Here is a 55,613-nt window from a genome sequence, read left to right as displayed (position 1 = left end):
CGGGGCGGGGTTGGCCTTGACCGAGTAGTCCACCTGCGCGAACCCGGCCACCGCCCCTGCCAGGGCGCGATAGGCGGAGCGCATCACCGCCGCGTCGTAGAGGAACAGCGGCGTGCCGTAGGTGTCGGCGAGGGCTGCGACGGACAGGCCGCCGATCGTGAGGCCGCCCTCCCCGTCCCGGGGAAAGTGGCGCGCGATCAGGCGGTCGGCGAGGTCGGCCGGCTCAGGCATGGTCGCTTGGGGCATGATCGGTCCGTTCCGCGACGAGGCGGGTGTAGTCGACCTTGCCGTTGGGGGTGACGGGCAGCGCCTCCACCGCCTCGACGGCGCGGGGCACCATGTGGGGGGCCAGACGCGTCCGCACCCGCGTCATCGCGGCCTGCGTCGAGGGCCCGTCCTGCGCCGCCACCGCCACCGCATGCACGCGCTGGCCGAGGTCGGGATCGGGCAGGCCGATCACCGCCACGGAGCGGAAGGCGCCCGTCTCCATCAGGGCCGCCTCGACCTCGTTGGGGCTGATGCGGAACCCCGCACTCTTGATGAGGGCGTCGGCCCGGCCGAGGAAGGTGAAGTAACCGTCGGCGTCCACCACCGCGAGGTCGCCCGAGCGGCACACCGGAGGCGCGGCGGGATCGTCCGGATCGGGCACGATCACCCGCGCGGTGTCCTCGGGCCGGTTCCAGTAGCCCAGCGACACGGTGGGGCCGCGGTGCATCAGGATGCCCGGCTCGCCCGGCCCGGTGCGGCGCCCCCGGGCATCGACGCAGAAGACCTCCGTCTCGGGGATGGCCCGGCCGATGGAGCCGGGGCGCCGGGCGACCTCGCCCGGCGGCAGCCAGGTCGAGCGGAAGGCTTCCGTCAGCCCGTACATCAGGACGATGTCGGTGTCCGGCAGGGCCCGGGCCAGGCGGGCCACGGTCTCGGGCGGCACCGCGCCGCCGGAATTGGTGAGGTAGCGCAGGTGCGGCAGCGCCGTGGCGGCGAGGCTGGGGGCGGCCCGGGTCAGGAGCGTCCACAGGGTCGGCACCCCCGCGAGCCCGGTGATGCGGTGTTCGGCCAGCGCCGCCACCAGGGCATCCCCGAACCGGACCCGGTGCAGCACGAGGCAGGCCCCCTGCTCCACGCTCGTCAGCAGCTGGTTGAGGCCGTAGTCGAACGACAGCGGCAGCACCGAGAGCAGGCGGTCGTCGGGCCCGATCCCGAGGTAGCCCCGCACGATCCGGGTGCCGGCCAGGAGGTTGGCGTGGCTGAGCATCACCCCCTTGGGCAACCCGGTGGAGCCGGAGGTGTAGAGGATCGCCGCGAGGTCTTCCGGAGGAGGCGGGCCGTCCCGCGGTGCCAGCGCGAAGACGCGGACGGTGTCGTCCGGGCGGTCGCCGCCCCCGAGGGACAGCGGATCGGAGGTCGCGTCGCTCACCAGCGCGCCGGCCCCGCAATCGTCCAGGATGTGCCGGACCTGGGGCGGCTTCAGGCTCGGATGGATCGGCACAACGACCCCGCCCGCGAGGCTCACGGCGAAGATCGCGGCACATTCCGCCGCCGATTTCGGTAAGAGGATCCCGACCCGGTCGCCCGCCCCCACCCCCGCCGTCCTCAGGCGGTCGGCCAGAACCGTCACCCGGCCGCGCAGGGCGTCGTAGCTCACGAGGTCGGCGCCATCGACGATGGCCTCGCGCCCGCCCGCGCTGGCCGGACCGTCGAGGAGGTGGTGCAGCAGGCGTGGGACGGCCATGCCGGCGGTCAGGCCCGCACCCGCCTGCCGTCGATGGACCGGGCCAGGGCGTCGACGCTCTCGAAGTTGGGAAGCGCGAAGCTCTCCTCGTCCACGGGCACGTCGAAGCGCTCTCCCAGCTCCATCAGGAGGTCGAGCACCCCGATCGAATCGAGGACGTCGCTGGTGACGAGGGAGGTCGCCCCGGTCACCGCGCCGGGCGCGATGCCGGGATTGCGGCTGGCGACGAAGGCGAGGATGGCCTCGCGCACGGCGGCTTCGCTCGGACTCAACACGGCCATGCTCCCGGCTCGGCGCCGACCTGCGCCGTTCGCGCCCTTAGCGAGGGCTGCGGGACAAGTCCATCGGGCCGTCGCGCCATGACATGCGCGACAGCAGGCGCCCTTTCGGGCGCCTGCTGTCGTCGTGACGTCCCGCGGGGGCTCAGTTGGCGCGCGACACCTCGACGAGGTTGTCGGAGAAGGACGGGGCGTGGCCCATGTCGGTGAAGGCCGACGAGCTGATGCTGTTGACCGTGCCGTCGTTGAGCTGGCGCCAGTAGCCCAGCGTCGCCACGACGATGCCGGCCCTGACGTCCTCGGTGATGCGCGCCACGCCCTTGAAGGCGCCGCGGTCGTTGGCGACCTGGACGCGGTCGCCGTCCCTGATCCCGCGCGCGTCGGCGTCGGCTTGACTGATCATCACGAACTGCTCGCCCTGGCCCTTCTGCTTGTCCTCCATGTTGGCGTAGCAGGAGTTCAGGAAGTAGTGGCTTTTCGGCGAGACGATGTTGAGCGGGAAGCGCCTGGCGAGCTCCGGATCGTTCGCGTGGGACTCGCGGGGGCCGAGGTAGTCGGGCAGCGGGTCGAGCGCCTCGCCGGGCTGGAAGCCCTCGTACATCTGCCGGAACGGCGGGGCGACGAAGTTGGTGGCGCCCTCGACCTTGAGCATGCACTTGCCGGTGGGCGTCGGGAAGTTGCCTTCCCGGTGCGGCGCCCGGTCGTCCGGCGTGCCGACCTTGAGTCGGGCGAAGCCGTTCTCGCGCATGTACTGGAGATCGATGCCCTCGCAGGCCGGCGCGTTCCAGTCCACGTAGTGCTCCAGGCACTCCGTGTCGGTCCACTTGAAGTTCTCCTCCTCGAAGCCGAGCCGGGCGGCCAGCCGCCGGAAGATCTCGTTGTTGGGGATGGCCTCCCCCGGCGCCTCGGCGCACTTGGTGTTGTAGGTCAGGTAGAGGTGGCCCCAGGACAGGATCATGTCCTCCATCTCCGCGCCCATCGTGGCGGGGAGCAGGATGTCGGCGTAGGCTGCGGTGTCCGAGACGAAGTGCTCGGCCGAGACCATGAACAGGTCCTCGCGCATCAGCCCGGCGACGATCTTGTCGGTCTCGGGCGCCTGCGTGACCGGGTTCGAGTTCCAGCACATCATCGACATGATCGGCGGGTCGAGCAGCAATTCGCCGGTGAGCGCGCGTCCGATCTGCAGGTTCGAGACGACGCGGGTGCCTTCCGGGATCAGGTCGGGGCGGCACATCACGTCGAACTTGTAGGGGTGCTCCCAGACGCCGAACTGCGTGACGCCGCCGCCGACGTGGCGCCAGGCGCCGGTCAGCGCCGGGATCGAGGACACCGCCCGGATGGTCTGGCCGCCGCCGTAGTGCCGCTCCAGCGCCACGCCCATGCGGATGCCCACGGGCTGCTCGGTGGCCATCTCGCGGGCGAGCGTGCGGATGTCCTCGGCCGGGATGCCGGTGATCTCGGCGGCCCATTCCGGCGTACGCGGAGCGGCACGCTCCTTCAGGTCCTCGAAACCGACCGTGTAGTTGTCGACGTAGTCCTGGTCGACGAGGCCCTGTTCGATGATCGAGTTGATCAGCGCCATGGCGAGCGCGCCGTCGGTGCCGGGCTTGGGCGCGATGTGCCAGTCGGCGGCCTTGGCGGTGCGCGAGGCGTAGGCGTCGATCACGACGACCTTGGCGCCCTTCTTCTGGGCGTCCTTGACGATGGCCCAATGGTGCAGGTTGGTGCTGACCGAGTTGCAGGCCCAGATCACGATGTATTTGGAGTGGATGTAGCTGTCCGGGTCGAGGCCGGCGGTGGGGCCGACCGTGAGCAGCCAGGCCGTGCACGAGCCCTCGCCGCAGAAGGTGCGCTCGGTCACCGTGGCGCCCAGGCGGTTGAAGAAGGCGTCGCCGCCGTTCAGCCCGTGCACGAGGCCCTGGTTGCCGAGGTAGCTGTAGGGGGCGATGGCCTCGGGGCCGTACTGGTCGACGATGCCCTTCCAGCGCGTGACGATCGTGTCGAGGGCCTCGTCCCAGGTGATGCGCTCGAACTGCTTGGAGCCCTTCGGGCCGACCCGCTTCATCGGGTAGAGCAGACGATCGGGATGGTAGTGGCGCTTCTCGTAGTCCTTGAGCTTCACGCACAGGCCGCCGCGGGTCATCGGATGGTCCGGGTTGCCGCGCACGCTCAGGAGCTCGCCATCCTTCACCTCGAACAGCATCGAGCAGGTGTCGGGACAGTCGTGCGGGCAGCCGCCGAAGAAGGTCTCGGTCAGGCTCTCGGCCTGGGCGACGAGCAGCGAGTCGGGCTTGACGATCTCGTTCATGTTTCCTCCACGGCCGAGCGTCCCGCCTTATTGTTCCTGGCGGGCCGGCCCGATGCGCCGGAGCATGCACGAAAGGTATAGGAATTCCAATTCCAGGTCGGTCCACGGTCCGACCAGGTGCCGTCGTCGAAGCTCATGAGGATGAGCCCGGACACTCCGGTTTCCCGGGCGGGGCGACCGCCGTCGGCCGGCGATCCTGCGAAGCGGAGGTGGGCTCGCCCGGGTCAGGCCGTGGCGGCCTCGGGCTCGGCCCGTTCGAACTCCGCGACCTCGGGCGGCATCGCCTCGCCCTCGGGGATCACGTCCACCTCCACCCGCAGCTTCTGCGAGCCGGAGGAGGAGACGATGCCGTCGATGGGGGAGACGTCGGTGTAGTCGCGGCCGCGCGCCACCAGGATGTGGTCGTCGCGTACGCCGATGCCGTTGGTGGGGTCGAGGCCGATCCAGCCCTGCCCGCACCAGACCGCGACCCAGGCGTGGCTGGCGTCCGCCCCGCGCAGGCGCGGCCGGCCCGGCGGCGGGATGGTGCGCAGGTAGCCGCTGACGTAGGCCGCCGGCAGCCCGAGGCCGCGCAGGGCCGCGATCATGATGTGGGCGAAGTCCTGGCAGACGCCGGCGCGCAGGGCGAAGGATTCCGCCAGGGGGGTCTGCACGGTGGTGGCCTTGGAATCGAACCGGAAATCGGCCCGGATGCGCATCATCAGGTCGAAGGCGCCGCCGTAGGCGCTGCGGCCGGGCGGGAAGCTGGCGCGGGCGTAGTCCGTCACCTCCGCCACCAGGGGCACCCGCACGCTCGGGAACAGGAAGTGGATCGGCGCCTCGGGCGCCAGCGACCGCGACGCCAGGGCGGACAGGCGGACCTCCTCCCAGCTCGGGCCGGATTCGGGCTCGGGCAGGGACGGTCGCTCCACCAGCACCCGCGACAGGGCCTCGACCCGCAGCTCGCTGTGGACCGCGTCGATGGTCACCGCCTCGGTCTCCAGGCCGAAGTAGTCGCGCCGCACGATGCGGGTGCGCGGGGTCGGCGAGATCGCGAGGGTGCTCTCCAGCACCCGCTGGCCGTCGCCGTCCTGGGGCCGCAGGCGCAGGGCGCAGCGGGCGAAGCGGACCGGCTTGCCGTAGCGATAGCGGGTGAGGTGGCGCAGCGTGTAGATCACGCGAGCCCCATCAGCTTCTCGGGCCGCAGGGCATGCGGGCCGTTGGGGAAGTAGCGCCCGGCGATGGCGTCGGCCAGGCTCTCGAACGAGGCCTCCAGGCGGGCCAGCGTCGCGCTCTCGAAGTCCACCGCCTCGCCGGTGGAGAACTCGGCCCGCAGCTGTAGGGCGAGGCGCCGGTGCGGCTCGGGCAGGCCGTCGGCGCGCAGGGCCGGCAACTCGTCGAGGTGGCGCACGATCGCCTCGATCTGGAAGGCCACCGAGCGGGGGTTGAAGGCGTCGAGCAGCACCATGTCCCGCACCGGATCGAGGGCGACGCCGTGCATGTAGCGCGCGCCGTAGGTGATATGCGAGTCGCACAGCGACAGCATCACCGCCAGGTCCTCGGCCCCCGCCTCGTCGCCGGCGAACCGCACCGCCAGGGCGCTGGTGTTGATCGCCCGCTCGATGCGCCGGCCGAGGTCGACGAAGTGCCAGCCGGCGGTGCGGTTCATGTTCTCGCCGGCCAGCCCCGAGAGGGCGGCGATGTGGCTGAGCGCCCGCTCGGCGAGGCCGAGCAGCTCCGCCTCCGAGCGCGCCTCGCCGTCGTCGTGGTCGAGGGCGTCGCGCAGGTCCGTGAGCACCCGCCAGGCCTCGCTGGAGAGGCGCTCGCGCAGGGAGGCGGCGTTGTCCCGCGCCGACAGCCCGTGCGCCAGGGCCGAGCCGTGGGTCTTGCGACCGCACAGGGCCTCGCGGGCGATGGCGACGGTGGGCAGGTCGGGCGCGCTGATGGCGCCCCATTCGTCGAGGAGCGCCCGGATGCGCAGGGCGGTGGGCGCCTTGGCGTCGCCGGCCAGATCCGCCACCACCGCGTCGCCGACGCTGCCCAGATGCGCGATGACGAGGCGGATCACGATCTCGGCGCGCTCGACATAGCGACCGAACCAGAACAGGTTGTCGGCCGCCCGCGACGGCAGGTGCCCGGCGATGCGCCGCACACGGGGCGCGCCCTGCTGGATCAGCGAGACCGATTCCACCGGCCGGTTCGACAGGACCCACACGTCCGCCGACTTGATGCCCGCCCGCATCTCGATGGGGGCGACGTCCGGCCGCTCGGAGATGCGGCAGAACCCGCCGGGCATGACGCGCCAGCCCTCGGGGGTGGCGGCCGCGAACACCCGCATCACGAACGGGCGCGGCACCAGGCGCAGCCCGCCCGGGCCCCGCTCCCAGCCGGGGGTGGTGGAGAGGGGCGCCGCTTCCTCGGCGACGAAGTCGAACGGCCGGTCGCGCAGGGCCGAGACCAGGCGCTCGCGCTCGGCCTCCAGCGCGTGGGGCCCGAGGATGGCGTCGCGGGCCATGCCCTTGCCGGGGGTCGCCACCGGGCGGAGGGTGAGGCCGTCGAGGTGGTCGCGGACATGGGCGAGGGCGTCGGGATCGCCGCACCACCACGAGCGCGGCCCCGGCAGCGACAGGCCGTGCCCGAGCACGTGCCGGGCGATGCCGCCGAGGTAGGGCGAGAGCGCGCCCGACTCGAGGATGCCCGAGCCCGGCATGTTGCCCACGACCAGGTGGCCCCCGCGCAGGGCTTCGACCAGCCCGGGCACCCCCAGCCGCGAGGCCGGGTTGAGTTCGAGGGGGTCCATGTAGTCGGAGTCGATCCGCCGCCACAGGACGTCGGCCCGCTTGAGGCCCGAGACGGTGCGCACGTGCAGCACCCCGTCCTGGGTGACGAGGTCGTCGCCCTCCACCAGCAGCAGCCCGAGGTAGCGCGCCAGCGCCGCCTGCTCGACGTAGGTCGAGCTCATCGGCCCGGAGGTCAGCAGGCAGATGCGCGGATCGCTGCGCTGGGCACCCATCGCCAGGCCCTCGCGAAACGCCTGGAAGAAGCTCGCCAGCCGCTCGACGTGGAGGTCGGTGTAGAGGTCGGGGAAGGCGCGGGTGAGCACCAGCCGGTTCTCCAGCGCGTAACCCGGGCCGGAGGGAGACTGCGTCCGGTCGGCGAGCACCCGCCAGCGCCCGTCGGGGCCGCGGCCGATGTCGGCGGCGTAGAGCTTGAGCCAGCGCCCGCCCGGCGGCGTGACGCCGTGGAGCGGCCGCAGGAACTCGGGGCTGCCGGCCACCGCGGCGGCGGGGAGCAGGCCCTGCGCCACCAGGCTGCCGGCGCCGTAGATGTCGGAGAGCACCCATTCCATCAGGCCGGCGCGCTCGACGATGCCCTCGCTCAAGGAGCGCCACTCGTCCTCCTCGATCACCAGCGGCATCGAGCCCAGCGGCCAGGCGTGGTCGCGCTGGTCGCCGTAGATCCGGTAGGAGACCCCGGCATCGCGGATGTGGCGCTCGGCGGAGGCGAAGCGGGCGCCGATCTCGGATTCGTCCATGGCGCCGAGGCGGTCGAGCACCCGCGGCCAGGCCCCCTTCACCCGGCCCTGGTCGTCCATGAACTCGTCCGGCACGCCCGCGTGCGGCCGGTAGCCGGCCGTCCAGCGGGCGATGCGCTGGCTCGGTGTCTCGTGCGTCGATCCCGGGGGCGGTGTCATGTCGGGGCCGGAACCCGCATGTCGAGGGTCATGGGGAACTCGCGGCTGCCCTCCTCGGGCGGCATCGCGACCTTGCCGGGGGTGTGGCCGTGCGCCTGGAACCGTGCCAGGCGCCGCCCCTCGGCCTCGTAGGTGTTGACCGGGAAGGTCTCGTAGTTGCGCCCGCCCGGATGGCTGACGTGGTAGCGGCAGCCGCCGAGCGAACGCCCGCTCCACGCATCGAGGATGTCGATGGTGAGGGGCGAATGGGCCGGAATCGTCGGATGCATCGACGAGGCCGGTTGCCAGGCCTTGAAGCGCAGGCCCGCCACGGCCTCGCCGGAGACCCCGGTGGAGGTCATCGGCAGGCGCCGGCCGTTGCAGGCGATGACGTGGCGGCCGGGCACGAAGCCGGTGGCCTTCACCTGCAGGCGCTCCACCGAGGAATCGACGTAGCGCACGGTGCCGCCGATGGCGCCCTCTTCGCCGAGCACGTGCCAGGGCTCCAGGGCCTGGCGCAGTTCGAGGCTCACGCCGCCCTGCTCGATGCTGCCGAACACGGGGAAGCGGAACTCGAACTGCGCCTGGAAGGCGGCCGGGTCGAAGTCGTAGCCGGCCTCGCGCAGGTCCGCGAGGACGCCGAGGAAGTCGCTCCAGAGGAAGTGGGGCAGCATGAAGCGGTCGTGCAGCCCGGTGCCCCAGCGGACGCAGCCGCCACCTTGCGGCTCGCGCCAGGCCCAGGCCACGATGGCGCGCAGGAGGAGCTGCTGCGCCAGGCTCATGCGCGGGTCCGGCGGCATCTCGAAGGAGCGGAACTCGAGCAGCCCGAGGCGCCCCGTCGGCCCGTCCGGCGAGTACAGCTTGTCGATGCAGATCTCGGAGCGGTGGGTGTTGCCGGTGACGTCCACCAGGATGTTGCGGAAGATGCGGTCCACGAGCCAGCGCGGGATGTTGGGCTCGTCGGGCTTGGGCACCTGGGCCAGCGCGATCTCGAGTTCGTAGAGCCCGTCGTGGCGGGCCTCGTCCATGCGCGGTGCCTGGCTGGTGGGACCGATGTAGAGGCCGGCGAACAGGTACGAGAGCGAGGGGTGGCGCTGCCAGTACAGCACCAGGCTCTTGAGGAGGTCGGGCCGGCGCAGGAACGGCGAATCCGCCGGCGTGGCGCCGCCGAGCACCACGTGGTTGCCGCCGCCGGTGCCGGTGTGGCGCCCGTCGATCATGAACTTCTGGGCGCCGAGCCGGATCTGGCGGGCCTCCTCGTAGAGGTCGGTGGTGATGGCGACGGCCTCGCGCCAGCTGGCGGCGGGGTGCACGTTGACCTCGATCACGCCGGGATCGGGCGTGACCTTGATGACGCCGATGCGCGGATCGAACGGCGGCTCGTAGCCCTCGATGTGCAGGGGCTGGCCGAGGTCGGTGGCCACGGCCTCGAGGTGGCCGAGCAGTTCCAGGTACTCGTCCACCCGTTCGAGGGGCGGCATGAAGACGTGCAGCACGCCCTCGCGCGGCTCGATCGCCAGGGCGGTACGCACCGCCACCCCGGTGACGCCCGAGCCGTTGGCCGTCGCCGTGGCCGGCGCCGCCCCGGGCAGCGCCCCGCGCTCTTCGAGCGGGTCCTGCGGCTGGTAGTAGGGATAGTGCTCGGGCGGCACGTAGGGGAGCGAGGACAGCGGCAGGCGGTAGCCCGCCGGGGAATCGCCCGGCGTGAGGAAGGCGTGGCCGCGCCGGAACTCCCAGGCCTCCGAGATCCAGCGCCGAGCGTCGTCCTCCCCCAGGGCGAGGCTCGCCAGCGGGAGGGCGAACCCGGTGGGCTCGCCCAGGCCCCGCTCGAACACCCGCTTCATGCGGGCGTTGGTCTCGGGGTTGGGGAACTTCGGGTCCGAGGTGGTGACGTTGACCGGCAGTTCGTCCTTCTTCTCCTGCCAGTAGACCGGGTCCTCGTAGGCCGGGAGCACGTAGGCCGACAGGCCGAGCTTGCCCGCGAGCCCGTCGATGAGGGCCTTGGCCTGGTGGATCTTGGCGTCGCGCGGGCCGGTCTCGGAGGCGATCAGGTCGGCGTCGCGCCAGATCGGCTGCCCGTCCTTGCGCCAGAACAGGGCGAAGGCCCAGCGCGGCAGGCTCTCGCCGGGATACCACTTGCCCTGGCCGTAGTGCAGCATGCCGCCGGGCGCGAACCGGGTGCGCAGGCGCCGGATCAGCTTGTCGGCGAGGCCCCGCTTGGTCGGCCCCACGGCGGAGGCGTTCCATTCGGCGGATTCGAAGTCGTCGATGGAGACGAAGGTCGGCTCGCCGCCCATGGTCAGGCGCACGTCCTGGGCGAGGAGGTCGGCGTCGATGCGCTCGCCCAGCGCATCCATCGCGGTCCAGACCGCGTCCGAGAACGGCTTGGTGATGCGCGGCGCCTCCGCCACGCGGGTCACGTTCATCTCGAAGCCGAAGGTCACCCCGGCCGGCTCGGCCAGGCCCGAGATCGGGGCCGCCGACTGGTAGTGCGGGGTCGCCGCCAGGGGGATGTGGCCCTCGCCGCACAGGAGGCCGGAGGTGGCGTCGAGCCCGATCCAGCCGGCACCCGGCAGGTAGACCTCGGCCCAGGCGTGGAGGTCGGTGAAATCGGTGGAGGTGCCGACCGGCCCGTCGACGGCGGTGGTGTCGGGAATGAGCTGGATCAGGTAGCCGGAGACGAAGCGGGCCGCCATGCCGAGGCGGCGCAGCACCTGCACCAGCAGCCAGGCGGAGTCGCGGCACGAGCCGCTCTTGAGGGTCAGGGTCTCGGCCGGCGTCTGGACGCCCGGCTCCATCCGCACGCCGTAGGCGACCTCGGCGGCGATCTGCGCGTTGAGCGCCACCAGGAACAGGACGGTGTTGGTCTCCGTCGGCAGCCGGGTCAGGAAGGCGTCGATCTCGGGGCCGGTGGCGTCGTCGGTGACGAGGTAGGGCTTCAGCTCGGCGGTGAGGTCGGCCTCGTAGGCGAACGGCCGGGTCTGGGCGTACTCCTCCACGAAGAAGTCGAACGGGTTGATCACCGCCATGTCGGCGGTGAGGTCGACCTGGATCTTCAGTTCGGTGGTCTTCTCGGGAAACACCAGCCGGGCGAGCCAGTTGCCGTTGGGGTCCTGCTGCCAGTTGATGAAGTGGTTCTCGGGCGTCACCGTGAGCGAATAGGCCGGCACCTTGGTGCGGGTGTGCGGCGCCGGACGCAGCCGCACCACCTGTGGCCCCAGCGCGATCGGCCGGTCGTAGGTGTAGTGGGTGACGTGGTGCAGGGCGGCTTTGATCGACACGGAGGCTCCCGCAAGTTCAGTCGAGGAGGCCGTGCCCGTCCCGCGCTCGGGATCGACACGGCGATGATCGAGGGACGGCCCGTCGGCCGCCCGTCACGATGCCGGCCCTCTATAGGCCGGCGATGGTAGGCCTGTAACCGGGCCGATGCGAATCCCGCAGGGCCCGGGGTGCGCGCGCCCGCTTCGTGAGCCGGCGGCGAGGCTTGGTGGCAAGCAAATCCCGTGCATCATGCCGTGGCGGGAACCGGGGGGCCGGCAATCCTCTTGGTTCCCGCCGGTGACGCCCGGTGCGAGCCCGCGGCGTGCGCCCGCCGCCCTCACCTGGAGTTCCGCCATCGAGACCCCGTCATGAAGATCTTCCAGTGCCAGGCCTGCGACCAGCCGGTGAGCTTCGAGAGCACCGCCTGCGACAGTTGCCAGCGGCGCCTCGGCTACGTCTGCGAGGGGCACAGCGTCTCGGCGCTCGAACCGTCGGGAGACTTGTGGCACGCCTATGCCGACCCGGGCCGCAAGTATCGCTTCTGCGCCAACGCCGAGCACGGCGCCTGCAACTGGCTGGTGCCCGACGACGAGCCGGGGGCGTTCTGCGCCGCCTGCCGCCACAACCGGCTGGTGCCGGACCTGCGCATCGCCTGGAACCTGACCCGCTGGCGCCAGATCGAGGCGGCCAAGCACCGCCTGTTCTACTCGCTGATGCGCCTGCGGCTGCCGCTGATGACCCGTGCCGAGAACCCGGCCTCCGGGCTCGCCTTCGACTTCCTGGTGGACCCCACCGAGAGCTACCGCCTCGGGCCGCCGGTGATGACGGGCCATCTCAACGGCCTCATCACCATGAACATCGCCGAGGCCGACGACGTCGAGCGCGAGCGCCGGCGGATGCTGTTCGGCGAATACTACCGGACCCTGCTCGGCCATTTCCGGCACGAGATCGGCCATTACTTCTGGACCATGCTCGTGCGCCAGGACCCGAGCCTGTGGGATTTTCGCGACCTGTTCGGCGACGAGACCCGGAACTACGCCGCCGCCCTCCAACGCCACCACGCCTACGGCCCGCCCGACGATTGGGCCGAGGGCTACGTCAGCGCCTATGCCACCTGCCACCCGTGGGAGGATTTCGCCGAGACCTTCGCGCATTACCTCCACATCGTCGACACCCTGGAGACCGCCGGCGTGTTCGGCCTGAGCCTGAACCCGCACCTGCGCAACCAGGCGCCCCAGACCGTGCGGATCGAGTTCGACCCACACCGCAGCCCCGACCTCGACCGGATGATCGAGGCCTGGCTGCCGTTGACCTACGCCATCAATTCGCTCAGCCGCAGCATGGGCCAGCCGGCCCTCTACCCCTTCAAGCTGACGCCGGCCGTGATCGCCAAGCTCTCCTTCGTCCACGACCGGATCTACGCGGCGCAGGGCTACCGGCAGGTCCAGGGCGACGCGGGCACCGACATCCTCAAGGCGGTGATCACCGGGCTGCGCCAGCGGGTGGCGGCGCCCAACATCTGAGCGTCCGCCCGGACGGCGGAACGATCACGGCCGATGCCCGCGGTTCCCTTAACCGGCCCCCCACACTTTCCGGCTAACGCTCGACGCAGCGCGACCTCGTCACGGTTCGGCGCGCAGGAGCCCGCCCGTGGCCGTCCCCTCCCTCGACACCCCGTCCGCGTCGCCCGCCGGCCAGGAGCCGCGCCGGCGCATCCTGCATGTGTTCCGTGCCCCCGTCGGCGGCCTGTTCCGCCACGTCTCCGACCTCGTCCGTCTCCAGGCCGCGGCCGGGCACGACGTCGGGATCGTCTGCGATTCCGGCACCGGCGGCGACCGGGCCGAACGCGCGCTGGCCGACCTGCGCCCGGTCCTCCGCCTCGGCGTCGTGCGCATCCCGATGAGCCGCAATCCGCACGCCGCCGACCTCGCGGCCCTGTGGCGGCTGTCGCGCCATGCCGCCGCCCTCGGGGTGGGCGTGCTGCACGGGCACGGCGCCAAGGGCGGCGCCTATGCCCGGCTCGCCGTCCTGCGGGGCGCCATCCGCGCCTACACGCCCCACGGCGGCAGCTACAACTACCGTCCGGGCAGCCGCCTCCACCGTCTCTACATGGGCGTCGAGCGTGCCCTCGCGGGGCGTACCGACGTGTTCCTGTTCGAGAGCGCCTTCGTCGCCGGCCGGCACCGGGCCTACGTGGGCGAGACCCGCCGCGCCCGGATCGTCTACAACGGCATCGACGCCGCCGAATTCGCCCCCATCGCGAGGGCGCACGACCCGTTCGACCTCGTCTATGTCGGCGAGTTGCGCGAGGCCAAGGGCATCCCGGTCCTCATCGACGCCCTGGCGGCCTTGCGCGCGGCGGGGCGCCCGGTGCGCCTGCTCATGGTCGGATCGGGCCCCGACGCCGATGCGATCGCCGCGGCCGTGGCGCGGCTGGGCCTCGCCGACGCCGTGGTCTACGAGCCGCCCCAGCCGATCCGGGACGCCCTGGCCCGGGGCCGGGTGATGGTGGTGCCCTCGTTCGCGGAATCCCTGCCCTACGTGGTGCTGGAGGCGGCGGCCGCGCGCCAACCCCTGGTCGCCACCGATGTCGGCGGCATTCCCGAGATCTTCGGCGCCGCGGCCCGGGACCTGGTGCCGCCCCGCGACGCCAAGGCCCTCGCCGCGGCCCTCGCCCGTGTCCTCGACGAGGCCCCCGAGGCCCTCGCCGAGCGGGTCGGCCGGCTGGCGACATCGGTGGAGGCCCGGTTCTCGATGCGGCGGATGGGAGCGGGCGTGCTCGCCGGCTACGCCGCCGCCGTGGCGGCCAGGGGCGACCCGGCCCGCGCGGCGGCGATCTTCGCCGACGACCCGCTCGGGTCGGGGGCGGCACCGTTAAGCCTTCCGTGAGGTCGGCCCGCTACGCTCGACCGACGCGCGATCCGGACCGGACGACGGGTCCCGACCCGCGAACGGGGGCGGTCGACGCCCGGCTCCCCCTCCCCGGTCCGATGTGCAAGGTGGCCATCCGATGAGTGCCTTCGACGTCCGCGACCTCCTCAAGGTGGCCGGCGCGCCCGGAGCCCGGGTCGCCGGGTTCGACGTCCCCGCCGCCGCGCCACCGGCCGAGACCACGCGGCCGATGGCCGCCGCGCCGCTCTCCCCCGTCGTCCTGACGGGGACGGTCCGCGTTCTCGAATTCGCGGCGATCGTCGGCCTCGGGGTGGCGGTCCACCTCGTGCAGCCCGACCGGATCGGGCCGCTGGGCCTGCGCTACCTCGCTGCCATCCTCGGCAGCGCGGTCCTGGCCGTGGCGCTGATCCAGGTGAGCGGCGGCTATCGCATCGCGGCCTTCCGCAGCGTCCTCAAGGCCGCTCCCCGGCTGTTCGCGGCCTGGTCGCTCGCGTTTCTCGTAGTGGCCGCGGCCCTGGTCTTCGCCAAGATCGCCGACCAGTACTCGCGGATCTGGCTCGCCACCTTCTACGGGGCCGGCCTCGTCGGCGTGATGGCCGGCCGCATGGTGCTGGCGCGCATCGTCGCCACGCAGATGCGCCAGGGGCGCTTCGACCGCCGCACCGCCATCGTCGGCGGCGGGCCGCTGGCCGAGAACCTGATCCGCGCCCTCGAGGCGCAGGCCGATGCCGGCATCCGCGTCGTCGGGTTCTTCGACGATCGCGCCGACGACCGCGCCGCCACGGTGATCGCCGGCTATCCGAAGCTCGGCACGGTCAGCGATCTCGTCGCCTATGCCCGCTCCACCCGACTCGACCTCGTGGTCTTCACCCTGCCCATCGCCGCCGAGGAGCGGCTGATGCAGATGCTGACCAAGTTGTGGGTCCTGCCCATCGACATCCGGCTCTCGGCCCAGGCGACGCGGCTGAAGCTGCGCCCGCGCGCCTATTCCTACCTCGGCGACGTCGCCGTCCTCGACGTGTTCGACAAGCCGATCGCCGATTGGGACATCGTGGTGAAGGGCATCTTCGACCGGGTCGTGGGCGTGGCGATGCTCGTCGCCCTCGCTCCCGTGATGATCGGCGTCGCCCTGGCGGTGCGCTTCACCTCGCCCGGCCCGATCCTGTTCCGGCAGAAGCGGCACGGCTTCAACAACGAGATCATCGAGGTCCTGAAGTTCCGCTCGATGTACGTCGACCAGTGCGACTACGCCGCCGCCAAGCAGGTGACGCGCGGCGACCCGCGCGTCACGCCCGTCGGGCGTTTCATCCGCCGCACGTCCCTCGACGAGCTGCCCCAGCTCTTCAACGTGCTCAAGGGCGAGCTCTCCCTCGTCGGCCCGCGCCCGCACGCGATCAACGCGCGGACCGCCAACACCCTCTACGACCAGGTGGTGGACGGCTACTTCGCCCGCCACAAGGTCAAGCCGGGCATCACCGGCTGGGCCCAGGTCAAGGGCTGGCGCGGCGAGACCGACACCGACGACAAGATCCAGCGCCGGGTCGAGCACGACCTGTACTACATCGAGAACTGGTCGGTCCTGTTCGACATCCGGATCATGCTCGAGACGCCGATCTCGCTGTTCACGACGCGCAACGCCTACTGAGGTCCTGGGCGGCGTACGCTACGGCAGGGCGCCGGCCTTCTCCTTGGCCTGGGTCATGGTCGCCTCGCAGCCCTTGACGTCGCCGGCCTTGTCCTGGGCCTTGGCCTGCCGGATGAGGTCGCGCGCCGCCTCGACACCCGAGGCGGTGGGGCGGGCCGCCGGATCGGTCGGCTTGCCGGCCGGGGGAGCGTCCAGCGCCTTGCCGGATGCCGGCGGGGTCGGCCCGCCGGGCGGGACCGTGCCGGTGACGGTGGCCGCCCCGGCGCTGTCGAGACGCTTCTCGATGGTCGCGATCTGGTCGGTGCAGGACGAGGCGAAGGCCGGCGCCGTACCGGACAGGGCGAGAAGACCGGCCGCGAGGCCAAGGGTGAACCGCATGAACACATTCCCGATCGTTGAAAAACAGACAACGCCGGAGGCGACTCCGGCGTTGCTGCGACAGATCGGGCCCTGGGGGGCGGCGGTTACTTCATCAGCTTGAGGACGGCCTTGCCGGCCGGCTTGCCGAATTCCTTGGCGTCGAGGGTGCCGTCGCCGTCCGGATCGGCCTTCGAGAAGCGCTTGGCGACGATGGCCAGGTACTCGTTCTTGTCGAGGGTGCCGTCCATGTCCGGATCGGCGGCCTTGAGCTCCTTGGCCGTCAGGCGGCCCTTCAGCTCCTTCTTGTCGAGGGTGCCGTCCTTGTCGGGGTCGAGGGAATCGAACAGGGCGGCGGCGGCGGCCTGCGCCTCCTTGAGATCGACCGTGCCGTCCTTGTCGGGATCGAACATCTCGACGGCCATCTTGCCGGCGGGGGCGGCGACGGCCTGCCCCATCGGCAGGGCGACGAGGATCGCGGAGAACAGCAGGGCGTGACGAAGGTGGGAGGACATCGATCGGGTCTCCAAGGTCATGGACCAGGGAACGGTCGGTCCCCGGTTCTCGTCCGTCGCAAGGGCCGGTCGGCGGGTGCTTCGCCCGCCGGGACCGCGGCGCATCCCGTGGCGACGGTTTTCGGGACGGCTGAGGCGACATAGTGCAAGTCGGCGGCCAAGGGAACGATGCGCAACCCATCCGGGTGACAATACCCGCCGATGTGCGTGTTTTTCCCGGTCCCCGAGGCGGTGTCCCACGCCTGCGAGTCCTGTCCGCCGTCGTTTTTGGCGTGCCCTCATGACAAAGCCCCCGCGGTGCGACCCGCGGGGGCTTGTATCGGGATGATGCGGGGCCGCTCGGCGCGGCCCCGCGATTGCATCGGGCGGTGCTACCAGAAGATGCGCAGGCCACCGTAGGCGGCGATGGGCGCTCCGGGCGCGAGGCTGCGGTTGGAGCTGGCGTTGGGCAGGGCCAGGATCGGCACCTCGCCCACCGGCGAGAAGGTGCCGAAGGTGGCGTATTTCGCGTTGAGGGCGTTCTCGACGTAGCCGTAGACCTCGATGTTCTGGGCGATCCGGTAGCTCGTGTTGAAGCCGATCACCGCGTAGTCGCCGGTGGTCTTGTTGAGGTTCGAATCGTCGCCCACCAGGAACTTGCCGGTGGCGTAGCGGGCGAGCATGCCGACCTTCCACTCGGGCGTGACGAGGTACTGCACGCCGACCTTGATCTGGTGGGGGGCGACGCCGGGCAGTCTGTCGCCGGGCCGCACGAACACCTGGCGGGCCTCGTCGTTGTCCGGCTGGGCCGGGTTGGGGGTGGCGAAGGGGTTGCCGCCGGAGTTCAGGGCCAGGGGCGTCTGGAAGGTGGCGTCGACGAAGGCGTAGTCGAGGAAGGCGTTCCAGACCGGGGTGGTGTAGGCGATGCCCGCCTCGACGCCCTGGCGGCGGGTCGAGCCGACGTTCTGGAAGAAGGCCCGGCCGATGGTGATGTCGGAGGGGACGAAGGTGATGTCGTCCTCGTTGCGGGCCCGGAACACGCCGGCCTTCCAGCTCACGATGCCGCCGAATTCCGCCGACACCGGGATGCGGCCGCGAAAGCCGGCTTCCACGGTGCGCGACACCACCTGCTTGAGCGGCGGGTCGCCGACGAAGAAGTTGGTGAGCGAGCACGGCGCCAGCGGGTCGGCGCAGGAGAGCTCGGCCGGGGTCGGCGCGCGGTTGGCCTCGACGTAGCCGCCGTAGGCGGTGAGCAGGTCGGGGATGATCTTGTAGGTGGCGCCGATGCCGGGGTTGAAACGCTCGAAGTAATGGTCGCCGTTGAGCGCCGTGCCGATCTGGTCGCGCAGGACGATCTTGGCCATGTTGTAGCGGCCCTGCAGGGTCAGGGTCAGCCGGTCGGTGATGTCGGTGTTGTTCTGGATGTAGATGCCGCCGTAGTCGTTGCTGGAGTGCACGCTCACCGGGGTGATGGCGTTGTCGTCGGAGCGCACCACGATGCCGGGGCCGGCGAAACCGCGGTCGAAGGTCAGGCCGCCCACCGAGTTGTCGGCGGAAAAGCGGGTGCGACCGCCGTCGTAGGAGCCGCCGAGCACGAAGCGGTTGGGCATGTCGAACAGCCGCTCGCGCACCGTGGTCTGGATGGTGGCGCCGAAGTTGTCGGTCTGGGTGCGGGTCTGGTTGAGGAAGGCGTAGGGTCCGCCCTCGTCGAAGCGGTCGGCGAAGAGCGGCAGCGAGGCGAAGTCGGCCGTGCGCACGCTGCTGGCCCGCACCGGGGCGTTCATGCGGTCGCGCAGGAAGAACTGCTGCTCGTTGGCGCCTTCCGAACAGATGAAGTCCGGGTTGGCTTCGCAGTTCTCCAGCTCGGCGGCGTCGCCGTTGGCGGTCTGCTGCGAGAACCGGCCGATGTAGGCGTTGCCCTGCAGGGTGACGGTGGGCGCGATGTCGTAGATGCCCGAGATGCCGATGCGGCCGTACTCGTTGAGGGTCTTGTCGGGGTAGGTGAAGACCTCGTTGCGCTGGAAGGCGAGCAGGTCCACCGGCAGGGTGCCGTTGCCGGTCAGGCTGTTGATGGCGCCCGAGAAGTTGAGGTGGAACTCACCCTTCTCCGCCTGCACGCCGAGGTCGGCGTAGAACTGGCGCAGCCGCGAGGGCGAGCGCTTGCGCCAGCCGTTCTCGGACAGCGAGGTGCCGGCGATGTAGAGGCCGACGTTGTCCGAGCGCTGGCCGTGCTGGAACGAGACCGAGCCGCGGCCGAACGAGCCGCCGAGCACGTTGAGCTCGGTGCCCTGGTAGGTGAAGCCGTTCTTGAGCAGCACCTGCAGCGAGCCGCCGAGCGCGTTGAGGCCGAAGGCCGGGTTCGAGCCCTCGAGTTCGATGCGGTCCACCGCGATGTCGGGGATCAGGTCCCACTGCACCGTGTCGCCGAACGAGGTGTTGAAGCGCTGGCCGTTGACGTAGACGGCGACCCCCTGCGGGCTGCCGCCCAGCGGCGAGGCCTCGAAGCCGCGATAGGTGATCGTCGGCTGGAAGGGGTTGCCCTGGGCGTTGTTGATGCTGATCGAGCCGACGCGCTCGTCCAGTGCCCGCAGCACGCTCGGTGCGCCGACGCGGTTCACGTCGGCCGAGGTCAGCACGCTGGAATTCTGGGGCAGCTTGTCGCGGTCGATGCCGAGGAGCGCGCCGCTGGCGCTGCGCACGCTCGCCGAGGGGGCCGAGGCGACGACGTCGAGCTCGCCCAGGGTGACCGCCTGCTGGGCGCCCTGAGCGTAGACCACGCTCGGCAGCATCGCCGCCGATACGAGGAGGCTGCTGCGCAGCGTCCGCTTGTTCATTCTCTCGACCCCTGTCCCCGGTTTGGTCCGCCGGTTGTTCCCCGGCGTGTTCGGGTATGTTTCGAGAGGAGTGCGCTTCAACACAATCGGGTGAGCCGCGAATTTCCCCATCTCACCGGAGGTTCGGCCCGGATCGCGATCGAGGGTGTCCAAACGGCAACAGAAATCTCAATGACCACAACGGGTTCATGCCAATTCGGCATCAAATCCGGGAGGATTCGGCAATGCGCGGCGACACGATTTTGGCCCGGTGTTGCGGATTGGCCCAGGGGCTCCGACCGTGTCGCTACGGGCGGTGCGGCGGTCGAATCGGCTCGGCGGTCGGGCCCAAGCGGCAGCTCGCCGCGGCGACGAAAAAAGGCCCGCCGGGAGGGGTCCGGCGAGCCTTTCGGTGAGAGGGCGCGGGGTCTGGCGATTCAGAGCCGCGCCTGGATCTTGCGGGCGATTTCGCCCAGGCGCTGTTCGAGCAGGGTCGGTACCTCGCAGACGTAGGCCAGCGACTGGCTGCGCTCGGTGAAGATGCGCCGGTCCCAGGCGAACTGGTTCTCGAGCTCGGAGGCTTCCTTGGGGATCTCGCGGGCGTCGGAGGCGCTCGGGCCGTCCTTGGTGGCGCTGATCTTGTCGGCCTCGTCGCGGATGCGCTCGGCCATGCGGCGCTGGCCCTGGGCGTAGCGGGTGATGCCGCCCATGACGCGGGCGCGCTCGCCGTTGACCACCTCGAACACGCCCGCGAACACCCGGGTCAGGCGCTTGGCCTTCTCGTCGCCGGCCTTGGCCGCGAAGTCGTCGAGGAGCGGATCGACCTGGGACAGCTCGGTGCGGCGCGAGGCGATCTTCTGGGCGAGGGCGGCCGCCTCGAAGTCGTCGCCCCACGGGCCGGCCTCGGCGATGTCGGGCCCGGTCCAGACCGTGCCGGGGCTGAGCGTCGTGACCTTGCGCTGCACGCAGGGCCAGTCGGGATCGCTCTTGGGCTGGGCGCCGGCCGGGGCGGCCAGGAGGGCGAGGGAGGCGAGGACCAGGGCGGAACGAACGGGAACGAAACGGATCATGGGGCTTCTCCGGCGGGACCGCCGCGCCGGGCCATGATGCCGCGGCCGGGATCGTAGGCGATGACGGCGAGGGTGAAGACGACGAGGGTGGTGCCGACCACCACGGCGCAGGCCAGCGGATCGAACTGGCCGTAGAGGGCGAACCGCACGAGCTGGACGGCGTGGGTGAAGGGGTTGGCCATGCAGATGGCGTAGAGGGTCTCGGAGGATTCCCGGATGCGCCAGAGCGGGTAGAGCGCCGAGGAGGCGAAGAACATCGGGAAGATCACGAAGTTCATGACGCTGGCGAAGTTCTCCAGCTGCTTGACCATCGAGGACAGCAACAGGCCGATGGCGCCGAGCATCAGCCCGGCGGCGACGAAGGCGGGCAGCGCGGCGAGGTAGCCGATCGCGGGGATGTCGAGCTCCCAGAAATACGCGATGGCGAGGAAGGCGTAGGCCTGCACCACCGACACCGTGACGCCGGCCACGAGCTTGGCCAGCAGCAGCAGCCAGCGCGGATAGGGGCTGGTGAGGAGCACCTTCATCGAGCCGACCTCGCGGTCGTAGACCATCGAGAGCGACGACTGCATGCCGTTGAAGAGCTGGATCATCACCGCGAGCCCAGGCACCACGTAGACCTCGTAGAGCACGTAGGTCTGGTAGGGCGGCTCGATGGAGACGCCGAGCGTGTTGCGGAAGCCCGCCGCGAAGATGAACAGCCACACCAGCGGCCGCACCAGGGCGGAGAAGAACCGCTCCTTCTGGTTGAAGAAGCGCAGCAGCTCCCGGCGCACGATGCCGGACAGGCAGATGAGGTAGCCGACCGCATCGAGCCGCCCGAGGTGGGGGACGGGCTTCTCGAGGGAGGTGGCCGAGGCCTGGGGGCCGGGTGGTGTCGTCATGCCGCCTGCCTCGCCGGGTCCGCCACCAGGCGCCGGAACGCCGCCTCCAGGGTCTCGCCCGGACGGGCGATGCTGCCGGCGGTGCCGCGCGCCACGATGCGGCCCTTGTGCAGCACCACCGCGTCGTCGTCCCCCTCGATCTCCTCGAAGATGTGGGTGGCCCAGAGCACCGACAGCCCCTCCTCCCGCACCAGGGCGCGCACGATCGCGACGATGTCGGCCCGCGATTCGAGGTCGAGGCCGACGGTGGGCTCGTCGAGGAGCAGGAGCCGCGGCTCGTGGATCAGCGACCGCGCGATCTCGATGCGGCGCGACTGGCCGCCCGAGAGCGTGCGGATCTTGTCGGCCCGCCGGTCGGCGAGCCCGACCCTGTCGAGCAGCACCGCGATCCGCGCCCCGGCCACCCGGCGGGCGATGCCGTGCAGGCTGGCGTGGTAGAACAGGTTCTGCTCGACGGTGAGATCGGTGTCGAGGGTCCGGGCCTGGAACACCACGCCCATCCGGGCCAGCGCCCGGGACGGCTCCCGGTCGAGCCCGTGCCCGAAGATCGCGACCCGGCCGTCCTGGTGGGTGTAGAGCCGGGTGATCACCGAGAACAGGGTGGTCTTGCCCGCGCCGTTGGGGCCGAGCAACGCCACGAACCGGCCGCGCCCGACCTCCAGGGAGACGTCGGAAAGCGCCGCCCGGCTGCCGAAGCGATGCGTGACGCCGGCGACCGCGAGGGCCGGAGCGTCGCTCATCGTGCCAAAGCCCGCTTGGCGTCGCCCACCGCGTCGAGGCACTCGTCGAACTCGCCCTCGTCGCGCTCGCGCTTGGCCACGCGCAGGGCGGTCGCCAGCTTGGGCCGCGCGGCTTCCGAGGGGGATGCGGCCAGGGCCGCCTCGATCATGGCGATGCCCTCCGAGCACTCGGCCTTGTCGTCGGCGAGGGCGGGCGCGGTGGTGAGGGCCAGGACGGCCAGGCCGTGACGGAGGGAACGCATGGAGGAACTCCGGTCTACTTGACGATGAACTTGCCGGTCATGCCCTTGGCCTCCAGGCCGCGGATCGTCCAGGGGTACTCGCCCGGCTTGATCGTCACGAACTCGACCGCGATCTCGCCCGGCTCGTCGAACTCGAAATGGTCGGGCGGGCCGCCGCCGTGGATCTCCAGGTGCTGGATCACGATCTGGTTGAGCCAGATGTGGCGGAAGAACTCGGGCGCGTAGAACTTGTACTCCTGCCGGCCCTTGGCGACGATGCGCAGCCGATAGGCCTTGCCGGATTCGAGTTCGATCTCCTTGTTCTCGACGACGAAGTCGTTGCCCTCCTCGTTGCCGAGGACGAGGTCGGGCAGGGTCTGGCGCTTCTTCGTGAGGTCGAGGGCGGTGGCCGGGCCCGCTGCCAGGAGGGCCGCCAAGGGGGCCGCCAAAAGGGCCGCCAGCCGCAGGCCGGCGAGCCGAAACGTCGCTGTCATCCGTCTTGTCCCTCCCTGAGCGCCGCCTTGTGGCGGTCGCGTTCGGTCATCGTCTTCGCGACCCGCTCCCCTCCCCTGGTGGAGAGGAGAAGCACCTCGGCTAGTTCGGAGAACTCGCGACGCCCCAGGGCAGCAGCCCCACCGCGATGCTCTTCACGACCTTGCCGGCCTCCACGTCGATCACCGAGACGTCGTTGGACGAGCCGTTGGTGGAGAACAGAAGCTTCTGGTCCGGCGTGAAGGCGAGCTGCCAGACGCGCTGGCCCACCGGCAGGTACTTCTCGACCTCGAAGGTCTTGGCGTTGACCACCGCCACCCGGTTGGCCGGCCCCAGCGCCACGAAGGCCTTGGTGCCGTCCTTCGTGATGCGCACGCCCACCGGCTGGATCGCCTCGTCCGTCACGCCGGGGATCTTGAAGGTGATCTTGCGGGTCACCTTGCGCGTCTCCACGTCGATGATGCTGATCGTGCCGCCGACCTCGGCCGAGACCCAGAGCGTCTTGCCGTCCGACGTGAACTCGGCGAACCGGGGCCGGGCGTCCACCAGCACGTTGTCGACGATCTGGTGCGTCGTGGTGTCGATGAAGTGGGCCATGTTGGTGGTCTCGGAGGTGTTCACGAGAATCTTGCCGTCCGGCGAGAGGCCCATGCCCTCCGGCTCGACGCCGACGGGGATCTCCGCCAGCACCTTGTTCTTCTCGATGTCGATCACCGTGACCTGGCTGTCGTCCTCGTTGGCGACGTAGAGCGGGTTGCCGTCGGGACCGAGGATGAACTGCTCCGGGTCGGGCCCCGAGCGCAAGGAGCGCAGGGTCTTGCCGGTGGCGGTGTCGAGCACGTCGACGCGGTCGTCGTCCGAGGCGCAGACGAACAATTCCTTGCCGTCCTTGCTCACGGTGACGCCGCGCGGGCGGCGACCCGTCTTCCAGGTCCCGGTGACGGTCAGGGTCGTCGTGTCGATGACGCTGACCGAGTTGCCCTTCTCGTTGGTGACGTAGACGGTGTAGGCCGCGGCCGGGGCGGCCGTGCCCAGCAGCGCCCCGGCGAGGGCGGCGAGCCCGAACCCGGCCTTCATGTCCATGCGGGCCTTCTTGCGGCTCATCCGTGTCTCCCTGTCCCTGCGCGCGGCGCGCTCGTGTCGCGTCCGTCGTTTGAGGTTCCCGGTGCTGGTTGTAGGGCAGTTCGGCCTCCGAGACAGGCCCGGACCGCATCCGCATCGCCGCAGCCGGGCCGGTCGGCGGAGCCTGCCGCCCGTCAGCGCAGCTTGCAGGTCGTCTCCGGCTGGTCGACGCCCAGCGTGTCCAGCGGCGTGCGCTGGTGGATGAAGCCCTGCTCGGGCGCCACCGTCACCATCGCCTTGGCCTGCGCCACCACGATCGGTTGGCGCAGCTGGTGGTCCCACGGGCGGTAGCTCAACGACACACCCTTGTAGGCCGGCAGGCCGAAGGCGGGGTCGGCGAAATACGGCACCAGCACCGCCGGATCGGCGGTCTTCTTCTGGGTCGCCGCCTCGCCGACCGTGCGGACCGCCGCCCAGGCCTGGTAGTCGAGGGGGCGCATCAGCCGGCCGGCCTGACGCCGGAACCGGTTCTGCGCCTGGGCCGCCCCCCAGGTCTCCAGCGTCGGGTGCCAGGTGGTGGCGATCAGCCCCTGCGTGCCCGCCACGGGGCGCGGGTCCACCGTGCGGAACGGGACGTAGTCGCCCCAGTCGTTCGCCTCGTCGGCGACCACCGCGAGGTCGTAGTCGAGGCCGCGGGTGAACACCATCGCCTCGGCGCGGGTCGGCGTGTCGCCGCGCGCCCGCGCCAGTGGGCCGAAGGTCCAGGGTTTCTCGGCGTTGATCTTGAGCGAGAACTTTTTCGCCGACTTCCGGAAGGCGTCGGCATAGAGCCCGTCGGCCTCGTTGGGGCCGACGATGAGGAACATCTTGCGCCAGCGCATCAGCGTGAAGAACTGCGCCAGGGCGTCGGTCTGCATCGCCCGGCTCGGGACGACGTGGAAGACGTTGGCGCGGCACTCGGCTCCCCGCAGGGCGTCGTCGGGGGCGGCGGTGTTGAAGACCGTGACGCCCTCGCCCTTCACCGCGTCGGCGACCGCCAGCACCTCCGCCGCCGGCAGGGCGAGGACGAGGTAGCGGATGCCGCGCGAGGCCAGGTCCCTGGCTGCCGCCACGGCCGCGTCCCGCCCCTGCTCGGGCGTCAGGGCGACCTCGTCGAGGGCGTAGGTCTGCTTGGTGAAGCGGCCGGTGGTGTTGTTGTCGCGCACCGCCATGCGGGCGCCGGCGACCCCCTCGTCGTCGGGCACGGCCTCGGCGTCGTAGGAGGACGGGGCCGGCTGCGGCCGGTAGATCAGGCCGATGTGGGTATCGCCGGCCGCCGCCGCGGGCGGCGTGGCGCCCTGTCCCTTGGTCTCCTGAGCCGACGTCTCCTGAGCTGCCACCGGCATCGGGACGAGCCCCGCCGAGGCTGCGGCGAGGGCGAGGGCGAGGAGGGACCGGGATGAAGCGTGCATGCGGCCGGCACGCTAACAACATTGCGGGTTCGCGCTCAACGCCGGATGCATAAGGAAACGCTAAGGAGCCGCCGTCGCCGTTGCCCGGCGCCCGCCGGGTGCTATCTGAGGTCGGCCGGCACCGATGAGAGGCTAGAGATCGCATGACCGTCGTCTTCAAGTCCCTCGCGGGCGCCCTCGCCCTCGGCCTGATGCTGCCGGGCGTCGCCTCGGCCGCCCCCGACAAGGTGGCGATCTTCGGGATCGAGCTCAACGATCCGGCCGTGGTCGGCGGCCGCAAGGCCCGGCCCGACGAGGTCCGCCGCCTCGGCCTCGTCACCGAGGAACTGCGCAAGGCGCTCACCGCCACCCTGGAGCCGGTGGACGTGGCGCCGCAGGCGACCGAGATCACGAAGCAGGCGCCGCTGTTCAAGTGCGAGGGCTGCGCCGCGACGATCGCCAAGGCCCTGGGCGCCGATCTCGCCGTCACCGGCTACGTCGACAAGGGCTCCAACCAGATCTTCAACCTCAACGTCGCCATCTCGGACGCCGCCACCGGCAAGGTGCTGCGCGCCGGCCAGGCGGTGATCCGCGCCGACACCGACGACACCTGGGCCCACGCCATGCGCTGGATCGTCAAGAACCGCCTCCTGGCCGAGCCGTTGCCGAACCGCTCGTGAGCGGCGTCGTCCCGGCCCGCGCTCGCTCGTCGCCGGTCGCCCCGAACCGACCGCATTGATCATTCGGCGCGCGTATGACACCCCACGGCCCCATGACCCGGCCCGAGCCCCATCTGTCCGTCCGAGCGGCCCCGCGCCTCCTCGTGAGCGTGCGCGACGCCGCCGAGGCGGAGGTCGCCCGTGCGGCGGGAGCCGACCTCGTCGACGCCAAGGATCCCGCCCGCGGGGCGCTGGGCGCCCTCGACCCGGCCCTGGTCCGTGCCATGGTGGCCCGCATCGGGGACCGCGCGACCACCAGCGCCGTGGCCGGCGAGCCGCGGGAGGCGGGCGACCTCGTCGCCAAGGTCGCCGCCATGGCCGCGACGGGGGTCGACTACGTCAAGGTCGCGCTTCCTCCCGGCCTGCGCTCCGGCCGCGACGCGCTTCGCGATGCGGCGGATGCGGCGCGCGGCCGCCTCATCGCCGTGCTGTTCGCCGAGGACGGGCTCGACCTCGCCGTCCTGCCGACCCTGGCCGACGCCGGGTTCGTCGGCGCGATGATCGATACGAACACCAAGGACGGGCGCCGCCTCACCGACCGCATCGCCGTGCCGGCTCTATCCGCCTTCACCGCCGCCTGCCGGGCGGAAGGGCTGGTCTCGGGGCTCGCGGGTTCCCTGGCGCTCGCCGACATCCCGGCCCTGTCGGACCTCGGCGCCGGTTACCTCGGCTTTCGCGGCGGCCTCTGCCGGGGCGGCGACCGCCGGGGCGACCTCGATCCGGTTCGTATCGCCGAGGCCGCCCGGCTCCTGCGCGCGGGAGGCCGCCGCGATGCCGCCTGAGGCGACGCCTTTGAGCGTGGTGAAGGTCGGCGGCAGCCTGCTCGCCGATCCTGCCCGCCTCGCCCGCCTGCTGTCGGACCTCGCCGAAGGGCGCGAGGGAGCCGTCGTCGTCGTGCCCGGCGGCGGCGGCTTCGCGGATGCCGTGCGCGCGGCGCAGGCCATCGCGCGCTTCGACGACGGCGAGGCCCACCGCCGCGCCCTCGACGCCATGGGCCGCATGGCGGCGTGCTTTGCGGGAATCGAGCCGAGGCTGAGGATCGCGAAAACCCTGGCCGCGTGCCGGAGCCTGTCCGAGGCCGGCGCCACCCCGGTATGGGACCCGGTGATGCTGCGGGCCGGGCACCCCGACATCGCCGAATCCTGGGCCGTCACGTCCGACAGCCTCGCCCTGTGGCTGGCGGGCGAGATCGGGGCGCGGGCCTGCATCCTGGAGAAGTCCGTCGCCGTTCCGGCCGGGGCCGGTCCGGAGGACCTCGCCGCGACCGGTCTCGTCGACGCCGCCTTCCCCGACTTCGCCCGGCGCTTTGCCGGCCGCATCGTGGTCCGCGGCCCGGGCTGCGCCGCGCCGGACCGGGCCGCCGCATGAGCGCCGCAGGCAAGAGCATGAGCGCCCCCGAACACCTCGTCTTCATCACCGGCAAGATGGCGCGGGCCCGGCTGGAGAAGGTCGCCGCCACCCTGCCGGCCGACCGGTTCGCCTGGAGCATCGCCGATGCCGGGGTGAAGGTCGCCGCGCTGATGACCGAGGAGATCATCCGCCGCCGGGTGACGATGCCCGAGGGCGCCACCCGCATCGTCCTGCCCGGCCGCTGCCGTGCCGACCCCGAGGCCCTGAGCCGGCATTTCGGCCTGCCGGTGGAACGCGGCCCCGACGAGGTGGTGGACCTGCCCGCCCACCTCGGGCTCGCCGGCCGCACCATCGACCTCTCGAAACACGACCTGCGCATCTTCTCCGAGATCGTCGATTCCTCGAAGATGACGCCCGAGCAGATCCTGGCCAAGGGCCTCGACCTCGCCCGGCGCGGGGCCGACGTGATCGACCTCGGCGGCCTGCCCGACACCGACTTCCCCCATCTCGAGGAGAGCGTGCGCCTGCTCAAGGGCGCCGGGCTCAAGGTCAGCGTCGATTCGTTCTCCCTCGACGAACTGACCCGCGGCGCCAGGGCCGGGGCCGACTTCCTCCTCAGCCTCAACGAGGAGACGCTCGATCTCGCCTTCGAGACCGACGCGGTGCCGGTGCTGGTGCCGATGCGGCCCGACGACCTGCCCTCCCTCGACCGGGCGATCGAGCGGATGGAGAAGGCCGGGCGCCCCTACATGGCCGACCCGATCCTGGAGCCGATCCACTTCGGCTTCGTCGAATCGATCACCCGCTACCACGAGATCCGCCGGCGCTGGCCGGGCATCGAGATGATGATGGGCACCGGCAACCTCACCGAGCTCACCGAGGCCGACAGCCTCGGCGTCACCGCGCTGTTGGTGGGGATGTGCTCGGAGCTGACCGTGCGCAACGTGCTCATCGTCCAGGTCTCCAACCACACCCGGCGCACGGTGGAGGAGCACGACGCCGCCCGACGGGTGATGTTCGCCGCCAAGGGCGACGCGGCCCTGCCCAAGGGCTACGGCCGGGAGCTTCTGGCACTTCACGACAAGCGCCCCTTCGTGCAGACCTCGGACGAGATCGCGGCGCAGGCGGCCGAGGTGCGCGACCCCAACTACCGCATCGCGGTGGCCGAGGACGGCGTCCACGTCTACAACCGCTCCGTTCACGAGGTCGGCACCGACGCGATGGCGTTCTTCCCTCATCTCGACGTCGCCACCGACGGAGGCCACGCCTTCTATCTCGGCGGCGAACTGACCAAGGCCGAGACCGCCTGGCGGCTCGGCAAGCGCTACGTGCAGGACGAGCCCCTGCGCTGGGGGGCCGCCGCCGATCCGGTCGCCGAGGACACCACCGCCTTCAAGGCCGCCGGGCCGACGCGGGGCACCGGCTCTCCCTCCGCGGCGGAACCCGCCGCCGAGGCCGGGCGTATCGTCTGCGGCAAGCTCGTGCCGGCCGGGGAGCGTTGAGTCGGTGCCCATGATCCTGGAAACCGTGGTGACGACGCGCTCGGCCGAGGGCGACGTCCATCTCGTGCCGTTCGGCCTGATCGAGGACGGCGGGGAGTGGATCCTCGCCCCGTTCCGGCCCTCGCCCACCATCCTCAACCTCGAGGCCAACCCGGTGTTCGCCGCCTCGAGCCCGCGCGACATCCGGGTGATCGCTGGCGCCGTCACCGGCCGGCGCGAATGGGCCACCCTGCCCTGCGCGGTCATTCCCGGCGTACGCCTGGCCGAGAGCTTCGGCCATGCCGAGTTCGAGGTGGTGGCGGTGGAGGAGGACGAGACCCGCCCGCGCTACCGCGGCCGCATGGTCCACAGCGCCTGCCACACCCCCTTCATCGGCTACAACCGGGCGCAGGGCGCGGTGCTGGAGGCGGCGATCCTCTCGACGCGCCTGACCATGCTGGAGCCCGAGAAGATCCTGACGGAGATGGCCTACCACGCCATCGCGATATCCAAGACCGCCGGGCCTGCCGAGCGCGAGGCCTGGAGCTGGATCGAGGACAAGGTCGCCGCCGCCCTCGGGCGCGCCGGTCCCGTCCTCGCACAACCCGACGCCGCCGGCTGAAGCGCGGCTCGTCCAAGGAGAATGAACCCATGAAAGTCATGACGCTGGCCGCCGTGGCGGCGCTCGCCACGGTGTCCTTCGCGGCGCAGGCCCACGGCCCGACCCGCCAGAAGGTTTCGGAATCGATCGAGATCGCCGCCCCCGCCGACAAGGTCTGGGCCGTCGTCGGCGAGTTCCAGGACGCGAGCTGGATCCCGGTGGTCGAGAAGACCGAGGGCAAGGGCGGCAACGACGCCAAGGCCACCCGCGTGCTGACGCTCAAGGGCGGCGCCACCGTCGAGGAGGAGCTCAACAAGCGCGACGCCGACAAGAAGACCCTCTCCTACCGGATCACCAAGGTCGACGTGAAGACCCTGCCGGTGAACGACTATTCCTCCACGATCGAGGTCGAGGGCGACGGCGCCAAGACCAAGGTCACCTGGAAGGGGGCGTTCTACCGGGGCTACATGAACAACGATCCCCCGGCCGACCTCAACGACGAGGCCTCCAAGAAGGCGGTCCTCGGCCTCTACAAGGCCGGCCTCGAGAACCTGAAGACGAAGGTCGAGAAGGGCTCGTGAGCCGTCCGCGCCTCGTCGCGGCCTGCCTCGTCGCGCTGATCGCGACGGCTCCCGCCGCGTCGGCGGCGCAGGCCGTGGTGACGGTGCAGGGCGCCAATGCCGTCGAGATCGTTGATCTCGACGGCGGCGCCGTCGTCGCCACCATCCCGGTAGCGGGCTCGCCCGCAGGGGTCGCGCTGTCCCCCGACAGGGCCACCGCCTACGTCACCCGGCCCGATGGGCCGGGGCTGGCGGTGATCGACCTCGCCGCCCGCAAGGTCGTCGGCCTCGTCCCCCTCCCCGGCGGGCCGCTCGGCATCGCCGTCGACCCGGTCACCGGAGCGGTCTACGTGGCCGATTGGTACGCCGCTCGCGTCTTCGTCCTGGTGCCGAGGGACGGCACCCTCGCCCCTGACGGCGAGATCGCGGTGGGCGCCTCGCCCTCGGGCCTCGCCGTGACGCCGGACGGTGCCACGCTGCTCGTTGCCAACCGCGAGGACGATTCCGTCTCCATCGTCGCCCTCGCCACCCGGCGCGAGACGGCACGCGTCAAGGTCGGCCACCACCCCTTCGGCCTCACCCTCGATGCGACCGGCGCGCGCGCCTACACCGCCAACGTCACCGGCAACGACGTGTCGGTGATCGACGTCGCCACCGCCCGCGAGGTCGGCCGGGCCGCCACGGGCGAGCGGCCCTACGTGGTGGCTCTGGCCGGGGGGCGCGGCTTCGTCACCGACCAGTACGGGAACACCGTGACGGTGTTCGACCTCGCCACCCTGAAGACTCTCAAGACCATCGACGTCGGAGACCATCCCGAAGGCATCGCCGCCACTAGGGACGGACGCCGGCTCTATGTCGCCAACTGGGGCGACAACACCCTGAGCGTGATCGACGCCGGCACCCTCGCCGTGACCGGGGAGATCAAGATGTCGGACGGACCGAGGGCGTTCGGAGATTTCTTGCGCTAGCCCCTCGCCTCACGCCGCCTCAGGCGGCTCGCCGGTCCCCTCGTCGGCCGGCGAGTTGAGGATATCCTCCAATTCGTCGATCAGCCGGTCGACCTGATCGGGCGTCGCCAGCAGCTTGAGGGTCTGGCCACCCTGGGTTGCGATGGCGAGCTCGATGTCGGCGCCCGAGCGCGCGGCGAGGATGCGGGCGAGTTTCTGGGGGTGGCTCATGAGGGGCTCCGGTCGGATGGGGGCGAGGTCGGGCCCAGCGCCGCCTCGGCGAGCAGGGCCACCGCCACGGCCGGGCCGCAGGTGGAGGCCCATTCCGCCCCCTCCCCGCTGGGAAGCCGAGGGGCGATCAGGTCGGTGAAGGCGATGCCGGCGCGGCCGAGGCGCCGGGCCAGGCGCTCGGCCAGGAAGCGGCCGGCGCCGCAGACCACGAAGGGCGCGTCGCCGGGCATGTCGGGGTGCGACAGCAGCCGGGCGGCCGCGTCGTGGACGAGGCGCAGCTGCGCCTCCGCCACATGGTCGGCGAGCGCGCGCCAGTCCGCCGCGCCGCCCTCGCCGTGGTCGCGTCCGATCATCCGGGCGAGCCGGGTCTCGCTCTCGGGGACGGACTTGCCCTTGAGGTCGGCGCTGTCCTGCTGGTCGGCGCCGGCGGGGAGGTCGCCGGTGATCCGGTAGACGTCCGCCGTGGTGGCGAAGACCTCCGCCATCAGCGCCGTGCGCCGGCCCCGGAACGGAACGTGGCGGCACAGGGCCAGCACCGGCGTGCGCACCACCCCGGTGTAGACGAGTTCGCCCGTCTCCAGCCGCTCGGCGTCGCTGTAGCCGGTGGCCGCCGGCAGCCCGTCGCGGATCGGGATCAGGTCGGCGGTGGTCGAGCCGATGTCCACGAGGAGGCCCGCGCGAACGCCCTGCCCGGCCAGGGCCGCGGTGGCGTGCCAATTGGCCGAGGCGATGTCGGCGGCCGCTCGTCGCGCGGCTTCGGGCGCGACGAGGCCGGCGCGTCCGCCGTAGATCGCCACCGGTCCGCGCAGGGTCCGTGCGGCCCACTCCGCGATCTGCCCGACGCCGTCGGTCCGGTCCGAAAAGCAGTCGGTGAGTTCGCCGGTCATGGTGACGGCGTGGCGGGCCTGTCCGCGAAAGACCTCCGGCAGCAGGCCGAGGGCGTCGTCGATGGCGCCGACCCCCTCCCACAGCCGGCACGGCGCCTGGACCACCTCCACCACCCGGCCGTCCCGCACCAGGGCCGCCTTGACATGGACCCCCCCGAGATCCCAGCCGATCACCGGCGACGTCGAGGGCAGGGCTGGATCTGTCACGGCGGTGGCTCGACGGAGGAAACGGATGGGCGACGCGTTCGAGGTGATCCCGGTGATCGACCTGCGCCACGGGCTGGTGGTGCGGGCGCGGGCCGGGATGCGCGACTCCTATGCCCCGATCGTGACGCCCTTGGCAAAGGGGTCCGCCCCCGCCGACGTCGCCCGCGGGCTGATCGAGGCGACCGGTGCCGCGACCCTCTACGTCGCCGACCTCGATGCGATCGTGGAGGGCGCAAGCCCGGATCTGGCGAGCCTGCGCCGGATCGCGGCGGCCTGCCCGGGGGTGACGCTGTGGGTCGATGCGGGATTTCGCGATCGTGATTCCGCCGATGCATTCCTGAGTGAAGAGCTCGGCCGGCCGGTGATCGGCAGCGAGAGCCAGACGGATGCGGCCCTGGTACGGGCGCTCGGCGACCGGGCGGTGTTCTCCCTCGATACCCGCGGCGGGCAGGCCCTGGGGCCGGCGTGCCTCCACGCCGATGCACAGGCCTGGCCGGGCGAGGTGATCGTGATGACCCTGGCCAGCATCGGCACCGGGGCGGGGCCGGACATGGCGCGGCTCGCAGGCCTCGCGGCGGCCCATCCCGGCCGGCGCTTCTACGCGGCGGGCGGCGTGCGCGGGCCGGAGGACCTCGCGGCGCTGGCGGCGATCGGGGTCGCCGGGGCCCTGGTCGCCTCGGCGATCCACGACCGACGCCTCGGCCGCGGTGCGGTCACGGGGTGACGGGGCCGCCAAAAAGAATGGGGCGGCCGAAGCCGCCCCACGCAAAGAAGTTCATCGTCCGAGGAAGATGGAAGCCAGTCGCTGGAGCAGGCCCCGCGGTACGGGCGGAGGCTCGCTCTGCCCAGGACTGCCCCCAATCTAAGCGTTCGCGGCGAAGGGGTGCGAGGCCGAGTTGCGCTGCTCGGTGACGACGGCCGCGGTGGGCTCGCCCTTCACGGCGCGCTCGATCGAGAGCTTGACGGCGTCGTAGTTGTACTTCTGGATCTTGGCGTCGTCGGCCGCTTCCCAGTGGATGAACACGCCGACCAGGATGAACAGGTCGTCGGCTTCGTCGGCCGGGATGGTGCCTTCGGCAACCGCGTCCTGGACGGCCTTGGCGACGCCGTGCTGAGCAGGGCCGAACATCTGGACGGCCTGACGGGCGTCGTTGATGGTGACCTTGTTGAACATCAGGGTGTTGGGCTTGCAGGGCAGGTTCGGCGCGATGACCGCGAGCAGGCTGGTGAAGCCGTGCTTGTTGTTCACGAGGCCGTTGCAGAAGGCGGTCTCGGCAGGCGAACCGCGCGGTCCGATGATGAGATCGATGTGGGCGACCTCGTTGCCGTCGCCGACGAGAGCCTCGCCGACCATAACCTTGGTGATTTTCGCCATGTGGGGTTTCTCCCGGTAGTCTTGAAAGACGCGGCCGCATCCGGAGTCGGACGCGGCCCAAAGCCATCCTTGTTCACGGCGTCCAGCCCCGTTCGGGCCGGACCGGTTTGCCCGGATCGCGGCGCGGACCCTACTCTGGGCTCCTGCCCGGAACAACCCGCCTGCGGCCGGGAGGGTGCGGAATTATCGAGCGGCCGCCATCCGGGGGCGAGGAGGGCTCGCCGGCCGTCGGGCTCACGCCACGGGCAGGGCGAGGGCGTCGCAGAACAGGGTCGCCACGGTGAAATCGGCGCTGGTGCCCGGGTTGATCGCCTCGGCCTTCAGCCGCGCGTCGTGGGCGAGCAGGGCGGAAACGGGGCCCGTCGCCAGGTCGAGGGACAGCAGGGCCCGGGCTTCGCTGCGCACCGCCTCGGCCCGGGCCGCCCCGTGCTTGCGGGCCACATGGCTGTCGGGCACGGCCGCGAGATAGGCGAGGAACACGGCCGTGGTCGTCCAGGGCGGCGCCAGCCCGCGGCCACGGGCGGCGGCCAGGGCCGGCAGGCCGATGGCGGGAAGATCCGAGAACCCGGTGACGTAGGCCCCGGCGATGCGGTCGCGCGGGGCGGCCTCGGCCATCGCCGCCAACAGGGAGGCGGGGGCGGCCTCGTGGACGTCGTGGCGCGCCGCGGCGCCGAGCCCGCCCGGATTGGCGATCCGGATCGCGGCGAAGACGTCGGCGGCGTCCTGCGCCTCCAGCCCGTCCAGCACGTCGCCGAGCGGGATGCCGCGTTCGGCGGCCATGGCCAGCGGGGCGCACAGGAGCAGGATGCCGAGGTTGGTGTTCTGGCCCACGGCCGCCATCGTGGCCTCGACCCCGCCCAGCACCCGTTGCCCGAGGCCGGTCCCGGCCTTGGCGAGGTGGGGCGCCGAGACGGCGGCGCTGGTGACGAAATCGGCCGCGTCCATGCGGTGGCCGGCCGAGAAGACGTGGACGTTGCCGGGCTTCAGCGCGTCGAGTTCGGCCAGGCAGCAGGCCTCGTAGGCCGCCGCGACGGCGGCGGGCGGGAGCGTCACGCCACCACCAGCCGCGGGACGTGGCCGGCGCGCACCGCCGCGAGGAAGCCGCGCGCCACGCTGAGCGCGATGTCGACCTCGGTGACCTTCTGCAGGCCCGACCAGGCCGGCATCGAGTTCACCTCGAGCACCTGGTAGCCGCCCTCCCCGTCCTCGACGAGGTCGACGCCGGTGTAGTCGACGCCCACCGCCTGCGCGGTGCGCTCGGCGAGGTCGGCGGCCTGGCGCGGCATCGCCCAGGGCAGCGGCCGGCCGCCGCGGTGGACGTTGGTGATCCAGCCGTCGCCCTCGCGGATCATGCCGGCGATGGCGCGGCCCTCGCAGACGAAGACGCGGAAGTCGCGCCACAGCCCGTCGCTGCGCGGCACGTAGCGCTGCAGGTAGTAGACCCGCGACACGGCCGCCTCGTCGGGCAGGTTCTCCGGTCGTTCGACGAGCTGGAGCCCCTCTCCCTGCGACCCGAACAGGGGTTTCAGGACCAGCGGACGGCCCGGGGCCGCCTCGCGGGCGACGATGGCGGCGGCGGCCTCGCGCCTCGAGACCACGAAGGTGTCTGGCGTCGGCAGGCCGGCGCGGGCGATGAGCAGGCTCGTCATCGCCTTGTCCACCGAGCGCTCGATGGCCACCGGCGCGTTCCAGACGGTGGTGCCCGCCGCCACCAGGGCGTGCAGCACGCCGAGCCGCATGGTGGTCGCCTCGAAGGTCCCTCCGGCGACGGTGCGCAGGAGGACGCCGTCCGGCAGGCCGTCGGGGAAGCCCGGCACCCGCAGCGGCTCGCCCCCGTCGGTGACGATGGCGACGTCGGCCAGCGAGAACAGCACCGGCTCGGCCCCGAGCGTCCGCAGGGCCGCCAGGAGGCGCCCCTTGTGCCAATTGCCGTTGTCGGCGGCGAGCCCGATGCGCATGGAGGTTTTCTCTGACGTCACCCGCCCCCTTCGTGGGGAGGGTGGCCCACGAAGGGGGTCGGGAGAGGGGATCGCCGCCATATCCGAAGCGGTCGCGATCCCCCGTCTACCCTGTGGAAGCGCTCAGCTGAACGAGGCTTCCACCAGCTCGGGCATCAGCTTGCCCCCGCGAAAGCTCTCGCCGGTGGTGAGCGAGGTCACGATGACCTCGGCCGGGCTGAACAGGGCGCCGTCGATCTTGTAGAAGTCGCCGTTCACCCGCGAGAAGATGTCGGCGAAGGGCGCGCCGTGGTCGGCGGAGGTCGTCGAGGGCAGCTGCTCGGCGAGCTGGCGGGCGTCGGCCGAATCGGCCTCCACGAACAGCTGCACCCGGCCGCCGTAGATGATGGCGTCGTTGGTGCGGCCCATCGCCTTGACGAAGTCGGGATGCTGGGGCGAGAGCGGCGCCGAGCCGATGCCGTCCACGATCTTGTGGAGGTCGAAGCCGACCGTGTGGGCCTTGTGCAGGGCGACCTCGAGGACGCGGGCCACCACCTGGGTGGAACCGGCGAGGCTCTGGGTCGGCGCGTAGATGAAGGTCACGGCCTCGGGCGACAGGCCTGCCGCCTCGGCGACCTTGGCGACGACGGAGGCCGGGGGCGCGCTGGCGCTCTCCAGCACCAGGGCGGTGGCGCCGGCGGCATCGCGATACCCGAGTTCCTTGTAGAGGTCCTCGACCACCGCCAGCGCCCGGCCGGGGCCCGACCCCAGGGCGAAGAAGCCGGAATCGCCGGTCTCGTCGGCGAGACTCCAGCCGGCGTACTGGCTGCCGAGGCAGGCGAGCACCGGATCGGCGGCATGGACCACCACCGAATACGGCCAGGCCGCGATCGGCCCGGTGGGGGAGATCGTGACGGTGCCCAGCCCCCCGAGGCAGATCTCGGCGATGCGCCGGCCGGCCTCGATCGATCCGCGCGCGCGAGCGCCGGCATCGACCATGCGCGCGCCGTGCTGTGTGGTCACCGACAGGCGCAGGCTCTCGGCCTCGGCCACCAGCCGCTCCACCAGGGGGGCTGTGAGGCCGTTGAGGCTCGGGCTGGTGCGGACGGGGCCGGTGTGGGTCGTGCTCATCGATGGACTCCTTGAGAACCGAGGCGGGCGCGGAGCCTGTCGGCCCTCGCCTGCGAGATCGCGCGCGCGTCCGATGCGTCCCGTCCCGTGGCGACCACCGTGCAGAGCGGCGCCCCCCGTGCGACCGGGGAGCCGGCGCGGGGGCGGTCACGCACGTGGTCGGGCCAGTCGAGGGGGGGCACCGGGGCGTAGTCGGTGGTCGCGTAACAGATCCGCGCGGCCGCCGCATCCACCGGAACGTCGCCGACGGACAGGAGACGGCCGAGATGGGCCGCCACATGCGCCGACAGCAGCGGTTCTGGGCGCCGGTCGAGGACGTCGAGGGTGGCACCGGGGCGCGGGTTGATCTCCATGAGCCACCAGGCCCCGCCGTCGACCAGGATGTCGGCGCTGGCGAGCCCCGTGAGGCCGGTGGCGGAGACGAGCGCCGCTGCCGCCCGCGTCACCGCGGCGACGAGGGCGGGAGGCAGCAGGGGCGTGGCGTCCCGCGCCTGCTCGACGGCGCCGCCGTAGCGGAAGGGCCGGATCCGCGAAGGGTCGCTCCATTGCGCCGTGACCCCGACCGCGGCGATGTCGCGGCCGTCGGCGAGGAAGGCGAGGGCGTGGGCGTTGCCCCTCACCCGCGCCTGGCAATAGGCGCCCGGCGGCGGCGCGGCGGCGGTCGCCGCGCGGATGTGGCTGCCGCCCGAGCCGCCGTCCCGCTTCAGGAGCCAGGCCTTCGGGTCGGCGACCGCCCCGCGGGTGACCGCCGGATGCGGGATGGCGAGGCGCTCGCACAGGGACGCGAAGCGGATCGGGTCCTTCAGCGCCGCCACCGCATCGGCCGAGGCGCCGAGCAGGCGATGGCGCGTCGCGATTCTCGCGATGAGGTCCGGGGCATCCTCGAAGCCTGAGCCGAGCACGATGCCCAGCGGCGTCGGGCCGGTGGCCGCGAGGTCGTCGAGGTGCGCCAGCAGGGCATCGCCGTCGAGGCGGCCGGCGCCGAACCGCCCCGCCGCCAGCCGGTGGCGTCCCGCCAGCGCCAGGGTGTCGGCATCGCCGAACAGGTCGACCACCAGGGGGACGAGCCCGGCCCGGCGCGCCGCCTGCGCCAGGGCGCGGCCCGATTGCGCCGCGACGAGGATCGTGTCCGCGGACCGGTTCAGCCGGCGACCTCGACGGCCACCGTGTAGGCATCGCGGAAATCGAGGATCAGCGGCTCGGGCGCCTCGAGCATCCGCCGGAGCAGGCGCGACTGGGTCTGGTACTTGACGTTGCCCACCGCCAGCGCGCCGATGCCGATGCCCTTGCCGGTGGGCAGGGCCACGTCGACGGCGTTGACGTCGATGCCCGCGATGCCGGCGGGGGGCACGGCGTTGACGTCCGAGGCCACCAGGAGGCGAGGCGCCGATTCGAGGTCCTCGGCCGAAAGGATCGAGACGCCGGCCGGGCCGGCCGAGAGGATGACGTCGGCGTCCCGGATGGCGGCGCGGCGCGCCTCCGCGTTCGAACCGTCGACGGCGCCGACGTCGATGCCGAAGCGCCACTTCATGGTGAAGGCAATCTTGCTCACCCGCTCCTCGCCGTCGTGGCCGACGATGACGGTCTTGGCGCCTTCGAGCGCGCCGATCACCGCCGCCACGTAGGCGACGACGCCGGCGCCCCCGAAGATCACGATGCGCTTGTCCTTGAGATCGGTGTCGAACTTCGCCTTCAGCGCGCGGGTCACCTCGGCGACCATGGCCGCACCCGTGGTGAAGGAGCCGGCGGGATCGGCGATGATGTGGTTGGCGAAGGGCGGCACCAGGGCCTTCCTGGCCCGGTCCACCATGTCGAGGGCGTCCTCGGCGTTCTTGCCGCCGATGAAGATGCCGGTGCGGATCCCGTCCTGGGGGGAGCGCGAAAAGATCGAATCCTGCACCAGGGAGGTCACGTCGGGCAGCGTCACGTCGGTGTAGGTGGCGATGGTCTCGAAGCCGGCATCGATGGCCATGTTCACGTCGAACGGGCTCATGTGCTTGAGCGGGGTCAGCATGTGCAGGATCGAGCGGGCCATCGTCGGTTTCCTCGGATCTGGCGTGTCGGATCAGGCGTATCGGCGCCGGCGTACGTTCGGTGCGTTGAAGGACGGCGGGCCGACGAGGTCAAGCGCGGCCGGGGCGGCGACCCTGCCACGCCCTCTCTTAAGGTGCCGTGACCGTCACGTGACCGCGCAGACGTCAGGCCGAGGGTATTTCAGGCCGAGGAGACGTCAGGCCGAGGAGACGTCGGCACCGGTGTTGCGGCCCCGCGCGACGAGGAAGCGCAGAGGTCCGGGCCGCTGCAGGCTCGCCACCAGGGCCCGCGCCTCGGCTTCGGAGGCCACGAGCGCGAAGCCGGTGGGCCCCCACGAGCTCTGGCCGTAACCGGCCACCCCCTGCGCCGCGATGGCGGCGAGCACCTCGGCGACGCGGGGGCTGGCGAACCGCCCGCCCTGGTGGGGTGCGAAGTGGTCGCCGACGAGGCGCTGGATGGTGCTGATGCCGGCCCCGAAGCCCTGCGGCTCCGCGGTGGCGAGCGCGGGCAGGATCTGCATCAGCACGATGCGGCAGATCTCGGCGGCCTCGCCTTCGGGGAACCGCGGCAGGTCGCGGAAAGCCTCGACCTCGCGGCTGCCGTGGACGCCGGTCATCGCCTCGTCGAGGATGAGGACCACCCGCCAGGCGTCCGGATAGGGCAGCCGCGCGATCACGGGGGGTGGGGCGCCGCCGGCATCGCGGCCGCCGTCGACGATGAGCCCCCCTTGCGTGAAGGCGGCGAGCCCGACCCCGGAGCGGTTGCCCCGATCGAGGACGTCGGCGAAGTCGGCGGGTGCGAAGGGCCGTCCGTGCAGGGCGGCCAGGGCCGCCGCCACGGCGAGCGCGAGCTGCGTGCCCGAGCCGAACCCGGCATGCGCCGGAATCGCCGACTCGATCCGGATCGCCACGTCGGGGGGCAGGTCGAGGTGCTTGGCCGCCGCCAGGACGTAGCCGCGGACCCGCTCGACCTCCGGTCCGGTGACGATCGTGCCGGGGGCGCGTTCGGCGGTGAGGGCGACCGCCGGCGTGTCGAGGGCGAGCCCGATGCTGCCGAAACGCCGGCCGAGGCCGCCGTGCAGGTCGAGGAACCCGAAATGCAGGCGGGCCGGGGCGCGGACCGCGACGCGGGCCGGCAACGCTTCGGGGGTCTCCATCACTTCGGGGGTCTCCACCACGACGATCCCCTCGATCCTCTTCGACGGCGCGGCCGACGACGCCGCGCGGGCTTCTCCCACGGCGGCGGGAGGCCTCGCAAGCCGCGTCGCACGAAACCTGGTCGACCACGGACGGTGCCGGAGAAATCGCGCCCCGGGACTTGCTTGCGGCGTTGCGCGAATGCAAACGTCCCCGCCGGGCCCCCTCGGGAGCCCGCACGACGTGACCGGCCGGACCCGAGTAGACGGCATCCGATCGACGGAGACGGCGTCCGATCGAAGCCGGCCACAACGGCCGGCAGCGCGACAGCGGCGCGCGTTTCCCGAAGGTGAGGACCATGGCAGCCTGGGTTAAGGGTGGCGCGACCGACGCCGACGCGGCGATCAAGGCCGCCGCCGATCTGCTGGCCGGCGCCCGGACACCCGTCTTCGCCGGCCTCAACGCCGACGTCGCCGCCCTCCGCGCGGCCTACGGCCTGGCCGGGGTCATCGGCGCCTCCCTCGATTCCGTCGCCGCCCCCGCCCTCTACGCCGAACTCGGCGTTCTCAGCCGGGCCGGCGCCATGCTCACCACCGCCGCCGAGGCGGTCGGGCGCGCCGATGTCGTGCTGGTGATCGGCAGCGCGCCGTGGGACCGTCCCATCGTCGCCGAGATCGCCGCGGCCGCACCCCGGCGCGGCCGCGCCGCCGGCTCCGAACGCACCCTTCTTTCGCTCGGGAGCCCGAGCAACGGCGCCACCCGCCACGTCTCCTACCCCGTCGAGGACGGCGGCCTCGCGGTCTCGATCGCGCACCTGCGGGCCTTCGCCAAGGGCAACCTGTCCGGCGAGGCCGCCTATGCCGACCTCGCCCGTCGCCTCGCCGCCGCCCGGTTCGGGGTGGTGCTCTACGAGCCCGCAGAGGTGGGCGAACTCGGCGTCGAGATGTTGCAGGGCCTCGTCAAGGACCTCAACGAGACCACGCGCTTCTTCGCCCTGCCCATCGCCGACCCCTTCCAGGGTCGCGCCCTGGTGCAGCTTTCGGCCTGGACCACCGGACAGGCCCCGCGCACCGGCTTCGGCCGATCCCTGCCCGAGCACGACCCCTGGCGCTTCGACAGCGAGCGCCAGGTCCGCGCGGGCGAGGCCGATGCCGTCGTGTGGCTCGCCACCCTGCCCGCCCCGCGGCCGGATTGGCTCGGCTCGGTGCCCTCGGTCGCCATCGTCGGCGAGGGCGGCACCGACGCCACCGGCGACGCCGCCGAGGTCGTGATCGCCGTGGGCGTCCCGGGCGAGAGCGCGGGCGGCACGCTCTGGGACGAGCGCCGGGGCACGCTGGGCTATCGCGCCGCCGCCGGGCAGCCCGCCGCGCTGACCGCCGCAGCGGTCCTCGACGCGATCCGCGCGCACCTCACTGTGAAGGACCTTGCCGCATGCTGACGCTGATCAGGGGTGGACGGGTCGTCGATCCCACCGCCGGCCGCGACGCCGTCGGCGACGTCTGGATCGAGGACGGCCGCATCGTGGCGCCCTCGCAGCGCGCCCCCGACAGCACCGTCGACGCCACCGGCTGCGTCGTGATGGCCGGCGGCGTCGAGGTGCATTCGCACATCGCCGGCGGCAACGTGAACATGTCGCGCCTGCTCCTGCCCGATCTCTATGCCAGCGAGGCGGCGCCCGAGGGCCATCCCTTCGCCCATGCCGGCGGCTCCGCCGCCTGGATCGGCGCGAACTACGCCCGGATGGGTTACACCACGGCGGTGGAGCCGGCGATGCCGCCCGCCAACGCGCTCTCGACCCAGCTCGAACTCGCCGACATCCCGCTCCTCGACCGCGGCGCGCTCGCCGTGTTGGGGAACGACGACCAGCTCCTCGAGCTCCTGCGCCAGCGCGAGGGCGCCAACGCGGTGCGCGACCTCGTGGCCCTCAACGTCGCCACCTCGCGGGCGTTGGGCGTCAAGTGCATCAATGCCGGCGGCGCCTCGGCCTTCAAGGACGGCGTGCTCAAGCTCAGCCTCGACGACGAGATCCCGGTCTACGGCCTCTCGACGCGCAAGATCATGACGGCGCTCCTCGACGCCGTCGAGGAGATCGGGGTGCCCCACCCCCTCCACGTCCATTGCAACAACCTCGGCATCCCCGGCGCCGACGATTCATTCGTCGCGACGATGGAGGCGGCGGAAGGCCGGCGCATCCACTTCGCCCATGCCCAGTTCTACGCCTATGCCGTCTCCGACCCGTCCGACCCCTCCGTGGGCGGGTTCCGTTCGGCGGCGGCCCGGATCGCGGAGGCGATGGAGAAGCATCCCAACGCCACCTACGACGTCGGCCAGGTCGCCTTCGGCCAGACCGTGACGATCTCGCTGGACATCCTGCGCCAGTTCGCCGGGCGCAAGGGCGCCAACCCGAAGAAGTGGATCCTCACCGCGGGGGATGCCGAGGGCGGCGGCGTGGTGCCGTTCCTCTACAAGCCGCGCGGCGCGGTCAGCTCCCTGCAATGGGCGATCGGCCTCGAGCTGATGCTGCTCTCGGGCGACCCTGAGCGCACCATCCTCACCACCGACCACCCCAACGGCGGCCCCTTCACCGAATACCCGCGCATCATCCACTGGCTGATGGACAAGGAGGCCCGCGACCGCGAGATCGCGAGCCTGCATGCGGTGATCGGCGAGCGCTCCGGCCTCGGCGCCATCGAGCGCGAATATACCCTGTCCGAGATTGCGCAGCTCACCCGCTCCGGGCCGGCCAAGCTGCTGGGCCTCACCGACCGCGGCCACCTGCGCGAGGGCGCCCGCGCCGATGTCGCGGTCTACCGCGACGACCGCGACCGCACCGCCATGTTCGCCCGGGCGAAACTGGTGTTCAAGGACGGCCAGGTCGTCGTCGAGGACGGCGAGGTGGTGTCCTGGCGCTCGGGCCACACCCTCGCACTGTCGGTGGAATCCGATCGTGCGATGGAGAAGCGCACCGACGCCTACCTGGTCGACCGCTTCGGCGCCGGCCTCGACAGTTTCGCCGTGCCCGACGAGGCGTTCTCCACGCCCGACGCCTTCGAGGACGTGGCATGCCTGGCGTGATCGCGAGGGTTCGTTGCGTCCCGCACGGGACCGTCCGGGCCAGTGGGACGACACGTGGCGTCAAGAACCGGTGACCGAGATGTCTGACTTCACCCTCAACGGCATCACCGTCGTCGACACCTTCGCCGAGGCGTTCGACGTCGCCGGGACGGCGCTGATCATCACCAACGACACCGCCAAATGGGCGATGATCGCGGCCGTCACGATGACCGGGTTCGCCACCTCCGTCATCGGCTGCGGCGCCGAGGCCGGGATCGATTGCGAACTGTCGCCGGACGAGACGCCGGACGGGCGCCCCGGCGTGCGCGTGCTGCTGTTCGGCTTCGAGCCCAACGGCCTCAAGGACCAGCTCCTCAAGCGCGTCGGCCAGTGCATCCTCACCTGCCCCGGCACCGCCTGCTATGCCGGCGTCGAGGGCCCCCACAAGATCAAGCTCGGGGGCGCGATCCGCTACTTCGGCGACGGCTTCGCCGTGGCCAAGCGCCTGCCCGACCCCGCCACGGGCAAGGCCCGGCGCTACTGGCGCATCCCGGTGATGGACGGCGAGTTCCTGTGCGAGGACTTCGTGCGCGCGGTGGACGGTGCCGTGGGCGGCGGCAACCTGCTGTTCCTCGGGCGCACCCACGCCGGGACGCTGAAGGTGGCCGAGATCGCCGTGGACGCCGCCCGGGCGGTGTCCGACGTCATCCTGCCCTTCCCCGGCGGCATCGTCCGCTCGGGCTCGAAGGTGGGGGCGCGCACCAAGGGTATGATGGCCTCCACCAATGACGCCTATTGCCCGACGCTCAAGGGCAGGGCCGGCTCGGAGCTGGCGGCCGAGGTCGGCGTGGTGCTGGAGATCGTCATCGACGGCCTGACCTCGCGCTCGGTGGCCGAATCCATGCGCGCGGCCCTGCATGCCTCCACCGAGGCCGGGGCTGCCCACGGCCTCGTGGCGGTGACGGCGGGCAACTACGGCGGCAATCTCGGCCGCCACCATTACCACCTCAAGGATCTCCTCTCGAAGGAGCCGGCGGCCGAGGCGACAGCGTCATGAGCACCCTCACCCTGCGCCAGGAGCCGCCCGAGCGGCTCGACCTCCTCCCCGTCACCCCGCTCTCGCTGTCCGGCCTGTCCGAGGCCGAGGCGGCGCGCCTGCCCGTCGGCACCAGCCGGCGCGGGCTGACGCTGGGCGATTGCTTCTCCCTGTCGCTCGACGGCTCCGACACGCTCACCATCGAGGGCGGATCCGCGCGCCTCGACGGCGTCGGCGGCTCCCTGAGCGCCGGCGTCATCCGGGTCGTCGGCGACGTCGGCCAGCGGCTGGGTGCCGGCATGAGCGGGGGGACGCTCACCGTCACCGGCTCGGCCGGACCCTTCGCCGGAGCGGGCGCCACCGGCGGCACCATCACGATCGAGGGGGATGCCGGCGACCACGCCGGCGGGGCGGTCTATGCCGCCAAGGCCGGCCTCGACGGCGCCACCCTGGTGATCCGGGGCCGGGCCGGCGACCACCTCGGCGACCGCATGCGCCGTGGCCTGCTCCTCGTGGGCCAGGCCGGCGCCTATGCCGGCGCCCGCATGATCGCCGGCACCATCGCCGCGCAGAGCGTCGGCGACCATCCCGGCTACGGCATGCGCCGCGGCACGATCCTCACCGGCGGCCACGGCGCCCTGTCCCCGAGCTTCGTCGCCACCGGCACCCACGACCTGGTGTTCCTGCGCCTCCTGGCCCGCTCCCTGCGCACGATCAGCGCCCCCCATGCCGACCTCGCCGCCGGGGCGCTCACGCGTTATTCGGGCGATCTCGCGACCCTGGGCAAGGGCGAGCTGTGGGTGGCGGCGGGCTGAGGGGCCTCCATGACATCATCCTGACGGTCCTCGTCGAGGCGCGGGTCCCCTCTCCTGAAAGGAGAGGGGCAGGGTGAGGTGAGAGGTTTGTCCGGAGAGGTCGCACACCTCACCCCAACCCTCTCCTTCCAGGAGAGGGAGCACCGGCGTGCCGCCCGCGATCGATCAAACCGCTCCAGGCTGCGCGATGGCCATTAGGATCGTTTCTCGCACGCCGTCGAGGTTGTCGTAGACATCTGCGTTGGTCACGCGCAGCACATGAAACCCGCAGGTTTCGAGCACCAGCGTCCGCAGTCTATCCCTCTCTCGTTCGTCGGCTGTTCCATGTGTTGCCCCGTCCACTTCGATGACGAGTTTGGCGTCGTGGCAGACGAAATCGACGATGAACCGGTCGATCGGAGATTGGCGGCGGAATTTCCAGCCGTTCAACCGACGGCCTCGGAGAGCCTGTCAGAGCTTGGATTCCGCCCACGCCGACTCCGCCCGTAAACGCGCTGCTCTATTCCCGGTTTTCGTCTCGGCTGTCATCGGGAGCGCGAAGCCTACAATATCCGGAGCACCTATCACATCGTCGATCCTGAGGCGACGTGGCGCAGACTTTGCCGACGACGGGTCTTGCCTTGGCGATCTGGTTCCGTGACGTTTGATGAACCGGACCAGCGACTGCATCCGGTGCCGTTTCCCCGTCAGGCGAGCCCGGACCGATGCTCCTCCTTCTCTCCGTCTGCCTCATCGCGCAGCCCGATCAATGCCGCGAAGATCGCATCAGCATGTCGTTCGAGGCGCGCAGCCCCTTCGTCTGCCTGCGCCACGCCCAGAGCACGCTGGCCACCTGGCAGGCCGAGCATCCCGAATGGCATGTGGCCCGCTGGCGCTGTGCCGTGCGCGGGAGCTTGCCCAAGGACCTCTAGGCGGTTCATCTGCCCCTCGAGCGGCGGTCCGGTCGGGCGTCGCGGGCGGGTATGGACGGTGTGAGACGATGCGGTCCCTGAAAGTCCGGTTCGCGCTTCTCCTCGGCGCGACGGCGGTCCTCGTCGTCCTCGCCGCCCTCGGGGTCCTCGCCGCCATCGGCGCCGCCGAGCGCGCCATCGACCGGACCCTGGCCGCGCAGGGGCGCCTCGAACTGCTGGTCGAACTCTCCGGACGGATGACGCAGTACGGGCTGGCCGCCCTCGAGGCCGTGAGCAACCCCGACGCCCAGCCTGAGGGGCTGGCCCTGGCCCGCACCGCCGTCGACAAGGCCCTGACCGCGGTGGACGATTCCCTCGGGCGCACCATCGTGGCCAGCAACGATCCCCTCGACCGCACCCTCTACGCCGCCCGCACCCGCCCGATGGCGCAACTGCGCTCGGCGCGGGTGGTGCTCGACCGGCAGGTCACCCAGGTGCTGCGCAAGTCCGAGGACGAACAGCGCAAGGCGGCGATCCGCGGCGCCCTCAACGGGTTCGGCGCCATGACCGGCCAGCCGCTGTCGTTCCTGATCGAGGTCGAGCGCCGCTCGATGATCGCCGGATCGGACGAGGCCCGCGACCTGTCGGGCCGGCTGCGGATCGCCGCCTTCGCGGCGGCCGTCTTCGCCCTCGCGGTGGTGCTGGTGCTCTACCGCGGCGTCACCCGCCCGACCCTGGCGCGGATCGAGGCGATCCGCCGGGCCGCCGGTGCCGTCGGCCGCGGCGAACTCGACACCCGTCTTTCGGTGGCCACCCGCGACGAACTCGGGTTGCTCGTCGCCAACTTCAACCGCATGGCCGCGCGCCTCGCCCGGCGCGAGGGCCGGCTGGCGGCGGACAGGGCCGCCCTCGAGGATACGGTGGCCGCCCGCACCCTGGACCTGCGCGCGGCCAACGAGCGCCTGGAGGCGGTGGACCGCTCGCGGCGCCGGTTCTTCGCCGACGTCAGCCACGAGTTGCGCACGCCGCTCACGGTCATCCTCGGCGAATGCGACATCGCCGCCCGTTCGTCCGGGCGCAACCTCGACCCCACCCCGGTCTTCTCCACCATCCGCAAGCGGGCGTTGCGCCTGCAGCGGCGGGTGGAGGACCTGCTGCGGGTCGCCCGCTCGGAATCCGGCCAGATCGAACTCGACCGCCGGCCCACGGACGCGGCCGCCATCCTCACCGATGCCGTCGACAGCATGGCCTCTGAGGCGGTCCGCCGGCGCGTGGCGCTGCGCCTCGAGACGCACGGGCACGAGGCCCGGGTGCTGGCCGACCGCGAGTGGCTGCGCCAGGTCGTCGAGAGCCTGGTGGACAACGCCATGCGCCACGCCCTCGGCCTGACCCGGGTCGTGGTCGCCCTGGAGGTCGGCGAGGCCGTGGCCACCCTCACGGTGAGCGACGACGGCCCCGGCTTCCCCGAGGCGGCCGAGGGGCTGTTCGAGCGGTTCCAGCGCGGCCCGCGCTCGGTGGAAAGCGGCTTCGGGATCGGTTTGGCCCTGGCGCGCTGGGTGATCGAACGCCATGATGGCGCGATCCGCATCGGGACGGCCGAGGGGGGCGGCGCCCGCGTGGCGCTCGACATCCCCCTCCTGGACGCCGATCCGGGCCACCCGATCGAGCTGACGCAGAAGGAGGGCGTGGCATGACGCGCATACTCATCGTGGAGGATGACGGCGACATCCGCGGCATGCTCGCCCGCGGCCTCGAGGCGGAGGGGTTCTCGGTGGGCGTCGCCGGCCGGGTCGACGACGCCCTGGCCGCCGCCCGCGACGACGCCCCGGAGGCCATCGTCCTCGACATCAACCTGCCGGACGGCTCGGGCCACGACGTCTGCCGCTCCCTGCGCGAGGGCGGCTATCCCGGCCCGATCCTGTTCCTGTCGGCCCGCGACGAGGTCCGCGACCGCGCCGAGGGCCTGGCGCTCGGCGCCGACGACTACATCGTCAAGCCGTTCGTGTTCGACGAGCTCCTGGCCCGCCTGCAGACCCACCTGCTGCGGCGCAAGGCGTCGGAGCAGCCGCGCACCGTCATCACCGCCGGCCGGCTGATCCTCGACCTGACCATCCGCCAGGTCGCCTTCTCCGACGCCACCGCCCGGCTCACCCCCCGCGAGGCCGAGGTGCTGGCCCTCCTGATGGACAGCGCCAACCAGCCGGTCTCGCGCGGCGACATCTTCGACAAGCTCTGGGCCGGCCAGGGCGGGCTCTCGCTCAACGTGGTCGACGTCTACGTCGGCTACCTGCGCACCAAGCTCTCGGACTTCGTGCGGCTCGGCGGCCCGGTGATCGTCACGGTGCGCGGACGCGGGTTCATGCTCGACCTGAAGGGACAGGATTTTCGCCATTAGGCCCGCCGCGATCGGGCGACGGTGGTATCCGCGACCGCGGCTGCCGCGGGCGCACGGCGATCCCGCCGCCTGACCATCGCCGGGGGCGCGGCGTCGCGCCGCCCTGTCGCGAGGCTGCAGGATATGAGAACTTTCTAATGGCGCAGCGGGACGATTCGGCAATTTTGCGCTTGAAGAGTCGGCGTAAAACGACGATACAGCTCCCGCGACAGAAATGACTGCGCCGTCAGTATCTTACGATCTTCTTAGTCGTCGATCCGGACACTGGCGACCCTTAAGAAACTGTATTGGAGAAACACCATGACCTGGGCTGCCCCCATCGTTTCCGAGATCTGCGTCGGCATGGAAGTCACGAGCTACGAGTCGGCCGAGATCGACACCTTCAACTGAGACCTTGTAATTAAGGTCGTGTGGAACCAGAGGATTGAAGGATAGCATCGGTTCGCCATGCATGTCGTGATCCTCGGTTCCGCCGCGGGCGGCGGCCTTCCCCAGTGGAACTGCCGCTGCCCCATCTGTTCCCTCGCCCGCACGGAGTCGGGGCGGGTCAAGCCCCGCACCCAGTCGAGCATCGCCGTCTCTCCCGATGGAGAACGCTGGCTCCTGGTGAACGCTTCGCCGGACATCCGGCAACAGATCTCCGATACCGCCGTGCTGCATCCGCGTGAGGGCCTGCGCCACTCGCCGATCCATGCCGTGCTCCTGACCAACGGCGACGTCGACCATGTCGCCGGCCTCCTCACCCTGCGCGAGGGCCAGCCCTTCACCCTCTACGGCACCGCCGGCATCCTCGATTCGGTGAACGGCAACCGGGTCTTCGACGTGATGGCGGCGGATGTGGTGCGCCGCGAGCCGATCCGTCTCGACCACGCCTTCGAGCCGGTCCCCGGCCTCACCGTCACCCTCTTCGCGGTGCCCGGAAAGGTGCCCCTGTGGCTCGAGGACGAGACCATGGAGATCGGCGCCGAGACCGAGACCACGGTGGGCGCGATGATCGAGGCCGGCCCCAAGCGCCTCGCCTACATCCCCGGCTGCGCTCGCGTCACCGACGACCTCAAGGCGCGGATCGCGGGGGTCGACGCGCTCCTCTTCGACGGCACCGTCCTCCACGACGACGACATGATCCGGGCCGGGGTCGGCACCAAGACCGGCTGGCGCATGGGCCATGTGCCGATGACCGGTCCTGGCGGCTCGATCGAGGCCCTGGCCGACACGGACATCGGCCGGCGCATCTTCGTCCATATCAACAACACCAACCCGGTGCTGGTCGAGGATTCGGTCGAGCGCGACCGCGTCGAGAGCCGGAATTGGACCGTGGCCCATGACGGATTGAGCCTGACGCTCTAGGTCATGTGCGAGGCGCCCGCGTTCCTTCCGCCCAAGGGCGGAGTGACGCGTGCCCGGTGACGGACCTGGAAATTTAGTTCTCCGGTCCTTATAGGATGCGCAATATAATAGCGCGATAGGCACCCTCGACGGTGTCGCCCACGAACCATTCGGAAACGCCTCGAACGGACGAACGCCATGACCGCGCCCTTCCCGACTCCCAAGACCGAAGATGCCCAGCGCCTGCTCGGCCCCGACGAGATCGAGGCGGCCCTGCGCGACATCGGTGCCCGCCGCTACCACAACCTGCATCCGTTCCACCGCCTGCTGCACGACGGCAAGCTGAACAAGGATCAGGTCCGGGCCTGGGCGCTCAACCGCTACTACTACCAGGCGATGATCCCGGTGAAGGACGCCGCCGTTCTCGCCCGCATGGAGGATGCCTCCCTGCGCCGGGTCTGGCGCCAGCGCATCGTCGACCACGACGGCGACGCGCCCGGCGACGGCGGCATCGAGCGCTGGCTCAAGCTGGCGGAAGGGGTGGGCTTCGAACGCGCCTACGTCGAGTCGACGCAGGGCATCCTGTCGGCGACCCGCTTCTCGGTGGACGCCTACGTCCACTTCGTGAAGGAGCGTTCGCTCCTCGAGGCCATCGCCTCGTCGCTCACCGAGATGTTCTCGCCGACCATCATCTCCGAGCGCGTCGCGGGGATGCTCAAGAACTACGACTTCATCACCAAGGACACCCTGGCCTATTTCGACAAGCGCCTCACCCAGGCGCCGCGCGATGCGGAATTCGCCATCGACTACGTCAAGCAGCACGCCACCACGCCGGAGCTGCAGCGCAAGGCCATGGCGGCACTCACCTTCAAGTGCAACGTGCTGTGGACGCAGCTCGACGCCCTGTATTTCGCCTATGTCGCGCCGGGCATGATCCCGCCCGACGCCTGGACCCCCGGCACCGGGCTCGTGCCCGAGGTGACGCAGGCCGCCGGCACCGGGACGATCGGCGCCACCGATGTGCCGCGCCTGCCCCGCGGCGTGCGCCTGCGCCACGACGAGGTTCGCGGCCAGCACGTGCTGCTGGCGCCCGAGCGCACCTTCGACCTCGACGGCAACGCCGTCGCCGTGCTCTCCCTCGTGGACGGCAGGCGCACGGTGCGCGACATCGCGGGCGTGCTCGCCGAGACATACGCGGCCGATCGCGCGGTGATCGAGGTCGACGTCCTGGCGATGCTCAACGACCTGGCCACGAAACGGGTGATCGAGCGATGAACGCCGTCACGCCGACCGGTCCCGTGTTGCCGGCCCCGGTCGGGCTGCTGGCGGAGCTGACGCATCGCTGCCCCCTGCGCTGTCCGTATTGCTCGAACCCGCTCGAACTCGACCGGCGCTCGGGCGAGCTCGACACGGCCACCTGGCAGCGGGTGCTCACCGAGGCGGCGGGGCTCGGCGTGCTGCACGTCCACCTCTCGGGCGGCGAACCCACCGCGCGCAACGACATCGTCGAGATCACCGAGACCTGCGCCAAGCTCGGCCTCTACTCCAACCTGATCACCTCGGGCGTCGGCGGCGCGCTCGCCAAGCTCGACGCGCTCTACGACGTCGGCCTCGACCACGTGCAGCTGTCGGTGCAGGGCGTCGATGCCGCCAATGCCGAGAAGATCGGCGGCCTCAAGAACGCGCAGCCCCAGAAACTCGCCTTCGCCGAGCGGGTGACGCAGCTCGGCCTGCCGCTGACCCTCAACAGCGTGATCCACCGCGGCAATATCCACGAGGTCGAGGGCTTCATCGACCTCGCGGTGAAGCTTGGCGCCAAGCGCCTGGAGGTGGCCCACACCCAGTATTACGGCTGGGCCTACGTCAACCGGCCCGCTCTGATGCCGGACAAGGCCCAGGTCGACCGGTCGATCCGGATCGTCGAGGCGGCGCGTGAGCGGCTCAAGGGCCAGCTCGTCATCGACCTCGTGGTGCCGGACTATTATGCGAAATACCCCAAGGCCTGCGCCGGCGGCTGGGGCCGCAAGCTGATGAACGTCACCCCGGCCGGCAAGGTGCTGCCCTGCCACGCCGCCGAGACCATCAAGCAACTGGAGTTCTGGTACGTCACCGATCATTCGCTCGGCGACATCTGGGCGAACTCCCCGGCCTTCACCGCCTACCGCGGCACCGACTGGATGCAGGAGCCCTGCCGCTCCTGCGACCGGCGCGAGAAGGACTGGGGCGGTTGCCGCTGCCAGGCCCTGGCGCTGGCCGGCGACGCCGCCGCCACCGACCCGGCCTGCTCGCTCTCGCCCCTCCACGCCAAGGTCCGCGAACTCGCCACCGAGGAAGCGGCCGAGACCCCGCCCGACTACGTGTATCGCACCATCGGCAGTAACGCGGACCGCGCGGTCCGTTCGCCGCTGACGGAGGAAGCCCCCCAGTGAAGATTTTCGGACTGGCCGCGCTGATCGCGGTCCTGACATCGTCCGCTCTGGCGCAGACCGCCCCGCCCACCGAGGTCCCGCCCGTGGAGGCGGCCAAGCCGGACGCTGCCAAGCCGGATGAAATCAAGCCGGACGCCGCCAAAGCGGATGTGCCCAACGCCTCCGACGTGCTGTTCGAACAGCCGCAGATGAAGAACGTCGCCCCCGGCACCACGCTCACCTACGGCTACCTGCGCCGCAGCGGCATCGAGAAGGCCCCGTTCGGCCCTCCCCTCGACGATCGCATCAAGCTGATGATCGACCCGGGCGCCAACCCCGACACCCGCACCATCCGGGTCGAGATGTTCTCGGGCGCCAACCGCTTCCCGGCCGGCCCTTTCACCGACATGCCCGGCAATCCGGTGATGACGCTGTTCCTGGAGCATCACCTCAAGGATCTCGCCCGCGTCCTGATGGCCAACCCGCGCTACATCAAGAACGCCATCCGCAAGTCCCTGCGCGAGAACGCCACGGTGACGCCGGTCAAGGCGACCTTCAAGGGTCGGACGGTGGATGCCTGGCGCATCGAGACCCGGCCCTTCGTCGAGGACAGGATGAAGGATCGCATGCGCGGGTTCGACAACCTGACCTATGTCTTCGTCACATCCGAGGCCGTTCCCGGCGAGCTGCTCTCCATCGAGGCGCAGTCCAAGAACCCGGAGGGCGGAGAACTCCTCGAGGAGAAGCTGAGCTATGATCAGAACGCTGGTTGAACGCGCCGCGGGCGCCCTCGTCGGTTTCGCCATGCTCGCCGGACCGGCGCTGGCCGTGGACGGCGAGAACGACTACCCCACCGAGGCGCGGGCCGATTACATCTTCGGCTGCATGGCGGCCAACGGCCAGTCGCGCGAGGCGCTGTCGCGCTGCTCGTGCTCGCTGGACGCCCTCGCCTCGATCCTGCCGTACGACAAATACGTGCAGGCGAGCACCGTGCTCTCGATGCGCCAGGGTATCGGCGCGCGCACGGCCCAGTTCAAGACCACCAAGGTGTTCGACGACCAGGTCGCCGACCTTCGGCGCGCTCAGGCCGAGGCCGAGATCCGCTGCTATCGCGGCAGCACCTGAGGGCCGGGCGTCGGTCCGTCCGCGAGCGCGGACCGGGCCCAGCGCCCTCGCGTTTTCGCCTTGCATGAGCGCCGTTTCGCGGGGATGACACGGGGGCGGTCCGGGTCTGCCGGGCATACCCCCTTCCCGAGTGACGAGACGCCGTGCCGACAGCTCCAACGCCCCTCGCCGCGCTGCTTCCGGACCTTGGGCGCCGCACCCTGGTCATGGGCATCCTCAACGTCACGCCCGATTCCTTCTCCGACGGCGGTCGCTTCCAGGCCCTGGACGCGGCCCGGGACCAGGCCGGGACCCTGGTGACCGAGGGCGCCGCCCTCGTCGACATCGGCGGCGAGTCGACCCGCCCCGGACATGTCCCGGTGACCGCGGAGGAGGAGCAGGCGCGCGTCCTGCCGGTGATCCGCGCCCTCGCCCCGCATCTCGGCGTGCCGATCTCCATCGATACCTACAAGGCCTCCACCGCCCGCCTCGCCCTGGAGGCGGGAGCCACCATCGTCAACGACGTCTGGGGCCTGCAACGCGAGCCCGAAATCGCCACCGTGGCCGCCGCCCACGGGGCGCCGGTGATGGTGATGCACAACCGCGAGACCATCGATCCGGGGATCGACATCGTCGCCGACATGCTGGCTTTCTTCGAACACTCCCTGGCGATCGCCCGGCGGGCCGGCATCCATGACCGCGACATCGTCCTCGATCCGGGCATCGGCTTCGGCAAGAGCTGGGCGCAGCATCTCGAGGCCCTGCGGCGCCTGCCCGAGATCCGGGCTCTCGGTTTTCCCGTGCTCGTGGGCGTCTCGCGAAAGTCGCTCCTCGGGCGACTGCAGGAGGGCGAGACCCGGCCCGCCGACCGGCTGTCGGGATCCATCGCCGCGCATGTCCTCTCGGCCACCCTCGGCGCCGACATCGTGCGCGTCCACGACGTGCGCGCCCATGTCGATGCCCTGCGCGTCGTCGATGCGGTGATGCGTCCTCCGCTGGAGGCGGCATCGGCATGACCGACCACATCCTCGTCGAGCGCATCGCCGTCTTCGCCTATCACGGCCTCCTGGCCGAGGAGGCGCGCATCGGGCAGCGGTTCTACATCTCCCTCGATTGCACCCTCGATCTCGGCCCGGCCGGACGCTCCGACGCGGTCGCCGCCACGGTCAGCTACGCCGATCTCACCGCCGTCGTCGTCCGGATCGCCACGGAGCGGCGCTTCGACCTGATCGAGGCCCTGGCCGAGGTCATCGCCGCCACCCTCCTCGACGGGTTCCCCCTCCTCGACGGCGTGACGGTGCGGGTGGACAAGCCGAGCGCGCCGGTGCCGGCGGTGATCGACGGGGTCTCGGTCGTGATCGCACGGCAGCGGCGCTCCGCGGTGCCGGCATGACGGCCGCCTATCTCGGCCTCGGCAGCAACATCGGCGACAAGGCGGCGATCCTGGCCGAAGCGGTGGCGCGACTGGCGGTGACGCCCGGCATCCGCATCACGGCGCGGTCGAGCGACTATCGCACGCCGCCCTGGGGCGACACCGACCAGGACTGGTTCCTGAATGCCGCCGTGGCCGTCGACACGACCCTGAGCCCGCATGCCCTGCTCGAAGCGGGGCTGGCCATCGAGACCGCCCTCGGCCGGGTTCGCGAACGCCGATGGGGGCCACGGGTCATCGACATCGACGTCCTCTTCTACGACGGCGCCGACATCGCCGACGAGCGGCTGGTGCTGCCGCACCGGTTCGTGCGCGAACGCGCCTTCGTCCTCGTCCCTCTGGCCGAGATCGCGCCCGACCTCATGATCGGCCCGGTGACCGTGACGCAGGCCCTGTCGGCGCTCGACGCCACCGGGATCGAACGGATGGCGTGAGACGGTTTCCGCTTGGATCAAGCGGCGACTGTATTGTCGGTCAAGCCATGAGGTCGCTTTCGGCGAAGGTTTTGTCGTCCTTGACCAGGGCGTTGGCGAGGACGACGAGGCGTCGGCCGGTGGCGACGATGGCGACCTTGGCGGNGGTCAAGCCATGAGGTCGCTTTCGGCGAAGGTTTTGTCGTCCTTGACCAGGGCGTTGGCGAGGACGACGAGGCGTCGGCCGGTGGCGACGATGGCGACCTTGGCGGGTTTGCCCGCCTCTCGCATCGCTTTGTAGGGCGTCTTGAAGGTCGGGCACGTTCGGGCCGAGCCTGCCGAGTTCGGGCATGTCGGTGATCAGCACGGTGGCGATGCGCCGGCCGATGCCGGGGATCGAGGTGAGGATGGCGCGTTTGCGGGCGAGGGCCGGATCGTCGCCGATGCGCTGATCGAGCTCCGCCTCGATGGCGGCGCAGGCGCCCTCCAGGGCCTCGATCACCGCCCGGTGACTGTCGGCCACCAGAGGATCGAGGGCCTGGGCGAGACGCGTCTTCTCCATGGCGATCAGTTCGGTGATCTGGCGCCGGCGGGTCGAGAGCGCCTTGAGCCGGACCTGATCGGGCGTGGGCGCAGGGTGCAGATGCTCGGGCATGCGATGAGCAAAGCGCGCGATGAGCGCGGCGTCCAGCCGGTCGGTCTTGGCGATCAGTCCTTCGGCCGTGCGGAACGCTCGGACCCGGCGCGGATCGACCAGGGCGACCGTGAAGCCGGCCTCGGCCAGGGCCGTCGTGACGGGATAGCGGGCCTCAG

General features: G+C 71.4%; 53 protein-coding genes and 2 pseudogenes (1 of these 55 running past the window's edge). 27 read left to right on the top strand and 28 right to left on the bottom strand.

What is annotated here, in order from left to right:
• The 7 genes from ASG59_RS18200 to ASG59_RS18170 form a co-directional block, all read right to left on the bottom strand.
• A protein-coding gene (locus ASG59_RS18200) for a type III PLP-dependent enzyme (protein ID WP_055889289.1) crosses the window boundary here: on the bottom strand, positions 1-231 show its beginning. The gene continues 1,056 nt to the left of window position 1, outside the view; only the first 231 of its 1,287 coding nucleotides appear in the window; it begins with the start codon at positions 229-231; its stop codon lies off the left edge, out of view.
• Positions 224-1,732: an AMP-binding protein gene (locus ASG59_RS18195; RefSeq protein WP_056410623.1), complete on the bottom strand. Its 1,509-nt coding sequence runs from the start codon at positions 1,730-1,732 to the stop codon at positions 224-226. The genes ASG59_RS18200 and ASG59_RS18195 overlap by 8 nt, the downstream gene beginning before the upstream one ends.
• An 8-nt stretch (positions 1,733-1,740) precedes the next feature.
• Complete coding sequence (locus ASG59_RS18190; RefSeq protein ID WP_055889284.1) at positions 1,741-2,013, bottom strand: acyl carrier protein; 273 nt, start codon at positions 2,011-2,013, stop codon at positions 1,741-1,743.
• A 142-nt stretch (positions 2,014-2,155) separates the two neighbouring features.
• On the bottom strand, positions 2,156-4,318 hold the full coding sequence (locus tag ASG59_RS18185; RefSeq protein ID WP_056410620.1) for a molybdopterin oxidoreductase family protein: 2,163 nt from the start codon (positions 4,316-4,318) through the stop codon (positions 2,156-2,158).
• Between the two features lie 224 nt (positions 4,319-4,542).
• A complete protein-coding gene (locus tag ASG59_RS18180) occupies positions 4,543-5,475 on the bottom strand; it encodes a transglutaminase family protein (RefSeq protein ID WP_056410617.1) in 933 nt (310 codons plus the stop codon).
• Positions 5,472-7,991, bottom strand: a complete 2,520-nt coding sequence (locus ASG59_RS18175) for a circularly permuted type 2 ATP-grasp protein (RefSeq protein ID WP_056410614.1) — start codon at positions 7,989-7,991, stop codon at positions 5,472-5,474. Before ASG59_RS18175 ends, ASG59_RS18180 begins: the two co-directional genes overlap by 4 nt.
• On the bottom strand, positions 7,988-11,251 hold the full coding sequence (locus ASG59_RS18170) for a transglutaminase family protein (RefSeq protein ID WP_056410611.1): 3,264 nt from the start codon (positions 11,249-11,251) through the stop codon (positions 7,988-7,990). The genes ASG59_RS18175 and ASG59_RS18170 overlap by 4 nt, the downstream gene beginning before the upstream one ends.
• Positions 11,252-11,599: 348 nt before the next feature.
• On the opposite strand from ASG59_RS18170, the gene ASG59_RS18165 reads away from it, so the two are divergent.
• The 3 genes from ASG59_RS18165 to ASG59_RS18155 all read left to right on the top strand — a co-directional run bounded on the left by ASG59_RS18165 (position 11,600) and on the right by ASG59_RS18155 (position 15,768).
• A complete protein-coding gene (locus ASG59_RS18165) occupies positions 11,600-12,754 on the top strand; it encodes a putative zinc-binding peptidase (RefSeq protein WP_055889270.1) in 1,155 nt (384 codons plus the stop codon).
• A gap of 127 nt (positions 12,755-12,881) precedes the next feature.
• A complete protein-coding gene (locus ASG59_RS18160; RefSeq protein WP_082528843.1) occupies positions 12,882-14,120 on the top strand; it encodes a glycosyltransferase in 1,239 nt (412 codons plus the stop codon).
• A gap of 121 nt (positions 14,121-14,241) precedes the next feature.
• Positions 14,242-15,768: an undecaprenyl-phosphate glucose phosphotransferase gene (locus ASG59_RS18155; RefSeq protein WP_056410607.1), complete on the top strand. Its 1,527-nt coding sequence runs from the start codon at positions 14,242-14,244 to the stop codon at positions 15,766-15,768.
• 18 nt (positions 15,769-15,786) lie between these two features.
• On the opposite strand, the gene ASG59_RS18150 is transcribed toward ASG59_RS18155, so the two are convergent.
• The 10 genes from ASG59_RS18150 to ASG59_RS18105 form a co-directional block, all read right to left on the bottom strand.
• Complete coding sequence (locus tag ASG59_RS18150; protein WP_055889484.1) at positions 15,787-16,146, bottom strand: hypothetical protein; 360 nt, start codon at positions 16,144-16,146, stop codon at positions 15,787-15,789.
• A gap of 86 nt (positions 16,147-16,232) precedes the next feature.
• On the bottom strand, positions 16,233-16,640 hold the full coding sequence (locus ASG59_RS18145; protein WP_056285770.1) for an EF-hand domain-containing protein: 408 nt from the start codon (positions 16,638-16,640) through the stop codon (positions 16,233-16,235).
• A 371-nt stretch (positions 16,641-17,011) separates the two neighbouring features.
• Positions 17,012-19,453, bottom strand: coding sequence for a TonB-dependent receptor (locus ASG59_RS18140; RefSeq protein ID WP_056410605.1), 2,442 nt, complete (start codon positions 19,451-19,453; stop codon positions 17,012-17,014).
• 416 nt (positions 19,454-19,869) lie between these two features.
• Entirely contained in the window at positions 19,870-20,502 is a 633-nt protein-coding gene (locus ASG59_RS18135) for a hypothetical protein (protein WP_055889263.1), read from the bottom strand.
• Positions 20,499-21,386, bottom strand: a complete 888-nt coding sequence (locus ASG59_RS18130; protein ID WP_056410601.1) for an ABC transporter permease — start codon at positions 21,384-21,386, stop codon at positions 20,499-20,501. The genes ASG59_RS18135 and ASG59_RS18130 overlap by 4 nt, the downstream gene beginning before the upstream one ends.
• Complete coding sequence (locus tag ASG59_RS18125) at positions 21,383-22,126, bottom strand: ABC transporter ATP-binding protein (protein WP_055889258.1); 744 nt, start codon at positions 22,124-22,126, stop codon at positions 21,383-21,385. Before ASG59_RS18125 ends, ASG59_RS18130 begins: the two co-directional genes overlap by 4 nt.
• Positions 22,123-22,368 carry a hypothetical protein gene (locus ASG59_RS18120; RefSeq protein WP_055889255.1) on the bottom strand — a complete coding sequence of 82 codons (246 nt, stop codon included), beginning with the start codon at positions 22,366-22,368 and terminating at the stop codon, positions 22,123-22,125. The genes ASG59_RS18125 and ASG59_RS18120 overlap by 4 nt, the downstream gene beginning before the upstream one ends.
• Positions 22,369-22,382: 14 nt before the next feature.
• Entirely contained in the window at positions 22,383-22,841 is a 459-nt protein-coding gene (locus ASG59_RS18115; RefSeq protein WP_056410597.1) for a hypothetical protein, read from the bottom strand.
• A gap of 100 nt (positions 22,842-22,941) precedes the next feature.
• Entirely contained in the window at positions 22,942-23,916 is a 975-nt protein-coding gene (locus ASG59_RS18110; protein ID WP_056410790.1) for a YVTN family beta-propeller repeat protein, read from the bottom strand.
• A gap of 179 nt (positions 23,917-24,095) precedes the next feature.
• Positions 24,096-25,352, bottom strand: coding sequence for an ABC transporter substrate-binding protein (locus ASG59_RS18105; protein ID WP_056410594.1), 1,257 nt, complete (start codon positions 25,350-25,352; stop codon positions 24,096-24,098).
• Positions 25,353-25,495: 143 nt separating this feature from the next.
• On the opposite strand from ASG59_RS18105, the gene ASG59_RS18100 reads away from it, so the two are divergent.
• The 7 genes from ASG59_RS18100 (at position 25,496) to ASG59_RS18070 (ending at position 31,010) form a co-directional block, all read left to right on the top strand.
• Positions 25,496-26,011 carry a DUF3280 domain-containing protein gene (locus tag ASG59_RS18100; protein ID WP_055889242.1) on the top strand — a complete coding sequence of 172 codons (516 nt, stop codon included), beginning with the start codon at positions 25,496-25,498 and terminating at the stop codon, positions 26,009-26,011.
• 92 nt (positions 26,012-26,103) lie between these two features.
• A complete protein-coding gene (locus tag ASG59_RS18095) occupies positions 26,104-26,832 on the top strand; it encodes a (5-formylfuran-3-yl)methyl phosphate synthase (RefSeq protein ID WP_056410590.1) in 729 nt (242 codons plus the stop codon).
• Complete coding sequence (locus tag ASG59_RS18090; RefSeq protein WP_056410588.1) at positions 26,822-27,418, top strand: uridylate kinase; 597 nt, start codon at positions 26,822-26,824, stop codon at positions 27,416-27,418. The genes ASG59_RS18095 and ASG59_RS18090 overlap by 11 nt, the downstream gene beginning before the upstream one ends.
• 17 nt (positions 27,419-27,435) lie before the next feature.
• On the top strand, positions 27,436-28,902 hold the full coding sequence (locus tag ASG59_RS18085) for a DUF6513 domain-containing protein (protein WP_056285767.1): 1,467 nt from the start codon (positions 27,436-27,438) through the stop codon (positions 28,900-28,902).
• A gap of 4 nt (positions 28,903-28,906) precedes the next feature.
• Positions 28,907-29,503 (top strand): DUF447 domain-containing protein, encoded by a 597-nt coding sequence (locus ASG59_RS18080; protein ID WP_056410586.1) that lies wholly within the window; start codon positions 28,907-28,909, stop codon positions 29,501-29,503.
• 29 nt (positions 29,504-29,532) lie between these two features.
• On the top strand, positions 29,533-30,063 hold the full coding sequence (locus ASG59_RS18075) for an SRPBCC family protein (RefSeq protein ID WP_056410585.1): 531 nt from the start codon (positions 29,533-29,535) through the stop codon (positions 30,061-30,063).
• Positions 30,060-31,010 (top strand): YncE family protein, encoded by a 951-nt coding sequence (locus ASG59_RS18070; protein ID WP_056410582.1) that lies wholly within the window; start codon positions 30,060-30,062, stop codon positions 31,008-31,010. The genes ASG59_RS18075 and ASG59_RS18070 overlap by 4 nt, the downstream gene beginning before the upstream one ends.
• A 9-nt stretch (positions 31,011-31,019) precedes the next feature.
• Here the strand turns inward: ASG59_RS18070 and ASG59_RS18065 are convergent, their stop codons facing one another.
• Both ASG59_RS18065 and ASG59_RS18060 read right to left on the bottom strand, forming a co-directional pair.
• On the bottom strand, positions 31,020-31,220 hold the full coding sequence (locus ASG59_RS18065; protein ID WP_056410579.1) for a hypothetical protein: 201 nt from the start codon (positions 31,218-31,220) through the stop codon (positions 31,020-31,022).
• A complete protein-coding gene (locus ASG59_RS18060; RefSeq protein ID WP_200945980.1) occupies positions 31,217-32,314 on the bottom strand; it encodes a hydantoinase/oxoprolinase family protein in 1,098 nt (365 codons plus the stop codon). The genes ASG59_RS18065 and ASG59_RS18060 overlap by 4 nt, the downstream gene beginning before the upstream one ends.
• A gap of 25 nt (positions 32,315-32,339) precedes the next feature.
• Here ASG59_RS18060 and ASG59_RS18055 point away from each other — a divergent pair, with 25 nt between their 5' ends.
• Positions 32,340-33,038 carry a HisA/HisF-related TIM barrel protein gene (locus ASG59_RS18055; RefSeq protein WP_056410578.1) on the top strand — a complete coding sequence of 233 codons (699 nt, stop codon included), beginning with the start codon at positions 32,340-32,342 and terminating at the stop codon, positions 33,036-33,038.
• 138 nt (positions 33,039-33,176) lie between these two features.
• Here ASG59_RS18055 and fae read toward each other — a convergent pair whose 3' ends face one another.
• From fae to ASG59_RS18020, 7 genes are all read right to left on the bottom strand, one after another.
• Positions 33,177-33,689 (bottom strand): formaldehyde-activating enzyme, encoded by a 513-nt coding sequence (gene fae, locus ASG59_RS18050; protein WP_055889218.1) that lies wholly within the window; start codon positions 33,687-33,689, stop codon positions 33,177-33,179.
• A gap of 234 nt (positions 33,690-33,923) precedes the next feature.
• Positions 33,924-34,742: a triphosphoribosyl-dephospho-CoA synthase gene (locus ASG59_RS18045; RefSeq protein ID WP_056410575.1), complete on the bottom strand. Its 819-nt coding sequence runs from the start codon at positions 34,740-34,742 to the stop codon at positions 33,924-33,926.
• A complete protein-coding gene (locus ASG59_RS18040) occupies positions 34,739-35,647 on the bottom strand; it encodes a RimK family alpha-L-glutamate ligase (protein ID WP_056410572.1) in 909 nt (302 codons plus the stop codon). The genes ASG59_RS18045 and ASG59_RS18040 overlap by 4 nt, the downstream gene beginning before the upstream one ends.
• A gap of 123 nt (positions 35,648-35,770) precedes the next feature.
• The gene (mch, locus tag ASG59_RS18035; protein ID WP_056285427.1) at positions 35,771-36,757 is read right to left on the bottom strand and encodes a methenyltetrahydromethanopterin cyclohydrolase; all 987 of its coding nucleotides are present in this window, start codon (positions 36,755-36,757) and stop codon (positions 35,771-35,773) included.
• Complete coding sequence (locus tag ASG59_RS18030; protein ID WP_082528842.1) at positions 36,754-37,812, bottom strand: ATP-grasp domain-containing protein; 1,059 nt, start codon at positions 37,810-37,812, stop codon at positions 36,754-36,756. Before ASG59_RS18030 ends, mch begins: the two co-directional genes overlap by 4 nt.
• Positions 37,813-37,898: 86 nt before the next feature.
• Positions 37,899-38,792, bottom strand: a complete 894-nt coding sequence (locus ASG59_RS18025) for an NAD(P)-dependent methylenetetrahydromethanopterin dehydrogenase (protein ID WP_055889209.1) — start codon at positions 38,790-38,792, stop codon at positions 37,899-37,901.
• A 195-nt stretch (positions 38,793-38,987) separates the two neighbouring features.
• Complete coding sequence (locus ASG59_RS18020) at positions 38,988-39,947, bottom strand: beta-ribofuranosylaminobenzene 5'-phosphate synthase family protein (RefSeq protein ID WP_056285760.1); 960 nt, start codon at positions 39,945-39,947, stop codon at positions 38,988-38,990.
• A 338-nt stretch (positions 39,948-40,285) separates the two neighbouring features.
• Between ASG59_RS18020 and ASG59_RS18015 the strand changes: the two genes are divergently transcribed.
• The 4 genes from ASG59_RS18015 to ASG59_RS18000 all read left to right on the top strand — a co-directional run bounded on the left by ASG59_RS18015 (position 40,286) and on the right by ASG59_RS18000 (position 44,832).
• A complete protein-coding gene (locus tag ASG59_RS18015) occupies positions 40,286-41,365 on the top strand; it encodes a hypothetical protein (RefSeq protein WP_056285425.1) in 1,080 nt (359 codons plus the stop codon).
• On the top strand, positions 41,359-43,002 hold the full coding sequence (locus ASG59_RS18010) for a formylmethanofuran dehydrogenase subunit A (RefSeq protein ID WP_055889203.1): 1,644 nt from the start codon (positions 41,359-41,361) through the stop codon (positions 43,000-43,002). Before ASG59_RS18015 ends, ASG59_RS18010 begins: the two co-directional genes overlap by 7 nt.
• A 79-nt stretch (positions 43,003-43,081) precedes the next feature.
• Positions 43,082-44,038 carry a formylmethanofuran--tetrahydromethanopterin N-formyltransferase gene (gene fhcD, locus ASG59_RS18005; protein WP_055889446.1) on the top strand — a complete coding sequence of 319 codons (957 nt, stop codon included), beginning with the start codon at positions 43,082-43,084 and terminating at the stop codon, positions 44,036-44,038.
• Entirely contained in the window at positions 44,035-44,832 is a 798-nt protein-coding gene (locus ASG59_RS18000; protein ID WP_056410569.1) for a formylmethanofuran dehydrogenase subunit C, read from the top strand. The genes fhcD and ASG59_RS18000 overlap by 4 nt, the downstream gene beginning before the upstream one ends.
• Positions 44,833-44,997: 165 nt before the next feature.
• Here ASG59_RS18000 and ASG59_RS20140 read toward each other — a convergent pair.
• Positions 44,998-45,270, bottom strand: a pseudogene (locus ASG59_RS20140) (endonuclease domain-containing protein); the annotation flags it as partial.
• A 266-nt stretch (positions 45,271-45,536) separates the two neighbouring features.
• Between ASG59_RS20140 and ASG59_RS17995 the strand changes: the two are divergent.
• From ASG59_RS17995 to folK, 12 genes are all read left to right on the top strand, one after another.
• Positions 45,537-45,743: a hypothetical protein gene (locus ASG59_RS17995; RefSeq protein WP_055889197.1), complete on the top strand. Its 207-nt coding sequence runs from the start codon at positions 45,537-45,539 to the stop codon at positions 45,741-45,743.
• A gap of 68 nt (positions 45,744-45,811) precedes the next feature.
• A complete protein-coding gene (locus ASG59_RS17990; RefSeq protein ID WP_055889194.1) occupies positions 45,812-47,416 on the top strand; it encodes a HAMP domain-containing sensor histidine kinase in 1,605 nt (534 codons plus the stop codon).
• The gene (locus tag ASG59_RS17985) at positions 47,413-48,117 is read left to right on the top strand and encodes a response regulator transcription factor (RefSeq protein ID WP_055889190.1); all 705 of its coding nucleotides are present in this window, start codon (positions 47,413-47,415) and stop codon (positions 48,115-48,117) included. Before ASG59_RS17990 ends, ASG59_RS17985 begins: the two co-directional genes overlap by 4 nt.
• Positions 48,118-48,417: 300 nt before the next feature.
• Positions 48,418-48,507, top strand: a complete 90-nt coding sequence (pqqA, locus tag ASG59_RS17980; protein ID WP_055889187.1) for a pyrroloquinoline quinone precursor peptide PqqA — start codon at positions 48,418-48,420, stop codon at positions 48,505-48,507.
• Between the two features lie 57 nt (positions 48,508-48,564).
• Positions 48,565-49,464, top strand: a complete 900-nt coding sequence (pqqB, locus tag ASG59_RS17975) for a pyrroloquinoline quinone biosynthesis protein PqqB (RefSeq protein WP_056410567.1) — start codon at positions 48,565-48,567, stop codon at positions 49,462-49,464.
• A 177-nt stretch (positions 49,465-49,641) separates the two neighbouring features.
• On the top strand, positions 49,642-50,718 hold the full coding sequence (gene pqqC / locus ASG59_RS17970) for a pyrroloquinoline-quinone synthase PqqC (RefSeq protein WP_056410564.1): 1,077 nt from the start codon (positions 49,642-49,644) through the stop codon (positions 50,716-50,718).
• Positions 50,715-51,872, top strand: a complete 1,158-nt coding sequence (gene pqqE, locus ASG59_RS17965; protein ID WP_055889171.1) for a pyrroloquinoline quinone biosynthesis protein PqqE — start codon at positions 50,715-50,717, stop codon at positions 51,870-51,872. The genes pqqC and pqqE overlap by 4 nt, the downstream gene beginning before the upstream one ends.
• On the top strand, positions 51,869-52,624 hold the full coding sequence (locus tag ASG59_RS17960) for a hypothetical protein (RefSeq protein ID WP_082528840.1): 756 nt from the start codon (positions 51,869-51,871) through the stop codon (positions 52,622-52,624). Before pqqE ends, ASG59_RS17960 begins: the two co-directional genes overlap by 4 nt.
• 31 nt (positions 52,625-52,655) lie before the next feature.
• A complete protein-coding gene (locus ASG59_RS17955; protein WP_244472437.1) occupies positions 52,656-52,976 on the top strand; it encodes a hypothetical protein in 321 nt (106 codons plus the stop codon).
• A gap of 143 nt (positions 52,977-53,119) precedes the next feature.
• Positions 53,120-53,971, top strand: a complete 852-nt coding sequence (gene folP, locus ASG59_RS17950; RefSeq protein ID WP_056410560.1) for a dihydropteroate synthase — start codon at positions 53,120-53,122, stop codon at positions 53,969-53,971.
• Positions 53,968-54,348 carry a dihydroneopterin aldolase gene (gene folB, locus ASG59_RS17945; RefSeq protein WP_056410557.1) on the top strand — a complete coding sequence of 127 codons (381 nt, stop codon included), beginning with the start codon at positions 53,968-53,970 and terminating at the stop codon, positions 54,346-54,348. Before folP ends, folB begins: the two co-directional genes overlap by 4 nt.
• On the top strand, positions 54,345-54,821 hold the full coding sequence (gene folK, locus ASG59_RS17940; RefSeq protein WP_056410555.1) for a 2-amino-4-hydroxy-6-hydroxymethyldihydropteridine diphosphokinase: 477 nt from the start codon (positions 54,345-54,347) through the stop codon (positions 54,819-54,821). The genes folB and folK overlap by 4 nt, the downstream gene beginning before the upstream one ends.
• Before the next feature lie 147 nt (positions 54,822-54,968).
• On the opposite strand, the pseudogene ASG59_RS17935 reads toward folK, so the two are convergent.
• Positions 54,969-55,613: pseudogene (locus ASG59_RS17935) on the bottom strand (transposase); the annotation flags it as partial.

The organism is Methylobacterium sp. Leaf466, from assembly GCF_001425565.1.
Classification (GTDB): domain Bacteria; phylum Pseudomonadota; class Alphaproteobacteria; order Rhizobiales; family Beijerinckiaceae; genus Methylobacterium.
The sequence above is the reverse complement of the archived record's forward strand: the minus strand, read 5'-3'. Positions and strand labels throughout refer to the sequence as shown.

What these genes read in the sequence shown, in the direction of transcription:
- ASG59_RS18040 (WP_056410572.1), bottom strand. Translation starts at nt 35,647, where the DNA reads ATGCGCATCGGGCTCGCCGCCGACAACGGCAATTGGCACAAGGGGCGC.
- ASG59_RS17985 (WP_055889190.1), top strand. Translation starts at nt 47,413, where the DNA reads ATGACGCGCATACTCATCGTGGAGGATGACGGCGACATCCGCGGCATG.
- fhcD (WP_055889446.1), top strand. Translation starts at nt 43,082, where the DNA reads ATGTCTGACTTCACCCTCAACGGCATCACCGTCGTCGACACCTTCGCC.
- fae (WP_055889218.1), bottom strand. Translation starts at nt 33,689, where the DNA reads ATGGCGAAAATCACCAAGGTTATGGTCGGCGAGGCTCTCGTCGGCGAC.
- pqqE (WP_055889171.1), top strand. Translation starts at nt 50,715, where the DNA reads ATGAACGCCGTCACGCCGACCGGTCCCGTGTTGCCGGCCCCGGTCGGG.
- ASG59_RS17990 (WP_055889194.1), top strand. Translation starts at nt 45,812, where the DNA reads ATGCGGTCCCTGAAAGTCCGGTTCGCGCTTCTCCTCGGCGCGACGGCG.
- pqqA (WP_055889187.1), top strand. Translation starts at nt 48,418, where the DNA reads ATGACCTGGGCTGCCCCCATCGTTTCCGAGATCTGCGTCGGCATGGAA.
- mch (WP_056285427.1), bottom strand. Translation starts at nt 36,757, where the DNA reads ATGAGCACGACCCACACCGGCCCCGTCCGCACCAGCCCGAGCCTCAAC.
- ASG59_RS18015 (WP_056285425.1), top strand. Translation starts at nt 40,286, where the DNA reads ATGGCAGCCTGGGTTAAGGGTGGCGCGACCGACGCCGACGCGGCGATC.
- folK (WP_056410555.1), top strand. Translation starts at nt 54,345, where the DNA reads ATGACGGCCGCCTATCTCGGCCTCGGCAGCAACATCGGCGACAAGGCG.
- ASG59_RS17955 (WP_244472437.1), top strand. Translation starts at nt 52,656, where the DNA reads ATGCTCGCCGGACCGGCGCTGGCCGTGGACGGCGAGAACGACTACCCC.
- ASG59_RS18145 (WP_056285770.1), bottom strand. Translation starts at nt 16,640, where the DNA reads ATGTCCTCCCACCTTCGTCACGCCCTGCTGTTCTCCGCGATCCTCGTC.
- ASG59_RS18055 (WP_056410578.1), top strand. Translation starts at nt 32,340, where the DNA reads ATGGGCGACGCGTTCGAGGTGATCCCGGTGATCGACCTGCGCCACGGG.
- folB (WP_056410557.1), top strand. Translation starts at nt 53,968, where the DNA reads ATGACCGACCACATCCTCGTCGAGCGCATCGCCGTCTTCGCCTATCAC.
- ASG59_RS18125 (WP_055889258.1), bottom strand. Translation starts at nt 22,126, where the DNA reads ATGAGCGACGCTCCGGCCCTCGCGGTCGCCGGCGTCACGCATCGCTTC.
- ASG59_RS18150 (WP_055889484.1), bottom strand. Translation starts at nt 16,146, where the DNA reads ATGCGGTTCACCCTTGGCCTCGCGGCCGGTCTTCTCGCCCTGTCCGGT.
- ASG59_RS18010 (WP_055889203.1), top strand. Translation starts at nt 41,359, where the DNA reads ATGCTGACGCTGATCAGGGGTGGACGGGTCGTCGATCCCACCGCCGGC.
- ASG59_RS18175 (WP_056410614.1), bottom strand. Translation starts at nt 7,991, where the DNA reads ATGACACCGCCCCCGGGATCGACGCACGAGACACCGAGCCAGCGCATC.
- pqqC (WP_056410564.1), top strand. Translation starts at nt 49,642, where the DNA reads ATGACCGCGCCCTTCCCGACTCCCAAGACCGAAGATGCCCAGCGCCTG.
- ASG59_RS18135 (WP_055889263.1), bottom strand. Translation starts at nt 20,502, where the DNA reads ATGATCCGTTTCGTTCCCGTTCGTTCCGCCCTGGTCCTCGCCTCCCTC.
- ASG59_RS18165 (WP_055889270.1), top strand. Translation starts at nt 11,600, where the DNA reads ATGAAGATCTTCCAGTGCCAGGCCTGCGACCAGCCGGTGAGCTTCGAG.
- ASG59_RS18000 (WP_056410569.1), top strand. Translation starts at nt 44,035, where the DNA reads ATGAGCACCCTCACCCTGCGCCAGGAGCCGCCCGAGCGGCTCGACCTC.
- ASG59_RS18185 (WP_056410620.1), bottom strand. Translation starts at nt 4,318, where the DNA reads ATGAACGAGATCGTCAAGCCCGACTCGCTGCTCGTCGCCCAGGCCGAG.
- ASG59_RS17995 (WP_055889197.1), top strand. Translation starts at nt 45,537, where the DNA reads ATGCTCCTCCTTCTCTCCGTCTGCCTCATCGCGCAGCCCGATCAATGC.
- ASG59_RS18065 (WP_056410579.1), bottom strand. Translation starts at nt 31,220, where the DNA reads ATGAGCCACCCCCAGAAACTCGCCCGCATCCTCGCCGCGCGCTCGGGC.
- ASG59_RS18140 (WP_056410605.1), bottom strand. Translation starts at nt 19,453, where the DNA reads ATGAACAAGCGGACGCTGCGCAGCAGCCTCCTCGTATCGGCGGCGATG.
- ASG59_RS18020 (WP_056285760.1), bottom strand. Translation starts at nt 39,947, where the DNA reads ATGGAGACCCCCGAAGCGTTGCCGGCCCGCGTCGCGGTCCGCGCCCCG.
- ASG59_RS18190 (WP_055889284.1), bottom strand. Translation starts at nt 2,013, where the DNA reads ATGGCCGTGTTGAGTCCGAGCGAAGCCGCCGTGCGCGAGGCCATCCTC.
- ASG59_RS18110 (WP_056410790.1), bottom strand. Translation starts at nt 23,916, where the DNA reads ATGAAGGCCGGGTTCGGGCTCGCCGCCCTCGCCGGGGCGCTGCTGGGC.
- pqqB (WP_056410567.1), top strand. Translation starts at nt 48,565, where the DNA reads ATGCATGTCGTGATCCTCGGTTCCGCCGCGGGCGGCGGCCTTCCCCAG.
- ASG59_RS18115 (WP_056410597.1), bottom strand. Translation starts at nt 22,841, where the DNA reads ATGACAGCGACGTTTCGGCTCGCCGGCCTGCGGCTGGCGGCCCTTTTG.
- ASG59_RS18120 (WP_055889255.1), bottom strand. Translation starts at nt 22,368, where the DNA reads ATGCGTTCCCTCCGTCACGGCCTGGCCGTCCTGGCCCTCACCACCGCG.
- ASG59_RS18155 (WP_056410607.1), top strand. Translation starts at nt 14,242, where the DNA reads ATGAGTGCCTTCGACGTCCGCGACCTCCTCAAGGTGGCCGGCGCGCCC.
- ASG59_RS18195 (WP_056410623.1), bottom strand. Translation starts at nt 1,732, where the DNA reads ATGGCCGTCCCACGCCTGCTGCACCACCTCCTCGACGGTCCGGCCAGC.
- ASG59_RS18130 (WP_056410601.1), bottom strand. Translation starts at nt 21,386, where the DNA reads ATGACGACACCACCCGGCCCCCAGGCCTCGGCCACCTCCCTCGAGAAG.
- ASG59_RS18075 (WP_056410585.1), top strand. Translation starts at nt 29,533, where the DNA reads ATGAAAGTCATGACGCTGGCCGCCGTGGCGGCGCTCGCCACGGTGTCC.
- ASG59_RS18095 (WP_056410590.1), top strand. Translation starts at nt 26,104, where the DNA reads ATGACCCGGCCCGAGCCCCATCTGTCCGTCCGAGCGGCCCCGCGCCTC.
- ASG59_RS18100 (WP_055889242.1), top strand. Translation starts at nt 25,496, where the DNA reads ATGACCGTCGTCTTCAAGTCCCTCGCGGGCGCCCTCGCCCTCGGCCTG.
- ASG59_RS18025 (WP_055889209.1), bottom strand. Translation starts at nt 38,792, where the DNA reads ATGGCCCGCTCGATCCTGCACATGCTGACCCCGCTCAAGCACATGAGC.
- ASG59_RS18090 (WP_056410588.1), top strand. Translation starts at nt 26,822, where the DNA reads ATGCCGCCTGAGGCGACGCCTTTGAGCGTGGTGAAGGTCGGCGGCAGC.
- ASG59_RS18105 (WP_056410594.1), bottom strand. Translation starts at nt 25,352, where the DNA reads ATGCACGCTTCATCCCGGTCCCTCCTCGCCCTCGCCCTCGCCGCAGCC.
- ASG59_RS18085 (WP_056285767.1), top strand. Translation starts at nt 27,436, where the DNA reads ATGAGCGCCCCCGAACACCTCGTCTTCATCACCGGCAAGATGGCGCGG.